Annotated in this window: 32 protein-coding genes and 1 pseudogene; 11 read left to right on the top strand and 22 right to left on the bottom strand. The window is 74.8% G+C overall.

Going from position 1 to position 48,039, the window contains the following annotated elements:
• Positions 1-324: 324 nt before the first annotated feature.
• The gene (locus tag V2S66_RS32545) at positions 325-885 is read right to left on the bottom strand and encodes a MarR family winged helix-turn-helix transcriptional regulator (protein WP_330800406.1); all 561 of its coding nucleotides are present in this window, start codon (positions 883-885) and stop codon (positions 325-327) included.
• A 144-nt stretch (positions 886-1,029) separates the two neighbouring features.
• Here V2S66_RS32545 and V2S66_RS32550 point away from each other — a divergent pair, with 144 nt between their 5' ends.
• On the top strand, positions 1,030-2,343 hold the full coding sequence (locus V2S66_RS32550) for an MFS transporter (RefSeq protein WP_330800433.1): 1,314 nt from the start codon (positions 1,030-1,032) through the stop codon (positions 2,341-2,343).
• Between the two features lie 232 nt (positions 2,344-2,575).
• Here the strand turns inward: V2S66_RS32550 and V2S66_RS32555 are convergent, their stop codons facing one another.
• On the bottom strand, positions 2,576-4,429 hold the full coding sequence (locus V2S66_RS32555) for an ATP-binding SpoIIE family protein phosphatase (protein ID WP_330800407.1): 1,854 nt from the start codon (positions 4,427-4,429) through the stop codon (positions 2,576-2,578).
• Between the two features lie 281 nt (positions 4,430-4,710).
• Positions 4,711-6,150: an NAD(P)/FAD-dependent oxidoreductase gene (locus V2S66_RS32560; RefSeq protein WP_330800408.1), complete on the bottom strand. Its 1,440-nt coding sequence runs from the start codon at positions 6,148-6,150 to the stop codon at positions 4,711-4,713.
• A 425-nt stretch (positions 6,151-6,575) separates the two neighbouring features.
• Here V2S66_RS32560 and V2S66_RS32565 point away from each other — a divergent pair, with 425 nt between their 5' ends.
• Together V2S66_RS32565 and V2S66_RS32570 are read left to right on the top strand one after the other, a co-directional pair.
• Positions 6,576-7,415, top strand: coding sequence for a TetR/AcrR family transcriptional regulator (locus tag V2S66_RS32565; protein ID WP_330800409.1), 840 nt, complete (start codon positions 6,576-6,578; stop codon positions 7,413-7,415).
• Positions 7,416-7,814: 399 nt separating this feature from the next.
• A complete protein-coding gene (locus tag V2S66_RS32570) occupies positions 7,815-9,758 on the top strand; it encodes a sigma-70 family RNA polymerase sigma factor (RefSeq protein WP_330800434.1) in 1,944 nt (647 codons plus the stop codon).
• Positions 9,759-9,821: 63 nt separating this feature from the next.
• Here the strand turns inward: V2S66_RS32570 and V2S66_RS32575 are convergent, their stop codons facing one another.
• The gene (locus V2S66_RS32575) at positions 9,822-10,535 is read right to left on the bottom strand and encodes a DsbA family oxidoreductase (protein ID WP_330800410.1); all 714 of its coding nucleotides are present in this window, start codon (positions 10,533-10,535) and stop codon (positions 9,822-9,824) included.
• Positions 10,536-10,812: 277 nt separating this feature from the next.
• Between V2S66_RS32575 and V2S66_RS32580 the strand changes: the two genes are divergently transcribed.
• Together V2S66_RS32580 and V2S66_RS32585 are read left to right on the top strand one after the other, a co-directional pair.
• Positions 10,813-11,232, top strand: a complete 420-nt coding sequence (locus V2S66_RS32580; RefSeq protein WP_330800411.1) for a YciI family protein — start codon at positions 10,813-10,815, stop codon at positions 11,230-11,232.
• Positions 11,232-12,617, top strand: coding sequence for an RNA polymerase sigma factor (locus V2S66_RS32585; protein ID WP_330800412.1), 1,386 nt, complete (start codon positions 11,232-11,234; stop codon positions 12,615-12,617). Before V2S66_RS32580 ends, V2S66_RS32585 begins: the two co-directional genes overlap by 1 nt.
• Positions 12,618-12,648: 31 nt before the next feature.
• Here V2S66_RS32585 and V2S66_RS32590 read toward each other — a convergent pair whose 3' ends face one another.
• The 5 genes from V2S66_RS32590 to V2S66_RS32610 all read right to left on the bottom strand — a co-directional run bounded on the left by V2S66_RS32590 (position 12,649) and on the right by V2S66_RS32610 (position 25,899).
• The gene (locus V2S66_RS32590; protein WP_330800413.1) at positions 12,649-15,933 is read right to left on the bottom strand and encodes a BTAD domain-containing putative transcriptional regulator; all 3,285 of its coding nucleotides are present in this window, start codon (positions 15,931-15,933) and stop codon (positions 12,649-12,651) included.
• A 448-nt stretch (positions 15,934-16,381) separates the two neighbouring features.
• The gene (tmk, locus tag V2S66_RS32595; RefSeq protein ID WP_330800414.1) at positions 16,382-19,600 is read right to left on the bottom strand and encodes a dTMP kinase; all 3,219 of its coding nucleotides are present in this window, start codon (positions 19,598-19,600) and stop codon (positions 16,382-16,384) included.
• Positions 19,601-19,707: 107 nt separating this feature from the next.
• Positions 19,708-22,542 carry a type I DNA topoisomerase gene (gene topA / locus V2S66_RS32600; RefSeq protein ID WP_330800415.1) on the bottom strand — a complete coding sequence of 945 codons (2,835 nt, stop codon included), beginning with the start codon at positions 22,540-22,542 and terminating at the stop codon, positions 19,708-19,710.
• 287 nt (positions 22,543-22,829) lie between these two features.
• Entirely contained in the window at positions 22,830-25,184 is a 2,355-nt protein-coding gene (locus tag V2S66_RS32605) for a HAMP domain-containing sensor histidine kinase (protein WP_330800416.1), read from the bottom strand.
• Positions 25,174-25,899, bottom strand: coding sequence for a response regulator transcription factor (locus V2S66_RS32610; RefSeq protein ID WP_330800417.1), 726 nt, complete (start codon positions 25,897-25,899; stop codon positions 25,174-25,176). The genes V2S66_RS32605 and V2S66_RS32610 overlap by 11 nt, the downstream gene beginning before the upstream one ends.
• 286 nt (positions 25,900-26,185) lie before the next feature.
• Here V2S66_RS32610 and V2S66_RS32615 point away from each other — a divergent pair, with 286 nt between their 5' ends.
• Together V2S66_RS32615 and V2S66_RS32620 are read left to right on the top strand one after the other, a co-directional pair.
• A complete protein-coding gene (locus V2S66_RS32615; protein WP_330800418.1) occupies positions 26,186-26,638 on the top strand; it encodes a TM2 domain-containing protein in 453 nt (150 codons plus the stop codon).
• Complete coding sequence (locus V2S66_RS32620; RefSeq protein WP_413966530.1) at positions 26,631-27,074, top strand: DUF2752 domain-containing protein; 444 nt, start codon at positions 26,631-26,633, stop codon at positions 27,072-27,074. Before V2S66_RS32615 ends, V2S66_RS32620 begins: the two co-directional genes overlap by 8 nt.
• A gap of 60 nt (positions 27,075-27,134) precedes the next feature.
• On the opposite strand, the gene V2S66_RS32625 is transcribed toward V2S66_RS32620, so the two are convergent.
• The 5 genes from V2S66_RS32625 to bldG form a co-directional block, all read right to left on the bottom strand.
• On the bottom strand, positions 27,135-28,679 hold the full coding sequence (locus V2S66_RS32625; protein ID WP_330800419.1) for a DUF7059 domain-containing protein: 1,545 nt from the start codon (positions 28,677-28,679) through the stop codon (positions 27,135-27,137).
• A 70-nt stretch (positions 28,680-28,749) separates the two neighbouring features.
• The gene (locus V2S66_RS32630; RefSeq protein ID WP_330800420.1) at positions 28,750-29,328 is read right to left on the bottom strand and encodes a small secreted protein; all 579 of its coding nucleotides are present in this window, start codon (positions 29,326-29,328) and stop codon (positions 28,750-28,752) included.
• A 265-nt stretch (positions 29,329-29,593) separates the two neighbouring features.
• Positions 29,594-31,978: a sodium-translocating pyrophosphatase gene (locus V2S66_RS32635; protein ID WP_330800421.1), complete on the bottom strand. Its 2,385-nt coding sequence runs from the start codon at positions 31,976-31,978 to the stop codon at positions 29,594-29,596.
• 371 nt (positions 31,979-32,349) lie between these two features.
• Entirely contained in the window at positions 32,350-32,763 is a 414-nt protein-coding gene (locus tag V2S66_RS32640; protein WP_330800422.1) for an ATP-binding protein, read from the bottom strand.
• Between the two features lie 85 nt (positions 32,764-32,848).
• Positions 32,849-33,190, bottom strand: a complete 342-nt coding sequence (gene bldG / locus V2S66_RS32645; protein ID WP_031520166.1) for an anti-sigma factor antagonist BldG — start codon at positions 33,188-33,190, stop codon at positions 32,849-32,851.
• Between the two features lie 86 nt (positions 33,191-33,276).
• On the opposite strand from bldG, the pseudogene V2S66_RS32650 reads away from it, so the two are divergent.
• Positions 33,277-35,798: pseudogene (locus tag V2S66_RS32650) on the top strand (DEAD/DEAH box helicase).
• Between the two features lie 23 nt (positions 35,799-35,821).
• Here V2S66_RS32650 and V2S66_RS32655 read toward each other — a convergent pair.
• From V2S66_RS32655 to ssd, 7 genes are all read right to left on the bottom strand, one after another.
• Entirely contained in the window at positions 35,822-36,166 is a 345-nt protein-coding gene (locus V2S66_RS32655) for an Rv3654c family TadE-like protein (RefSeq protein ID WP_330800423.1), read from the bottom strand.
• A complete protein-coding gene (locus tag V2S66_RS32660) occupies positions 36,163-36,582 on the bottom strand; it encodes a TadE family type IV pilus minor pilin (RefSeq protein ID WP_330800424.1) in 420 nt (139 codons plus the stop codon). Before V2S66_RS32660 ends, V2S66_RS32655 begins: the two co-directional genes overlap by 4 nt.
• Positions 36,569-36,967, bottom strand: coding sequence for a DUF4244 domain-containing protein (locus tag V2S66_RS34675; RefSeq protein ID WP_413966531.1), 399 nt, complete (start codon positions 36,965-36,967; stop codon positions 36,569-36,571). Before V2S66_RS34675 ends, V2S66_RS32660 begins: the two co-directional genes overlap by 14 nt.
• Positions 36,968-37,115: 148 nt before the next feature.
• A complete protein-coding gene (locus V2S66_RS32670; protein WP_330800425.1) occupies positions 37,116-37,928 on the bottom strand; it encodes a type II secretion system F family protein in 813 nt (270 codons plus the stop codon).
• Positions 37,925-38,638, bottom strand: a complete 714-nt coding sequence (locus V2S66_RS32675) for a type II secretion system F family protein (protein ID WP_330800426.1) — start codon at positions 38,636-38,638, stop codon at positions 37,925-37,927. The genes V2S66_RS32670 and V2S66_RS32675 overlap by 4 nt, the downstream gene beginning before the upstream one ends.
• A 530-nt stretch (positions 38,639-39,168) precedes the next feature.
• Positions 39,169-40,335 carry a TadA family conjugal transfer-associated ATPase gene (locus V2S66_RS34680; protein WP_413966533.1) on the bottom strand — a complete coding sequence of 389 codons (1,167 nt, stop codon included), beginning with the start codon at positions 40,333-40,335 and terminating at the stop codon, positions 39,169-39,171.
• A complete protein-coding gene (ssd, locus tag V2S66_RS34685; protein WP_413966535.1) occupies positions 40,332-41,435 on the bottom strand; it encodes a septum site-determining protein Ssd in 1,104 nt (367 codons plus the stop codon). The genes V2S66_RS34680 and ssd overlap by 4 nt, the downstream gene beginning before the upstream one ends.
• 446 nt (positions 41,436-41,881) lie before the next feature.
• Here ssd and V2S66_RS32685 point away from each other — a divergent pair, with 446 nt between their 5' ends.
• Complete coding sequence (locus V2S66_RS32685) at positions 41,882-42,727, top strand: HAD family hydrolase (protein ID WP_330800440.1); 846 nt, start codon at positions 41,882-41,884, stop codon at positions 42,725-42,727.
• A gap of 339 nt (positions 42,728-43,066) precedes the next feature.
• Here V2S66_RS32685 and V2S66_RS32690 read toward each other — a convergent pair whose 3' ends face one another.
• A complete protein-coding gene (locus V2S66_RS32690; protein WP_330800427.1) occupies positions 43,067-43,927 on the bottom strand; it encodes a Fic family protein in 861 nt (286 codons plus the stop codon).
• Between the two features lie 106 nt (positions 43,928-44,033).
• On the opposite strand from V2S66_RS32690, the gene V2S66_RS32695 reads away from it, so the two are divergent.
• Together V2S66_RS32695 and V2S66_RS32700 are read left to right on the top strand one after the other, a co-directional pair.
• The gene (locus V2S66_RS32695; protein ID WP_330800429.1) at positions 44,034-45,017 is read left to right on the top strand and encodes an ATP-binding protein; all 984 of its coding nucleotides are present in this window, start codon (positions 44,034-44,036) and stop codon (positions 45,015-45,017) included.
• Positions 45,018-45,288: 271 nt separating this feature from the next.
• On the top strand, positions 45,289-47,871 hold the full coding sequence (locus V2S66_RS32700) for a SulP family inorganic anion transporter (protein ID WP_330800431.1): 2,583 nt from the start codon (positions 45,289-45,291) through the stop codon (positions 47,869-47,871).
• The last annotated feature ends 168 nt before the right edge of the window (positions 47,872-48,039 follow it).

The following is a 48,039-nucleotide window of genomic DNA, read 5'->3' on the forward strand; positions in this document are numbered from 1 at the left end:
TGTCTTGCTTCACCCGACTCTATCAGACGCTTTCCAGTGCCTGACCCCCAGTCAGCGGGGCTTGTCTTTCCGGCTGTTGGGCCGTTCCGACGAGTGAGACTTTAGCGGATCTCGTCCCGCCGGGCCAAATCGGCCGGGCGATTCGAATGACCGCTCGCATTCCGAAAAAACGCACGAAGGGATCACGGCAACGCGACGAGTCGCGAAGCGCATCGAATCGAGAGTTTCCTGCGGGATGGCTGTCCGGGGACCGACCGGAGTCGGCGCTCACGCTCGGACAACCCGGAAAACACTACGGACCCGGCGGGGTCGTGTCAACCCGGGTCAGTCGAGGCCTTCCAGCCGGCCGCCGGCGTCCGGCTGGGTGGACTCCACCCGGCGCAGCAGCGTCGTGAGGATCTCGCCGAGGGCGGACCGCTCGACGGGGGTGAGGTCCTGGAGCAGCTCGTCCTCGAAGGCGGCGGCCAGGCGCATCGTCTGGAGCCACTTCTCGCGGCCCTCGTCGGTCAGCTCGACGATGACGCGGACGCGGTTGGCCTCGTCGCGCTCCCGGGTGACCAGGCCGTCGGTGACCATGCGGTCGATCCGGTGGGTCATCGCGGCCGGGGTGAGACCGAGGCGCTTGGCGAGGTCGCCGGGGCCGAGCCGGTACGGGCGGCCGACGACGACCAGCGCCTTGAGCACCTCCCACTCGGAGTTGCTTATCCCGAGGTCGACCAGCTGGCGGCCGTAGGCGACGTGCATACGGCGGTTGAGCCGGCCGAGCGCGGTGACGACCTTCTCCACCTGGGGGTCCACCTCGGGGAACTCGCGCTGGTAGGCGGCGATCTGTTCGTCGAGGTCGAGTTCCTGGGGTTCGCCCGGGGAAGCTCCGGCTGCGGTCATGGGAATGAGTATGCCACGCAAGAGCGTTGCCCTAAAGCCCTTCGCTATGTAGTCTTTAGCTTCGAACTTTACTGTTGAAGTCTACGCACCGAAGTTCCGCACGTCAGGACCGGTGTCGAAGCTCCACGACCGAGAGAGGTGAGTGTGACCACCGCCATGGGCGCCGCGCTGCGCCGGATCCAGCTGGGGAACGCCCTGAGTGCGTTCGGCAACGGCTTCACCGTGCCGTTCACGTTCATCTACGTGTCCCAGGTCCGCGGCCTGGGCGCGGGCACGGCAGGCGTCGTGCTCGCGACGTTCGCCATCGCCGCGCTCTTCGTACTGCCCTTCACCGGCCGGGTGATCGACCGGCGCGGGCCCGTCCCCGTCGCGGTGGCCGGCACCGTGCTGGCCGCCGCCGGCTCGCTGGGGCTCGGCCTGAGCGGGAGCGAGGCCGGGGTCATCGCGGCCGCCGGCGCGCTCGGCGCGGGGATATCCGTGGTGCAGCCAGCGCTGGCCACCATGATCGTGTGGTGCTCCACCACCGCGACCCGCTCGCGCGCCTTCGCGACGCAGTTCTTCCTGAACAACCTGGGACTCGGCGTGGGCGGCCTGATCGGCGGCCTGATCGTGGACACCGCGCACCCGTCGTCGTTCATCCGGCTGTTCGCCATCGAGGCGACGATGTTCCTGGTGCTCGGCGCGGTGGTGGCCGGTGTACGGCTGCCGCGGTCCGCGACCTCGGGCGGAGACCGCGCGGCGATACGCGCCGCGGACGCTCCCGCGGCGTCCGCGGCGTCCGCGGGCTGGCGTGCGCTGCTCTCCGACCGGGCCATGGTGATGCTCTGCGTCCTGGGCTTCGTGATGTTCTTCGCGTGCTACGGACAGTTCGAGTCCGGCCTGTCCGCGTTCGCGGTGCAGGTCACCCGGATCTCGCCGGCCACGCTCGGCATCGCCCTGGCGGCGAACACCGCGGTGATCGTGCTGGCCCAGTTCGTCGTGCTGCGCCTGGTCGAGCACCGGCGCCGCAGCAGGGTGATCGCCGGCGTCGGCATCGTCTGGGCCGCCGCCTGGCTGGTCGCCTGGGTCTCCGGGCTGGCGCACGGTCACCATGCCGCCGCGGTCACCGCGATCATCGCGACGTACGCGCTCTTCGGACTCGGCGAGGCCATGCTCGCGCCGACGGTGTCGCCGCTGGTGGCCGACCTGGCGCCGGACCGCATGGTCGGCCAGTACAACTCCGCGTTCGCCCTGGTGAAGCAGCTCGCGCTGGCCCTCGGCCCCGCGGTGGGCGGCGTGCTGGTCGGTGCGGGGGCGTACGACGCGTACCTGCTGATGCTGGTGGTCTGCTCGCTCGCCATCTCGGCGGTCGCGCTGCGGCTGGGACGCCGTCTCACCGCGGCCCAGGACAGCCCCACCCGGCCGACCCGCGTCGTGGCCCGCTCCGAAGCGCGCACCCCCACCACCACGGCGGCCTGAGCGGCCGGCGACGGCGGTGCGGGGGTCCGGTAGGCGGACTGCAGCCGGAGCCGGCCCGGTAGGCGACCCCACCGGTCAGCCGGACCCACGCCCAGAGCCGGACGGGAGCCCGACCCGGATGCCCCCGGTAGCCGGCCCGCAGCCGACCCGACCGGTGGCCGGACCCAGCCCCGTAGGCGACCGCCCCCGAGCGCAGCTCAGCCCTCGGGGGCGGCTGGGCCGGAGGGGAGCCTCAGCTCGGCAGGGCGAACTCGCACCAGACTGCTTTGCCGCCGCCCGGGGTGCGCCGGGAGCCCCAGTTGGAGGCGATCGTGGCGATGATCGAGATGCCGCGGCCCGCCTCGTCGCCGGGCTCGGCGCGGCGGCGCCGAGGAAGGTGCTCGTCGCCGTCCGTGACCTCGATGATCAGGCGGCGGTCGGTGCGGCGCAGACGCAACCGCATGGGCGGGTGCCCGTGCTTGAGGGAGTTCGCGACCATCTCGCCGGCCGCGAGCACCCCGAGGTCCCGCAGCTCGACGGGGAACCGCCACGACGCGAGGACGCCGGTGGCGAAGGCACGGGCGCGCGGGGCCGCCTCGATGCCGCCGAGGAGTTCGAGGGAGGCGTTGCGGAACAGCTCCGCCTCGTCGCTCCCCGAGTGGTCGGGGTACTGGAGGACGAGCACGGCCACGTCGTCGTCGTGCTCGGAGGTGACGCCGAGGGACCTCAGGAGCCGGTCGCAGATCACCGCGGGCGAGCCGGCGGCGCCGGCGAGCGCCCGGGTCAGGGCGTCCACGCCCTCGTCGATGTCGCGGTCGCGGCGTTCGATGAGCCCGTCGGTGTACAGGACGGCGGTGCAGCCGGGCCCGAGCGGGATGCTGCCGGAGGTGTGGATCCAGCCGCCGGTGCCCAGCGGCGGCCCGGTCGGCTCCTCGGCGCGGCGCACCGCGCCGTCCGGGTCGCGGATGAGGATCGGCAGGTGGCCGGCGCTGGCGTAGGACAGCCGGCCCTCGCTGGGGTCGTGGACGGCGTAGACGCACGTGGCGATCTGGGTCGCGTCGATCTCCGAGGCGAGGCCGTCGAGCAGCTGGATGACCTCGTGCGGCGGCAGGTCGAGCCGGGCGTACGCCCGGACGGCGGTGCGGAGCTGGCCCATCACGGCCGCCGCCCGCACGCCGCGGCCCATCACGTCGCCGATGACGACGGCGGTGCGCCCGGCGCCGAGGGTGATGACGTCGTACCAGTCGCCGCCGACCGCGGCGTCCGTGCCGCCCGGCTGGTAGGTGGCGGCGACCCGCAGGTCGTCGGGCTGTTCGAGCTGTTGCGGCAGCAGGCTGCGCTGGAGGGTGACGGCGGTCTCGTGCAGGCGCCGCTCGCTCTCGCGCAGCCGCTCCGCCGACTGCACCTGGTCGGTGACGTCGGCGGCGAAGACGAGGACACCGCGGCGGTCGGGGTCGGGGTCGTCGGCCTGGACCGGGGTGCAGGTGAAGGTGAAGTAACCCGGACGGGTGAGGGCCGCACCGTCCGAGCGGGTGACCTTGCGGGCCTTGACGGTGCGCGGCCGGCCGCTGCGGTGGACCTGGTCCATGAGCGGAAGCAGGCCCAGCTCGTCGAGTTCGGGGAGCGCCTCGCGGGCCGGTCCGCCGGTCGCGCGGGTGCCGAAGACCTCGGCGTAGGCGTCGTTCACGAAGGCGACGCGGTGCGCGGGTCCGTGGGTGACCGCGATGAGCGCGGGGAGGCTGGCGAGGACGCCGGTCCCGTACGTCTGTGCGGCGAGCAGTCCGGCCGCGGCGCGGTCCCTGGAGCCGGCGGGTGCGCCGGGCGGCGGTCCGCCGCCTGCCTGGCCGGAGCCGTCCGCGGCGCGCCACGGGTCGGCGGTGGCCGTCGCGCCGGCCGTCGCGTGCGGCGAACCGGCGGGCCCGTCGGAGACGGCCGCCGAGAGCGCCGCCGCGTCGGCGGGGGCGGGCGTCGCGCCGTCGCCCGGCCGCCCGGCGTTGCCGCGTCCCGTCGAGCCGCCCGCGGGGTCGCCTGCCTTGCCGCGGGCCGCGGGGACCGCGGCGCGGCGCTGTGTTCCGGGGAGCCGGCCGCTCCAACGCGTCAGGTTCAAACGTCCGATTCCTCATATGTGTCACGCTTTGGAAGTGCTGCTGCACGCGGGGTCACCCGCCCAGTGTGGCCGACCGGCGGCTCCGGCGGGAATCGCGTGCGTCCCCAGCGGAGTCCGGGACCGCCACCATCATGGGGCACATCCCGGGTCAGGTCCGGGTCGGCCCGGACTCAGGGCGCGGTCCGGACGGAGTCACGGCGCGGTCCGGACGGAGTCGGGCGGGAGTCGATCCGCGGTGTGCGCGGCAGCCGGCGGGTGGCCGCGGCCGCCCGGACGCGCCCTCACCCGTGGTCGCCGCCCTCGCGCGGGCCGCCGCCGGCGTCCGGGCCGGCGCCGTCCTCGGGCCGGGGGACGCCGCGGCGTCCCCTGCCGTGCCCGCCGCCCGCCGCCAGCTCGAACTCCGCGCGCGGGTGCTCCAGCGAGCCGAGCGACACGATCTCCCGTTTGAACAGGCCGGACAGCACCCACTCCGCGAGCACCCGCGCCTTGCGGTTGAAGGTCGGCATCCGGCTGAGGTGGTAGGCGCGGTGCATGAACCACGCCCGGTACCCCTTGAGCTTGCGCCCGTAGAGGTACGCGACGCCCTCGTGCAGTCCGAGCGAGGCGACCGAGCCCGCGTACGCGTGCCGGTACTCGTCCAGGGGCGCGCCGCGCAGGTGCGCGACGACGTTGTCGGCCAGCACCCGGGCCTGGCGCACCGCGTGCTGGGCGTTGGGCGCGCAGAGGACGCCGGGCTTCTCCGCGGTCAGGTCGGGGACGGCGGCCGCGTCGCCGGCCGCCCACGCGCCGTCGGCGCCGGTCACCTGGAGCGTCGCCTCGGCGCGCAGCCGGCCCCGCGGGTCGAGCGGGAGCCCGCAGGAGGCGAGCAGCGGCGCGGGCTTGACGCCGGCCGTCCACACCACGGTCCTGGTCGGCAGCCGCGACCCGTCGGAGAACACGGCGATGCGGTGCTCGCACGACTCGAGCCGGGTCTCCAGGTGCACCTCGACGCCGCGGCCGCGCAGTTCCCGCACCGCGTACCGGCCGAGCTCCTCGCCCACTTCGGGCAGGATGCGGCCGGTCGCCTCGACAAGCACCCATCTCATGTCCTCGGGGCGGATGTTGTGGTAGTAGCGCACGGCGTAGCGGGCCATGTTCTCCAGCTCGGCGATCGCCTCCACGCCCGCGTAGCCGCCGCCGACGAAGACGAAGGTGAGGGCGGCCTCACGGACCTCGGCGTCGCGGGTGGAGGAGGCGATGTCGAGCTGCTCCAGCACGTGGTTGCGCAGCCCGATCGCCTCCTCGACGGTCTTGAAGCCGATCGCGTGCTCCGCCAGCCCCGGCACCGGCAGCGTGCGGGAGACCGAACCGGGCGCGAGCACCAGCTGGTCGTACGGGATCTCCAGGACGCCGTCGCCCTGCTCCGCGGTGGCGAGCGTCACGACGCTCGCGACGCGGCGCTCGTGGTCGATCGAGCGGGCCTCGCCGAGCACGATCCGGCAGCGGCCGAGCACCCGGCGCAGCGGCACCACCACGTGCCGCGGGGAGATCGAGCCGGCCGCCGCCTCGGGCAGGAACGGCTGGTACGTCATGTACGGCTGCGGTCCGACCACGACGATCTCCGCCTCGTCCCGCTTCAGCCTCCGCTGCAGGCGCAGGGCCGCGTACAGACCCACATAGCCACCGCCGACCACGAGAATGCGCGGCAAGCTCCCCTTGGCCAAAGCTCCGGACTCCGTCATTGGTCCATGACGCAATGGACCGGAGCTGTTTGTCCACAGGGCGGACATGATGTTTCCGGGATTTCGGCGCCGGGCGCGCCGCCGGGTGCGCCCATCAGCGGGCAAAGGCCGCAGGGAGCGACGAGCCGCCGGGCGGGGCGCCCTGCCGCGCCGGGGCGATCCGGCGGCCGCGCCAGGACGGTCCCGCCGCCCGGTTGAGCCGATCCGGCGGCCCGCCCCGAGCGCGGGCGGCGACGGCGCAGGCGGGGGCGCGCAGCACGGGGCGCGGCAGCCGCGCGGGGGCCGAATCGGCTCTCGCCCCCTTCTTTATTGACGCAGCCTCAACTATGTTCGTATCTCGTACAACTGCGTCTCGTACGCAGCGATCTTCGTAATGGGTGGGGAGTCTCCGGGGGGAGACTGAGAGATTTGCGGGGGATGGACAAATGCACATTCAGGATGCTCAGCGCGCTGCGACGGCAGGTTCCGACGGCCGTGGCGGCACTTCCACCACTACCGGGGGCGAGCGCCCGGCGCCGCTCCGGGTCGACGCACAGCGCAATCTCGAACACGTCCTGAGGGCCGCTCGTGAAGTCTTCGGCGAGCTGGGCTACGGGGCCCCGATGGAGGACGTCGCCCGGCGCGCCCGGGTCGGCGTCGGCACCGTCTACCGGCGGTTCCCCAGCAAGGACGTGCTGGTGCGGCGCATCGCCGAGGAGGAGACCGCGCGGCTGACCGAGCAGGCGCGCACCGCGCTCGGCCAGGAGGACGAGGCGTGGTCGGCGCTCGCGCGCTTCCTGCGGACCTCGGCCGCGTCCGGCGCGGGGCGGCTGCTGCCGCCGCAGGTGCTGCGCGTGCAGGGGTCGCCCGGTGCGGAGCCGCGCGCCGAGTACGGCAGGGCGGTGTACCCGCCCGGCGGTCCCGACGCGGCACGCGTCCCGCAGCAGCGCACCCGGCTGCCGCTGCCGGGCGAGCGCGCGGAGGCCGCGGGGCCGGCCGAGCACTCCGCCCGCGACGCCGCGGGGCTCGACCAGGACAGTGTGCGGACGCTGCTCGACGTGGTCGGCCAGCTCGTCGACCGCGCGCGCGAGGCGGGTGAGCTGCGCCGCGACGTCTCGGTCGCGGACGTCCTGCTGGTCATCGCGACCGCCGCGCCCTCGCTCCCCGACGCCGCCCAGCAGGCCGCGGCGTCCTCCCGGCTCCTCGACATCCTCCTGGAAGGACTCCGCTCCCGCCCCGCCGACCGCATCACGCCCACCGACGAGGCCCCGTCCGACCACCCCTGACGCGCCGTTCCCGCAGAGCCGCCGGCCCGGCAGCGGACCGGCGGCGCCTGCTCGCCGCCGAGGGGCGTACGCCCGGCCCGAAGGGCCACTCGCCGCCAAGCGGTGACCGCCGGCCGGTGGCGGGTGGCGGCCGGTGGCGGGTGGCGCTGAATCCCCCGCACCCTCGCCGGGCGCACGGGCGCACGGGCGCCTGCCGGCAGGGCACGGCCGGGACGGGGAGCAAGTGTGAACGCCCCTTTCACGGATGGGTGGTTCCACCGGATCACGCACCGGCGCGGCCCCCGGTTGTGCCACGCTGGGCCCGTGGATGAGGCGAACGGCGATCCCGGGGCGTCAGCCCCCGTCCCGGAGACCGGCGACGAGTTGCCGTCCCGCAGGGTTCCGGGCCAGCGCGACCCGATGGCGCGCCCCGAGGCGGCGGGGGCCGCTGCCGTGCGCGGCCCGGCGGAGCAGGTCCCCCCGCAGGGGACAGGGCCCGCGCCGGCCGACGGCGACGTGCATCCCGCGGCGCACCCCGCGGAGCCCGCGGCGGAACACCCGGCGGCGCACCCCGCGGAGCCCCCCGCCGATCCCTCCTCCCTCGCGGACGCCGAGCTGGTGGACCTGGTCCGGGGCGGCCGGGACAGCGCGTACGAGGAGCTGTACCGCAGGCACGCGGACGCGGTGCGGCGATACGCCCGTTCGTGCTGCCGCGACGCGCACACCGCGGAGGACCTGACCGGCGAGGTCTTCGCCCGTACGCTGCAGGCGATCCGCGGCGGCAGCGGCCCGCAGTCGGCGGTGCGCGCCTATCTGCTCACGACGGTGCGGCGGGTCGCCGCGACGTGGAGCACCAGCACGAAGCGCGAGCAGCTGGTGGAGGACTTCGCCGTCTTCGCGGTGAGCGCGACCGGCTCGTCGGCGCCCGGCGGGACCGAGGAGGTCGGCGCGGACGTCCGGGCGATGCACGCGGCGGAGCGTTCGCTGGCGATCAAGGCGTTCCGTACGCTGCCGGAGCGCTGGCAGACCGTGCTGTGGCACACCGCGGTCGAGGACGAGTCGCCGAGCGCCGTCGCGCCGCTGCTCGGCCTGACGCCGAACGCCACGGCAGTCCTCGCCCACCGGGCGCGCGAGGGCCTGCGCCAGGCGTATCTGCAGGCGCACGTCAGCTCCAGCCTGACGGCGGAGGGCGAGTGCGCGCGGTACGCGGACCGGCTCGGCGCGCACGCCAGGGGCGGTCTGCGCCTGCGCGCGGACCGCGAGCTGAACCGGCACCTGAAGGAGTGCGAGCGGTGCAGCGCGGCCTCGCTGGAGCTGGCCGACCTGAACTCGGCGCTCAAGGGACTGCTGCCCGTCGCCTACATCGGGTGGTTCGCGGCGGCATATGCCGCCAAGGCCGCCGGGATCGTCGCCGGCGGCGCTGCCGCGGCGGGGGCCGCGGGAGGAGCGGCGGCGGCCGCCACCGGATCGGGTTCGAGCGCCGGCGCCGCGGGCGGCGGCGCGGCCGCGGGCGAGGGACTGGGCGCGCCGGCCAAGGCCGGCCTGGTGGCGGGCATCGTGGTCGCGGCGGCCGCGACGGCGCTGGCGTTCGCGCTGACCGGCGGCGAGGCCAAGCCGAAGCCCGCACCCCCGCGAGCCGGGCCGCCGGCCTCCGCGCCCGTCGCGACGCTGCCCGCGGCGCCTGCGCCGCCGGCCCGGCCGAAGCCCTCGCCCTCTCTCACACCGCCGCCGGTACTGCCGGCGGCCGCGGCTCCGGCACCCCGGCCGAGCCCGAGCCCGACGCCGACGCGGCAGCCGAAGCCCGCGCCGCCGGCCGGGCCCGCCCCGTCGCCCGCGCCGCACCCGACACCCACGCCGACCCCGCCCCCGACCACGCCCCCGCCGACCACGCCGCCGCCGGCGAGTCCGCCGCCGCCCGCGCCCACCGCGTACAAGGTGAACTCGCTGCCCGTGGCCCTCGCCGGTTCCGGCGCGACCGCGCCGACGATCCGGCCGGGCCTGGGCAGCTGGTGGTGGGACCGCTGGGGGCTGAGCATCGGCGGCACGACCTTCGCGCACGGCATCACCGTGCACGCGCCGTCGACGGTGACCATCGACCTCAACCGGGCGTGCGTGTCGTACGACGCACGGGCCGGCGTCGACGACCTCGTCCGGCGGGTCCGCAGCACCGTGGACTTCTCCGTCTACGGCGACGGCTCTCCGCTGTGGCGGTCGGGCCCGGTGCGCGCCGGGGACCCCGCGGTGCCGGTGCACGTCGGCCTGAAGGGCTACCGGACGCTGCGGCTCGTGGTGCGGCCGGTGGGACGCGGGTTCGGCGAGGCGAACCTGGCGGACTGGGCGGACTCGGTCATCACCTGCGGGTGAGGCCGCGCGGGCGGCCCGGCGGCCTCACTCCCCCGGCGCCGACCCCGGGCGCCACCCCCGGGATCACTCCCCCGGCTGCTCCGCGGGCACCGCGCACGCGCCGTCGTCGCCGCAGGCCTCCGCCGCCGCGCCCAGCCGGACGAGCCCGGTCTCCTCGGCGACCTGTTCGAGCGCCTGGAGGAAGGTGGCGGACTCCTGGCCGCCCTGGACCGCCCACTTTCCCTCGAAGACGAAGGTGGGCACCGCCGTGATGCCGAGGCCGCGCGCCCCGTCGATGTCCGCGAGCACCTCGTCGCGGAGGCCGTCCCCGGCGAGGAAGGCGGTGACGGCGTCGCGGTCCAGCCCGGCCTCGGCCGCCGCGTCGGCGAGCTGCCCGCGGTCGCCGATGTCCAGGCCCTCGCCGAAGTGCGCGGCCATCAGGCGGCCCTTGAGCCGGCTCTGGACGGCGGGGCCGTGGCTGTCGAGGGCGAAGCGCAGCAGCCGGTGGGCGAGCAGCGAGTTGTTCTCGAGCACCGTGTCGAAGTCGAAGGTGATGCCCTCGGCCGCGCCGAGGGCGGTGATCCGGTCGTCCATGGCGGCGGCCTGCGGCCCGTACTTCGCGGCGAGCACCTCGCGGTGGCCGCGCGGCTGCTCCGGCGCCGACGGGTCGAGCTGGAACGGCCGGTAGACGACCTCGACGGACGCGGCCTGCGGGAAGGCGGCGAGCGCCTGCTCGAACCGGGTCTTGCCCACGTAGCACCACGGGCATGCGATGTCCGAGTAGATCTCGACCTTCACTGCGTTCTCTCTCTTCCGTCGGCGCGTCCGTACCGGGTCACACGGGATTGCGCGGGGCGGGGCCGTACGGGGCCCGTACGGCCGCAGGTCTGCTTGACCTTTCAACCACGCCCAACCCGGCTCCGCGCCACGCTATTCCCCGGGCCTGCGGCCCGCCCGGCCAGAGCGGCCCGACGCTCTTCGGAAAAATCGTGTGGCCGCCGTGTCGATCCGTGGCGGTCCCGTTCGACCTGAGAGTGAGAGGGTCGAAGGACGACCCGCTGTGAGGAGGCCGGAAATGGCGAAGTACATGCTGATCATGCGCGGCACGGACGAGTCCGTCGCGAAGATGATGGAGACGCCGTTCGAGCAGATGCTGGACACGATCGGCCGCTTCAACGAGGAGCTGATCCGGGCCGGCGTGCTCGTCGCCGCCGAGGGGCTCGACGATCCGGCGCAGGGCGTGGTGGTCGACTTCGGCGCGGAGCAGCCGGTGGTCACCGACGGCCCGTACGGCGAGACGAAGGAGCTGTTCGGCGGCTTCTACCTGATCGACGTGGCCTCCAAGGAGGAGGCCGTCGAGTGGGCGAAGCGGCTTCCGGCGGTCGCCGGCTCCAAGTGCGAGGTCCGCCGGGTGCCGGGCATCGACGAGTTCCCGCAGGACAACGAGTGGATCGTCAAGGAGCGGGCGTGGCGTGAGCAGACCGGCCAGCTCTGATGGCCGAGGGGGCGGGCCCGGGCGGGGCCGGGGAGGCGGGCACGGCCGAGGACGCGGGCGTCGCCGGCGGGACCGACGCGGCCGGGGAGGCGGGCGGCCCGGCCGCTGACCCCGGGGCGGCGAGGGGCGTCGTGGAGGCCGTGTGGCGGATCGAGTCGGCGCGGATCGTCGGCGCGCTGGCCCGCTACACCGGCGACCTCGAACTCGCCGAGGACGTCGCGCAGGAGGCGCTCGCCGAAGCCCTCGTCTCCTGGCCGCGCGACGGCGCCCCGGCCAGCCCGGTCGGCTGGCTGCTGGCGACCGCGCGGCGGCGCGCCATCGACGTCTTCCGCCGCCGGTCCGCGCTCGACGCGCGGTACACCCTGCTCGCCGGCCGCCTCGCCGAAGGGGAGGCGGCCGCGGGCGCGGCGGCGCCGCCGGAGCGGACGGACGACCTGCCGTGGGACCCCGACCGGGTCGACGACGACGTGCTGGCGCTGATGTTCGTGGCCTGCCACCCGGTGCTGTCGCCGGAGGCACGCGTGGCGCTCACCCTGCGGGCGGTGGCGGGGCTGGCGAGCGAGCAGATCGCGCGGGCGTTCCTGGTGCCGGTGCCGACCGTCCAGGCGCGGATCACGCGAGCGAAGAAGACGATCGCCGCGGCGGGCGTGCCGTTCGAGCTGCCGCCGGCACGGGAACGGCCGGCGCGGCTCGGCGGCGTGCTCAGCGTGCTCTACGTGATCTTCTCCGAGGGTTCGACCGCGACGAGCGGCGCCGACCTGGTGCGGCCCGACCTCGCGTACGAGGCGATCCGGCTGGCCCGGACGCTCGCCGCGCTGCAACCGGGCGAGCCGGAGGTCTGCGGGCTGCTCGCGCTGTGCGAGCTGACGGCGGCGCGCTTCCCGGCGCGCACCGGACCGGGCGGCGATCCGGTGCTGCTCGAGGACCAGGACCGGCGGCAGTGGGACCGCACCGCGATCCGCCGCGGCCTGGCCGCCCTCGGCCGTGCGGCGGCCGCGGGTCGGGGCCTCGGCCCGTACGGGTTGCAGGCCGCGATCGCCGCCTGCCACGCCTCGGCGCCGTCCGTGCGGGAGACCGACTGGGAGCGTGTCGTCCTGCTCTACGAGGCGCTGGGCCGCGTCGCCCCCTCGCCGGTGGTGGAGCTGAACCGGGCGGTGGCGGTCGCGATGGCCCACGGGCCGCGACAGGCGCTGGAGATGGTCGACGACCTGGTCGCCACCGACCGCCTCTCCGGCTCCTACCTGCTGCCGAGCGTGCGGGGCGAGCTGCTCGCCCGCCTGGGCAGGCCCGCGGAGGCGCGCGCCGAACTCGAGCTCGCGGCGCGGCTGTGCGGGAACGCCCGCGAGCGTTCGGTGCTGCTGCGGAAGGCAGCCGCGCTGCCGTGACCGGTCCGGTCCCTTCCGGCTCCGGCCACCGCTACAGCTCGTCCGCTGCCGCGCCGGTGCCCACGTCCGCGGGCAGCCGCGCCGCCAGCTCGGTCAGGAGCGCGACCGCCCCGGGCCTGTCCGCGCCGCGCACCGCGGCCTCGGCGGCGGACAGCCCGGCCGGGCCGAGCAGCCGCGCCGCCTCGCGGCGCAGCGCGGCCTGCGCCGCGGCCTCGCGGACCGTGCGCGGCAGGGCGCCTCGTACCTCGGTGGACGCCGCCGACAGGCGGACCGCCGCGGCCGGATCGCCCAGCGAGAGCAGGAGGTCGGCGGCGGTGTCGAACTGGGCGGCCAGCACGGGATCGGTGCAGCCGACCTCCTCGGCGGTGCGGGCGGCCTCGGCGAGACCGGCCAGCGCGCCCCGGAGGTCGCCCTCGGCGGCGGTGATGCGGGCGGCGAGGGCCGCCACCAGGACCTGGAACATCGGCGGCGGCGTGCCGTCGGCGATGTGGCCCGCGGTCAGTTCGCACATCGCGCGGGCCTCGGACACCTCGCCGCGCTCCAGCAGGAACACGGCCTTGAGGTAGCGGATGTAGGTGCGGGCGTCCCAGACGGAGTAGCGCTCGGCCTCCTCCTCGGCCTGGGCGCACAGGGTGCGCGCCGCCTCGTCGTCGCCCGCGCGGTACGCCAGGTCGGCCATCCGCCCCAGCAGGAACGCTCCCTCACTGACGGCGCCCAGCTCCCGGCTCAGCGCGAGAGCCGCCTCGTAGTCCGCCAGCGCCTGTGCGTAGTTGCAGCGCAGCGTCTCGATCTCGGCGCTGGCGCCGTGCAGTTGGGCGCGGACCCAGCGGTCGCCGAGACGCGGGGTGAGCCGCCTCAGCTCCGCGCGGTCCGCGTCGGCCCGCTCCAGCCCGCCGGGGGAGTCGACGGTGACGTGGGTGCGGAACATGAGCGCCGCCGCCAGCTCCCAGTCGCCGCCGTGGATGCGGCAGTTGGCGACGACCGCGTCGGTGTGCCGGCGCATCTCGGCACTGCCCCCGTGCAGGTAGGCGGTGAACGGCCACAGCAGGCCGGGGAAGCGGGCCGCCGGCGGACCGCCCTTGCCGTAGACGCCGATCAGCAGGTCGGCGGTCTCCCGGCCCTGCGAGGAGAACCACTGCTCCTGCGCGTCGAGGTCGCTCTTGACGAAGAAGTCGAGCAGCCGCAGGTCCATGCGCGGCCAGTACATCGGGTCGGTGTCGTCCTGCGGCGGCCCGCCGCCGAGCGCGAGCACCCGGTCGAGCATGCCGCTCGCCTCGTCGCGGTAGTTGCGAATCCACCAGAACCAGCCCATGGCCAGCGCCATCCGGATCGCGTCGTCCTCGCAGCCCGCGGCGATCGCGCGGTGCAGCGCGGCCCTGATGTTGTCGACCTCGGTCTCCAGCACGTCCAGCCAGTGCATCTGGTCGGCGCCGCGCAGCTGCGGATCGGCGGTCCGGGCCAGGTCGCGGTGGTAGGCGGTGTGCCGGGCGCTCGCGGCGGCGGCCTCCTGCGGATGCTCGGCCAGCCGCTCGGCGGCGTACTCGTGGATGGTCTCCAGCAGCCGGTAGCGGGTGCCTCCCGGGCGGCCGTGGTCGGCGATCACCAGGGACTTGTCGACGAGCTGGGCGACGGTGTCCAGCGCGTCCGCGCCGCACACCGCCTCGGCGGCAGGCAGCGTGCAGCCGCCGGCGAAGACGCTCAGCGCGCGCAGCGTGTCCCGCTCGCGCTCGTCGAGCAGGTCCCAGCTCCAGTCGACCACGGCGCGCAGCGTCTGCTGGCGCGGCAGCAGCGTCCTGCTGCCGCCGGTCAGCAGCCGGAACCTGTCGTCCAGCCGGTCCGCGATCTGCCGCGGGGACAGCGCGCGCAACCGCGCCGCGGCCAGCTCGATGGCCAGCGGCAGCCCGTCCAGGCGGCGGCAGATCTCGCGCACCGCCGCCTCGTCGTGGTCCGCGCGGCGGCCGCCGGGACCCTGCGCGTCCGCGCCACCGCGCACCGCCGCCGCCCGCTCCTCGAACAACCGGTACGCCGTCAGCGGCGGCAGCGGCTCCACCGGGCGCACCACCTCCCCCGGCACGCCCAGCGGCTCACGGCTGGTGGCCAGCACGGTCACCCCCGGGCACTGCGCGAGCAACTCCGCGGTGAGCGCGGCGGCGGCGCCGATCAGGTGCTCGCAGTTGTCGAGCACCAGCAGCAGGCGGCGCGACGCGCAGTGCTCCAGCAGCCGGGCCAGCGGGTCCTCGACCGAGTACGACGTCGGCGTCAGCACGAAGGTGTCACGGCGGCCCAGCGCGCTCAGCACGGCGTGCGGGATGGCGGCCGGGTCGTCGAGCGGGGCGAGTTCGGCGAGCCACACGCCGTCGGGGTGGTCCGCGGTGTCGGCCCGGTCCGCGGCCTCCTGGGCCAGCCGGGTCTTCCCCGAGCCGCCGGGACCGGTCAGCGTGACCAGGCGGGTGGCGCCCAGGTCGGCGCGGATCGCGTCGAGTTCGGCCTCGCGGCCGACGAAGCTGGTGAGGCGGGCGCGGAGGTTGCCGCTGCGGGGCGCGGTCGGCGGCGGCGCGGGCGCAGGCACGGGCTCGGGCACGGGTTCGAGGCGCAGCAACTCCGCGTGGAGCGCGCGCAGTTCGGGGCCGGGGTCGGCGCCCAGCGTCTCGGCCAGGACGGTCCTGGCCTCCTCGTACGCCACCAGGGCGTCGGCAGTCCTGCCCGCCGCCCGCAGCGCACGGATCAGCTGGACGCGGAACGCCTCGTCCAGCGGATGGTCCGCCACCGCCTCGCGCAGCGCGGGCAGCGCGTCGGCGGCGCGGCCGAGCGCGAGATCGGCCTCGATCCGCAGCCGGAGTGCGGCCAGCCGCAGGGCTTCCGGGCGGGCCGCCGCAGCGGTGCGACGGCCGGTGTCGTCGGGCATGTCGGCCAGGGCGGGCCCGCGCCACAGCGCGAGCGCGCGGGTCAGGGTGGTCCGTGCCTCGGCGGCCGCGTCACGGCCCAGCGCCGCCTCCCCTTCGCGCAGCAGCGCCTCGAACTCGAACAGGTCGACGGACTCCGGGCGCGCGACGAGGCGGTAGCCGCCGGCCGGCTCCGAGGTCACGGCCTCCCGGCCGAGGGCTCTGCGCAGCCGCCCGACCAGGGCCTGCAGTGCGCCCGGCGCGTCGGCGGGCGGGTCGTCCGCCCACACCTCGGCGATCAGCTCGTCCTGCGGGACGGCGCGGCCGGGGTGCAGGGCCAGTGCGGTGATCAGCGCTCTCAGGCGGGCGCCGCTCAGCGGGACGGCGGTGTCGCCGTCCCGCACCTCGGCGTGTCCCAGCAGCAGATAGCGCACGTCTCATTGTCGCCGACGCGGGGTCGCCGGCGCTCGGCCGTTACGGGGCCGCACCGAGCGGGTGCCCCCGCTTGCCCCGGACCCCCCGCCCGGGGGGGCGGTGGTCCTTGTGTGCCCCTGCGGGGCACCGGCCGCACGAGACGGGTGCACCCGTCTCGCCCCGGACCCCCCGCCCGGTGGCCGGTTGCTCGCGCAGTTCCCCGCGCCCCTCGTGTGCCCCTGCGGGGCAATGACCGCACCGACCGGGTGCACCCGTCTCGCCCCGGACCCCCCGCCCGGTGGCCGGTTGCTCGCGCAGTTCCCCGCGCCCCTCGTGTGCCCCTGCGGGGCACCGGCCGCACCGACCGGGTGCACCCGTCTCGCCCCGGACCCTCCGCCCGGTGGCCGGTTGCTCGCGCAGTTCCCCGCGCCCCTCGTGTGCCCCTGCGGGGCACCTCCGGGGGTGGGGTCAGGAGGAGCGTTTGGGGGGGCGGGGGGTGTCGTCGTTGTGGGGGCCGAGGAGTTCGTCGGCGAGGGTGGGGAGGTCGTCGAGGGGGGTTTCCTCGGCCCAGTCGGGGCGGGGGCGCCGGGGGGGCTGCTGGGCGGAGGGCATCTCGCGGGTGCGCTCGTTGTCCGGCTGGTCGGGCCGGAAGAGCCACGGCGGCACGCGGTCCGTGGGATCGGAGTCGCGGGCCGTGCCCGGCACGGGCGGCAGGACCGCGGTCTCGTCCGCGCCGGCGGTGCCGTCCGCGTCCTGCGGGCGGACCGGCGGCATGACGGTCGTCGTCTCGGAGGAGTCGGACGCGGGCTCGTCGGCGGGCTGATCCTCGGGCTCGTCGTCCGGCGCCGGCTCGGCAGCCGGTTCCTCCTCCGCCGGCTCCTCGGCCGCCGGCTCCTCGGCCGGCACAGGCGCCATCACCGTCGTCGTCTCGGACGCGTCACCCGCGCCGTGCACCGGCGTCAGCACCGTCGTGTTGCTGTCGTCCTCGAACGCGGACTGCTCGGGCTCGTCGGCGACGGCGGGCAGCACCGCGGTCTCGTCGGAGTCGGAGTCGGCGTCGGCCTCTGCGGCGGAAGCCGCAGCCGCCGCGGCCGCGGCCCGCTCGGCGGCCTGCGCGCGGGCGGACTCCGCGCGCTGCAGCGCCTCCTCGGCCTTGCGCTGCTTCTCGCGGCGCTTCTCGTCCGCCTCCAAGCGCAGCCGCGCCTGCTCGTCGGCGAGCCGGCGCAACCGTTCCTGCTCGGCGGCGCGGGCCGCCTCCTCCGCCTCGCGGCGGGCGGTCTGCTCGGCGACGCGGGCCGCCTCGGCCTCCGCGGCGAGGCGGGCCGCCTCGGCCTCCTGCGCGGCCTTGCGTTCGGCGATCTCGCGGCGGGCAGCCTCCTCGGCGGCGAGCCGGCGCTCCTCCTCCTCGCGGCGCAGTTTCTCCAGCTGGGCCTGGCGCTCGCGCTCCCTGCGCTCCTCCTCGGCCTTGCGCGCGGCCTCCTCGGCGACGCGGCGGGCGGCCTCCTCGGCCGCCTTGCGCTCGGCCTCGGCGCGCGCCTCGATCTCCTGGGCGGAGAGCGGCAGCAGCTGGTCGAGCCGGTGCCGTACGAGAGTGGCGACGGCCTCCGGGGTCTGGGCGGCGTCGACGACGAGGTAGCGGGCCGGGTCGGCCGCGGCCAGCGTCAGGAATCCGGCCCTGACGCGCTGGTGGAACTCGGCCGGCTCGGACTCCAGCCGGTCGGGCGCCTCGGTGAACCGTTCCCGCGCGGCCTCGGGCGTCACGTCGAGCAGCACGGTCAGGTGCGGGACGAGCCCGTCGGTGGCCCAGCGGGAGATGCGGGCCACCTCGGTGGGCGCGAGGTCGCGTCCGGCGCCCTGGTAGGCGACGGAGGAGTCGATGTAGCGGTCGGAGATGACGATCGCGCCCCGGGCGAGCGCGGGCCGCACCACGCTGTCGACGTGCTCGGCGCGGTCGGCGGCGTAGAGCAGCGCCTCGGCGCGGTGCGAGATGCCGGCGGAGGACACGTCGAGCAGGATCGAGCGCAGCCGCTTGCCGATCGCGGTGGCGCCCGGCTCGCGGGTGACGACGACTTCGTGGCCCTTGCTGCGGATCCACTCGGCGAGCGCCTCCACCTGGGTGGACTTGCCGGCGCCGTCGCCGCCTTCTATCGCGATGAAGAAGCCGTCGGCGGCCGGCGCGGCGGCCGGTTCGCCGCCGCGCAGCGCCTCGCGCAGGTCGCGCCGCAGCGGCACTCCGCTGCGGTCGTCGGTCTTGCCGAGCACCAGGGCGGCGACGGGCAGCAGCAGCGCGCCGACGAGCATCAGGGTGTAGGCGGCGCCGCCGTGGTCGAAGGTGAAGTGGCCGTTGTGGATGCGGCGCGGGCCGATCGCGCCGGCAAGCAGCGGCGCGCCGACGGCGGCGACGCCCAGCGCGGCCCGTACCACCGCCCGCAGGTGCTCCGCGGTCCTGGCGCGGCGCGGCTCCTCGGCCTCCTGCTCGACGAGCAGGTGGCCGGTGTTCGCGGTGACGCCGGCGCTGAGGCCGGCCAGCAGGGCGATCAGCAGCACCGTGGTCTGGTCGGCGACGATCCCGGTGAGCAGCAGGGCGATGCCGGTGACGCCGATGGCCAGCGCGAACAGCCGCCGCCTGGACAGCCCCGGCAGCGTGTGCGGGGCGATCCTGATGCCGGTGACGGTGCCGCCGGTCAGCGCCAGCACGAGCAGCCCGAAGCCGGTGGGGCCGAAGCCGATGGTGGTGGCGTGCAGGACGGCGACGGCCGCCGCGGCGCCGATCGCGCCCGCGGTGGCGGCGGTGGCCAGGACGAACAGCGGCAGCGCGCCGCTGCGGCCGCGCTCGGCGCCCGACGGCCCCTTGGGCAGCCGCAGCCCTTCCAGCGGGGAGCGCGGCCGCGCCGGGGTGCCGGAGGGGAGTTCGAGCAGGTAGAGGACCGCGATGGACGAGGAGAACAGCCCGGCGGCGACGTACGAGGACAGGGCCGCCTGGTGCAGGTGGAACCAGTCGATGCCCACCGCGATCAGCGTGTTGACGAGGGTGATCACGACGAGCGAGGCGGCGGCCAGCGGCAGCGCGACGAAGCCGGTGCGCAGGTCCAGGCGCTGCAGCGTGGCCAGGTGGTCGGGCGCGGGCCGGACCGAGGTGTCGCCGGGTGCCGGCAGCAGCGCGGGGGCGGCGCCGTCGCGCGCCACCGCCCACAGCCGTTCGGCGACGCCGGCGACGAACGCGGTCCCGAGCAGCCACAGGTACGCCGAGTGCGGCGTCCAGGTGATCCACAGCGGCGCGATGACGAACAGCGCGAGCCGTACGGCGTCGGCGCCGATCATCGTCCAGCGCCGGTCCAGCGGCCCCGCGTGCGAGGTGAGCGCGGACAGCGGGCCGAGCAGCACCGCGCCGAAGAGCACGGTCGCCACGACGCGGGCGGCCAGCACGGCGGCGGTCGCGAAGGCGATGCCGCGGTAGCCGTCGCCGAACGCGCCGGCCGTGAACACGGCCTGCACGGTGAGGTAGAGCAGCACCAGCATGCCGAGGCGGTCGGCGACCGCTCCGGTGAGCTGGGCGCTCCACAGCCTGCGCAGCGCCGGGATCTTCAGCAGCGCCCCCACCGCCCGCTCACGGGAGTCGGCCGCGAGGTCTGCTGCGAACGCCTCGGTGACGCCGGCGGGCTGCGCCGGCTGCTCGGATCGCGTCATCCTGACAGCCTATCCGGCTCCGGCCCCGCCACTCCTCCTGCCTCACCTCCGCCGCCGGCCGGACCCCTCGCGGGGCCGGTCCAGCGGCGCGGAGGTCAGCGCGGAGGTCACTCGGGGAGGGAGGCGGCCTTCTTGGTCGCCGCGGTCTTCTTCGTGGCGGCCTTCTTGGCGGCGGGCGCCGCCTTCTTCGCCGCGGCCTTCTTCGCCGGAGCCGCCTTCTTGGCCGCCGCCTTCTTCGGGGCGGCCTTCTTCGCGGTCTTCTTGGCCGGGGCCTTCGCCCGCTTCTCGGCGAGGAGTTCGTACCCGCGCTCGGGGGTGATCGTCTCCACGTCGTCGTCGCGGCGCAGCGTCGCGTTCGTCTCGCCGTCGGTGACGTACGGCCCGAAGCGGCCGTCCTTCACGACGACGGGGCGCTCGCTGACCGGGTCGGTGCCCAGTTCCTTCAGCGGCGGCTTGGCGGCGGCGCGGCCGCGGGCCTTGGGCTGGGCGTAGACGGCCAGCGCCTCGTCGAGGGTGATGCTGAAGAGCTGGTCCTCGCTCTCCAGGGAGCGTGAGTCGGTGCCCTTCTTCAGGTAGGGCCCGTAGCGGCCGTTCTGCGCGGTGATCTCGACGCCCTCGGCGTCGGCGCCCACCACCCGGGGCAGCGACATGAGCTTGAGCGCGTCGTCGAGGGTGACCGTGTCCAGGGTCATCGACTTGAAGAGCGACGCGGTGCGCGGCTTGATCGCGTTCTTGCCGGTCTTCGGGGTGTCCTCGGGGAGCACCTCGGTGACGTACGGGCCGTAACGGCCGTCCTTGGCGACGACGGGGCGGCCGGTCGCCGGGTCGGTGCCGAGTTCGAACTCGCCGCTGGGCCGGTCGAAGAGCTCCTGCGCGTACGCGACGGTCATCTCGTCCGGCGGCAGTTCGTCGGGCACGTCGGCGCGGCGGTGGTCCTCCTCGCCGCGCTCGCCCTTCTCCACGTACGGGCCGTAGCGGCCGACGCGCAGCATGATGCCCTCGCCGACGGGGAAGGACGAGATCTCCCGGGCGTCGATCGCGCCGAGGTCCTCGACGAGTTCCTTCAGGCCGCCGAGGTGGTCGCCGTCGCCGTTGCCGGCCAGGGCCGCGGAGTGCTCCGTGGCGCCCGAGCCGTCCTCGGCGCCGAAGTAGAAGCGGCGCAGCCACGGCACGGCCTGGGCCTCGCCGCGGGCGATGCGGTCGAGGTCGTCCTCCATGGAGGCGGTGAAGTCGTAGTCGACGAGCCGGCCGAAGTGCTTCTCCAGCAGGTTGACGACGGCGAAGGACAGGAACGTCGGGACGAGCGCGGTGCCCTTCTTGAAGACGTAGCCGCGGTCCAGGATCGTGCCGAGGATCGTCGCGTACGTCGACGGGCGGCCGATCTCGCGCTCCTCCAGCTCCTTGACCAGGCTGGCCTCGGTGTAGCGGGCCGGAGGCTTGGTGGCGTGGCCGTCCGCGGTGATCTCGTCGGCGCTCAGCGGGTCGCCCTCGGTGACCTGCGGCAGCCGGCGCTCGCGGTCGTCCAGCTCGGCGTTCGGGTCGTCGGCGCCCTCGACGTACGCCTTGAGGAAGCCGTGGAAGGTGATGATCTTGCCGGACGCGGAGAACTCGGCGTCCCGCCCGTCGGCGGAGGAGCCGCCGACCCTGACGGTGACGGACTGGCCGACCGCGTCCTTCATCTGGGAGGCGACCGTGCGCATCCAGATCAGCTCGTACAGCCGGAACTGGTCGCCCGTCAGGCCGGTCTCGGCCGGGGTGCGGAAGCGGTCGCCGGAGGGGCGGATCGCCTCGTGCGCCTCCTGCGCGTTCTTCACCTTCCCGGCGTAGACGCGCGGCTTGTCCGGCAGGTAGTCGGCCCCGTACAGCTGCGTGACCTGCGCACGGGCGGCGTTGATCGCGGTCACCGAGAGCGTGGTGGAGTCGGTACGCATGTAGGTGATGAAGCCGTTCTCGTACAGCTTCTGGGCCACCTGCATGGTGGCCTTCGCGCCGAAGCCGAGCTTGCGCGACGCCTCCTGCTGGAGGGTGGTGGTGCGGAACGGCGCGTACGGCGAGCGGCGGTACGGCTTGGACTCGACGCTGCGCACCGCGAACTGCGTGTCGGCCAGCGACGCGGCCAGCGCCCGGGCGGCGGACTCGTCGAGCTGCAGCACGTTGGCGCCGGACTTCAGCTGACCGGTGGACGCGTCGAAGTCCCGGCCCTGGGCGACCCGGCGCCCGTCCACCGCGATCAGCCGGGCGGCGACCGTGGAGGGGTCGGAGGCGTCCCCGGTCCTGCCGGTGCTGAAGGTGCCGGTCAGGTCCCAGTACTCGGCGCTGCGGAACGCGATGCGCTCCCGCTCGCGCTCCACGACCAGCCGGGTGGCGACGGACTGCACACGGCCGGCCGACAGCCGCGGCATGACCTTCTTCCACAGCACCGGGGAGACCTCGTAGCCGTACAGCCGGTCGAGGATGCGGCGGGTCTCCTGGGCGTCCACCAGCCGCTGGTTCAGCTCGCGGGGATTGCGGACGGCCGCCTGGATGGCGTCCTTGGTGATCTCGTGGAACACCATCCGGTGCACCGGGACCTTGGGCTTGAGGATTTCCTGCAAATGCCAGGCGATGGCCTCGCCCTCGCGGTCCTCATCGGTGGCGAGGAATAGCTCGTCGGAGTCCTTCAGAAGATCTTTGAGCTTCTTGACCTGAGCCTTCTTGTCGGCGTTCACGACGTAGATCGGCTCGAAATCGCTGTCCACATTCACGCCGAGCCGCGCCCATGGCTGGCCCTTGAACTCCGCCGGCACTTCGGCGGCCCCGTTGGGGAGGTCGCGGATGTGCCCGACGCTGGCCTCGACGACGTATCCCGGGCCGAGGTAGCCCTTGATCGTCTTCGCCTTGGCAGGCGACTCGACAATGACGAGTCGGCGGCCGCCTGGTGCGGTCTCGCGGGTCGGGGACAACTTCGCTCATCTCTCCGGGTAGAAGGGGTGTCGCTGCGGAGTGTGACCGTACCTCCTGGGCCCGTGTCAAACGGGAAAAGTCCACAACGCCACTCGAACGGTAACCCGATGTACGTTCTATCCACACCGTCGGGGTCCCCATGAAGGCTACGTCGCTTCGGCCGATCGTGCCCGGAAACGGCCCTGCCACGGCCCCGTCCCGCGCCCTCCGCGGCACGTCGGCGCGACCCCGCCGGGCACCCGCCGGCCCGGCGGGCGACACCCCCGTGGCCCGTGCACGCACCTCCTCAGGCCGGGCCGGGAATGGTGATCGTGAAGACTGATCCGGCGCCCGGCCCGCTGGCCGCCGCGACGCTCCCGCCGTGCGCCTCGGCGAGCTTGCGCACGATGGAAAGCCCCAGGCCACTGCCGCCGGTCTGGCGGCTGCGGGACTTCTCCGCCCGCCAGAACCTGTCGAAGACCCGCGGCAGGTCCTCGGCGGCGATCCCGGACCCGGTGTCGGCCACCTCGATCACCACCCCGCCGGTCCCCACCGGCCGTGCCCGCACGGTCACGGTGCCCCCTGCGGGGGTGTGGCGGATCGCGTTGGACACCAGGTTGCCGACGGCCTGCCGCAGCCGGACCGGGTCCGCCTGCGCCCAGGCCGGGATCGGCCGGTTCTCGCCGGTGGCGCGGCCGGACGGCGGCGGGTCGCCGGAACCGGCGGCGGAGGGGTCCTCGGCGGGGGCAGCCGGGGCAGCGGGGCTCGCGGGGGCGGCCGAGGCGGGACCGGCCGCGGGGTCCACGGCGGGGTCCACGGCGGTGAGCAGCACCACGCCCGCGGCGTCGGCGGTGCCGCGGTGCGCGGTGGCGACCTGGCCGAGCAGGTCGGCCAGGTCCAGGGCCTGCGGGCGCAGTCGCAGCTCGCCCGCGTCGGCCGCGGACAGGTCGCGCAGGTCGTCGATCACGTGCTGGAGCAGCACCGCCTCGTCCAGCAGCGACGACAGCAGCGCGCGGTCCGGCACGACCAGGCCGTCCTCGGCCGCCTCCAGCCAGCCGCGGATGTTGCTCAGCGGCGTGCGCAGCTCGTGCGCCACGTCGCTGACCATCGCCTTGCGCAGGCCCTCGGACTGCTCGCGCCGCTCGGCCATGGTGTTGAAGGCGGCGGCCACCCCGCCGATCTCGTCGTTGGCGGTGGACCGCACCCGGGCGCTCAGGTCGCCGTCGGTCATCCGCCGCGCGGCGCCCGCGAGCGCCCGCAGCGGCCGCACCATCCGGGTGCCGGCGAGCGCCGTCACCGTGAGCGTCAGCAGCAGGACGAGTCCGGTCACCTCGGCGATCCTGGCCCGGTTGGCGCCCGACAGGTCGAGGAACGCCGACGCGGTGCGCGGTGTGCTGCTCACGAAGAGCAGCACCGGCGGCGCGACGTACGAGGCGAGCTGCTCGCGGCGGCCGGTGTCGATGCAGGAGGGCGCGACGTCGTCGGCCGCCCGCGGATGCGCGCCGGCCTGCCGCGGGGCGGCGGCCGTCCAGCCGAAGTCGGCGCCGACCTCGATGTGCGGCGCGTGGTGCCGGTCCAGGCAGCTGTCGACGAGCGCGTCGAGCTGGGTGAGCGCGTGCCGTTCGGTGCGGGTCAGCGCGGCGAGCGCGGCGGTGTCGCAGTCGGTCGGCAGATAGCGGCCGGTCTGCGCGGTGGTGATCACCGGGCGGCCGGAGGGAGCGTCGGTGACCTGCGTGTTCAGGTGCAGCCGGTCCCGCAGGCAGGCCGCCACCCGCAGCGCCTCGCCGCGCAGCGTGGCGTGCTCCGCGGACGTCAGCCGGAAGGGCCCGACCGCCCGCGCGTCGATCGTGCTGGCCGCGGGCGGCTGCGCCACGACCGCCGCGGGCCGGCCGTCGCCGGGCCGGGGGACGGGCACCATACGCGGCGGGTCGGACGGACCGGAGCCGTCGTCGGTGTGCAGGGCGTCGGTGTGCAGCGTGTCGGTGTGCAGGGCGTCGGTGTGCAGGGCGTCGGTGCCCAGCGTCCCGGTGTGCGCGGCGGCGGTGGGGCTGGGGCTGGGGGCGCCGCGGCCGGCGAAGGTCGGCACCGCGCCGGGCAGGCAGCGGTCGCGCGCCGCGCAGGCCGCGCGCTGCTCCGGCACCGCGGCCGGGGCGGCCGTGCCCGGGGTGTCCCACGCGCCGCGCGGCGCGGCGCCGCCCTCCGCCCTGAGCTGCGTCTGCGCCACCAGCGCGGTGTCCACCGACAGCGGGTCCACCGTCGCGGACGCCTCCGCCGGCAGGTCCGCGGGGCGGGCGCCGGGCGCGGCCGAGTCGACGAGGACGCGGCGGCCGCGGTCGGTGAGCGTGATGCGGTGGCCGCTGCCGCCCGCCAGGTCCCGTACGGTGCCGGCGACGCCGGCCCAGTCGCGGTGGGTGGCGGCGTAGCCGAGCAGCGCGTCGTAGATCCGCGCGTCGTCGGTCAGCGCCTGGCCCTGCTCCTGCCGGACGGCGACCGCGGTGACGTGCGCGGTCAGCCACGCGGTGGCGGCGATCGAGCAGGCCGACACCAGCGCGGACAGCACCAGGAGTTTCAGCAGCAGGCTGCGGCGCAGCGGCACGTCGCGCCGGCCGGCGCGGGCGGGGCGTATCGGCGCTGCGGCGTCCTGCCGCGCGTCACCGCGCATCGCGTGTGCCGCTCTCGGCGGTCAGCTTGTAGCCGACGCCGTAGACGGTGAGCAGCCGGCGCGGCCGGGACGGCTGCGGCTCGATCTTGCGGCGCAGGTTCATGACGTGGACGTCGACCGTGCGCGAGGTGAAGTAGCGGTCGATGCCGTGCTGGTGCTCGATGATCTGGGCCCGGCTGAACACCCGCCCCGGCTCGGCGGCGAGCAGGCTGAGCAGCCCGAACTCCCCCGGCGTGCACTCGACCCTGCGGCCGTCGACGGTCACCTCGTGGCGCACCGGGTCCACCGCGAGCGCGCCCACCCGCAGCACCGGGTCGGCCGCCGCGGCGGTCGAGGGGGCCGCGCCGCCGCGGCGCAGCAGCGTGCGCACCCGGGCCATCAGCTCACGCGGGCTGTACGGCTTGGTCATGTAGTCGTCGGCGCCGAGGTCGAGACCCAGCAGCAGGTCGTCCTCGGAGGAGCGGGCGGTGAGCATCAGCACCGGCAGCCCGGCCAGCGCGGGGTCGGCCCGCAGCACCCGGCAGACGTCGAGCCCGTCGACCCTCGGCATCATGACGTCCAGCACCATCAGGTCGGGAGGCTGCCGGCGCACCGCGTCCAGCGCGGCCCGGCCGTCGGGCACGACGACGACGCGGTGGCCCTCGTTCTCCAGGTAGCGCCGCACCAGCTCCGCCTGCTTCGGATCGTCCTCCGCCACCACGACATGTGCGCCCATGGCGACGAGTGTAGGAACGCCGCCCGCCGCTCCGGCCGGCCTGCGGGGCCCGCGGGCGCGGAACCACCGCAGGACAACGGGTTTCTGACATTGTGCTGACCGTGTCCTGACACTTGCGCCCCGGTGACCCGGCTGTCGCGCCCGCCACGAGCCCCGGCCGAGCCGTCCCGCGGCCGTTCCGCGCCCGTCCCGTCCGCCTTTCCCCGGGGCGGGACGCCGGGCCCGGGGGGCTGCAAGGATGTCCGCCAGTACAGACCGACACGCACAGAGCGCAGGGGGGACGGCCATGTCCGATCAGAATCCTTACGGCCAGAATCCGTACGGCAAGCAGGAGCCCGAGCCGGGATACGGCTATCCGCCGCAGGGTCAGCAGCCGGGCCAGCAGCCCGGGTACGGCTACCCGCCGCCGCCCCAGGGCCAGCAGCCCGGCTACGGCTACCCGCCGCAGGCCCCCGGCTACCCGGTCCCGCCCGGTTCCTACACCGGCGACCCGAACGCGCCCTACGGGTACGACCCGTACGGCCGCCCGTACTCGGAGAAGTCCAAGGTCACCGCGGGCGTGCTGCAGCTGCTGCTCGGCGGGTTCGGCGTCGGCCGGTTCTACACCGGGCACACCGGCATCGCCCTCGGCCAGCTCTTCACCTGCGGCGGCTGCGGCGTCTGGGCGCTGATCGACGGCATCATGCTGCTCGCCGGCAACAACCAGACCGACGCGCAGGGTCGTGTCCTGCGTGGCTGACGGCCTGCACGGCGGTCTGCCGGCCGGCGCGCCTCCCGCGGCGCGCCGGCCGGACGGGCCACTGCACCACCCGGCCGCGGCGCCGCTCGGCGCGCTGGCCGCGGCCGTGGCGGGCTCCTTCTACCTCTACGGCACCGACCCGCACCAGAGCGGCCACTGGCTGCCGCGCTGCCCGTTCAACTGGCTGACCGGACTGCTCTGTCCGGCCTGCGGCGGCACCCGGCTCGCGTACGACCTGCTGCACGGCGACGTCCTGCGCGCCTTCCACGAGAACGCCGCGCTGCTCCTCGCCTCGCCGGTGCTGCTGTGGATGTCCGGGCGCTGGCTCGTCGAGGGCCTGCGCGGCCGGCGCTGGCGTCCGGTGCTGAGCCCGCGGGCGCAGTACGCGGTGCTGACCGTGGCCGCGCTCTGGACGATCGTGCGCAACGTGCGCTGAGCGCACCCCCGCCGGCTCTGCGCCCGCGCGCCACGGCCTGGGCCTGGGCCAGGGCCTGGGTCAGGGGACGACCGGGTCCAGGAATCCCTGGCCGACCAGCAGCCGGATGGACTCCGGCGTCCGGTCGCGCAGCAGCACCGGGTCCTCGCCGAGGAGCTGCGCGATGGCGTCCACGATCCGGCCGGCCGGCAGGGTGCCGTCGCACACCCCGGCGAAGCCCGCGCCGACCGTGTCGACCTTCGTGGCGCGCCGCATGCCGCGCGCCGAGCGCAGCACCACGTGCTCGGGGTCCTCCGCGCCCGGCAGCCCCACCTGCTCCTGGACCACGTCAGGGGCGAGGGTGAACCGCCCGGCGAGCAGCGCCGCGTCGTCGTGCGTGCGCAGGAAGTCCTGCCGGGCGAACCACTGGGCGATGTGCGGGCCGAGCGGCTGTTCGACGGGGTGCGGCCACTCCTCCGCGGTGACCGAGGGCACCTCGGCGCCGGACCTGCGCAGCGTGATCCAGCCGAAGCCGACGCCGGACACCTTGCGCTGCTCGAACTCCTCCAGCCAGGCGTCGTACCGCCGGGCGTACTCCCGGGGGTCGTCGCGGTGGTCGCCGCCGTCGCGCAGCCACAGCTCCGCGTACTGCGCGGCGTCCTGCACCTCGCGCTGCACGATCCACGCGTCGCAGCCGGCCGGCACCCAGGAGGCGACCCGGTCGCGCCAGTCCTCGCCTTCGGTGTGCTGCCAGTTGGCGAGCAGCTGGCACCAGCCGCCGTCGTTGAGATGGCCGGCGGACTGCTGGACCAGCGCCCGGCACAGGTCGTCGCCCGCCATGCCGCCGTCGCGGTAGGTGAACCGGCCGCCGGGCGAGATGACGAACGGCGGGTTCGACACGATCAGGTCGTACCGCTCCTCGCCGACCGGCTCGAAGAGGCTGCCCTCGCGCAGGTCGGCCTCGCGCGCGCCGGACAGCGCGAGGGTGAGCCGGGTGAAGTGCAGCGCGCGCGGGTTGAGGTCGGTGGCGGTGACGCGGGTGGCGTGCCGGGAGGCGTGCAGCGCCTGGATGCCGGAGCCGGTGCCGAGGTCCAGGGCGCGGCCCACGGGTTCGCGCACGGTGAGTCCGGCCAGCGTGGTGGACGCGCCGCCGACACCGAGCACCAGGTCGGCGCGGGCCACACCGGGCGCGGCGCCCTCCGCCGCGCCGATGCCGCCCGCGCCGCCGACCGCGCAGCCCAGGTCGGAGACGATCCACCAGTCCTCGCCGCCGTCGCCCGCGTAGGGGCGCACGTCCACGGCGGCCCGTACGCCGTCCGTGCCGCCGCCGTCGCGCACCAGCCAGCCGCCGGCCTCGTACCGCTCGATGCCGGGCAGCGCGGCGCGGGCCCGGTCGTAGGGCACGCTCCGTTGCAGCAGGAAGAGCCGGACCAGCGTCTCCAGCGGGCTGCCGCCGCGGGTGGCGCGCAGGGCGGGGACGGTCTCGGCGCGGGAGAGCGCCGCGTAGGCGACCGCGCCGAGCAGGTCGAGGCAGCCGTCCGCGGTGAAGTCGGCGGCGCTCAGATCGCCGCGCAGGGCCGGGGCGCTGTCGGGGTCGGGGAGACGGGGCGTACTCACACCCGCCATTGTCCCGGACCGGCGGCGGTACGGCGCGCGTGCCGACCGCGCCGGGTACCGCCGCGCGGCGGCCCGGCGGTCAGGAGGAGGCGCTCGGGGAGGCGCTGCCGGAGACGCGCTGGCAGCCCGGCTGCTTGGCGAGCGCCTTGCCCGCGTCGCCCTGGCGCAGGGTGGTGAGCGCCTTCTCGCCGTTGGCGGTGGTCTGGCTGAGGGAGGTCGAGACGCCCTTCAGGCCGTCGGCGAACTTGCTCTGGTCGGACGTGTTGAGCCCGTCGACCTGCTTCTTCAGCGCCGCGTACTGCGAGGACAGCGTGGTGAAGACGGAGACGGCGTTCTGCTGGAAGGTGGCGCCCTCCTTGCCGTTCGGCGCGGGTCCGGCGCTGTCGAAGGTCTGCGCCAGGGACTTGTAGGCGTCCGAGATGCTCTGGAAGGCGGCGGAGTCGGCGCTCTTCACTTCCTGCGGGCTCCCGCTGCTGTTCACCTTGGAGATCGAGGTGTTCGCGTCGTCGATCTTCTTGACCTGGGTCTGCGCCTGGTCGCAGACGCCCTTGGCCCAGTCGTCCAGCTTCTTGCCGGAGTCGTCGCTGCTGCAGCCCGGCAGCGCCAGGAGCAGGGCCGCCACGGACAGCGCGGCCGAGTGCCTCTTGTTCACCTTCACCGGATGGTCCCTTCCATGGCCTTACGGCCCCGGAACATACACGGGTGAAGGGGGAGCACCGCGAATTCCCGACCGGTATCGAACGGATTCGTCCGATTTTCAAGCCGTTCGTAGCAAGCGGTGAGCGCGAGAGGGCACGGTGGGGAGCCGGTCGTGAGGGGGGTGCCGGCGCGATGTGAGCGGGGTGCGAGCGGCGGGCGCACGGTGGGGCGTGCACGGTGGCGGCGCGTCAGTTCCGCGCTCCCGCCGCTGCGGTGAGATGAGGTCAGGCGGCGACCGTGGAGCCGCTCGCCGAGTTCGCCGGGTCACCGCCCTTCCCGTTCTGGTCGTCCATGGCGATGCCGCGGCGCTTGGAGACGTACACCGCGCCGACGATGACCGCGATGGAGGCGACCGCGACCACGATCCGTACCGTCAGGTTGGCGTCGACGCCGTAGCTGAACTTCACCACGGCCGGCGCGATCAGCAGCGCCACCAGGTTCATCACCTTGAGCAGCGGGTTGATCGCCGGGCCCGCGGTGTCCTTGAACGGGTCGCCGACGGTGTCGCCGATGACGGTGGCGGCGTGCGCCTCGCTGCCCTTGCCGCCGTGGTGGCCGTCCTCGACGAGCTTCTTGGCGTTGTCCCACGCGCCGCCTGAGTTGGCCAGGAACACCGCCATCAGGGTGCCCGCGCCGATCGCGCCCGCCAGATACGAGGCGAGCGAGCCGATGCCGAGCGAGAAGCCCACCGCGACCGGCGCCAGCACCGCCAGCAGACCGGGCGTGGCCAGCTCGCGCAGCGCGTCCTTGGTGCAGATGTCGACCACCCGGCCGTACTCGGGCAGTTCGGTGCCGTCCATGATGCCGGGGTGCTCGCGGAACTGCCGGCGCACCTCGTACACCACCGCGCCCGCCGAACGGGAGACGGCGTTGATCGCGAGGCCGGAGAAGAGGAAGACGACCGCCGCGCCGAGGAGCAGGCCGACCAGGTTGTTGGGCTGGGAGATGTCCAGGGACAGCCAGCGTGCGTCGGACGCCCCTGGATGCGCGGTCGCGACCGCGGTGTCGATGGCCTCCTTGAACGAGCCGAAGAGCGCGGTGGCGGCCAGCACCGCGGTGGCGATGGCGATGCCCTTGGTGATCGCCTTGGTGGTGTTGCCGACCGCGTCGAGGTCGGTGAGCACCTGGGCGCCCGCGCCGTGCACGTCGCCGGACATCTCGGCGATGCCCTGCGCGTTGTCGGAGACCGGCCCGAAGGTGTCCATGGCGACGATGACGCCGACCGTGGTCAGCAGGCCGGTGCCGGCCAGCGCGACCGCGAACAGCGCCAGCCACACGGAGGTGCCGCCGAGCAGGAAGGCGCCGTAGACCGCCAGCGCGATCAGCACCGCGGAGTAGACCGCCGACTCCAGGCCGAGCGATATGCCGGACAGGATGACGGTCGCGGCGCCGGTCAGCGAGGACTTCCCGACGTCGGTCACCGGCCGCCGCGAGGTCTCGGTGAAGTAGCCGGTGAGCTGCTGGATGAGCGCGGCCAGCACGATGCCGATGACCACCGAGACCAGCGCCAGCACCCGCGGGTCGCCGGAGTGGCCGGAGATGTCGCTGCCGACGCCCTTGAGGTCGGCGTACGAGGAGGGGAGGTAGGAGTAGACGGCGATGGCCACCCCGACCAGCGAGATCACCGCGGAGATGAAGAAGCCGCGGGTGATCGCGGTCATGCCGCTGCGGTCGTTGCGGCGCGGGGACACCGCGAAGATGCCGACCATGGCGGTGAGCACGCCGATCGCGGGGATCAGCAGCGGGAAGGCCAGCCCGGAGTCGCCGAACGCCACTTTCCCCAGGATCAGCGCCGCCACCAGGGTGACCGCGTAGGACTCGAAGAGGTCGGCGGCCATGCCGGCGCAGTCGCCGACGTTGTCGCCCACGTTGTCGGCGATGGTCGCGGCGTTGCGCGGATCGTCCTCGGGGATGCCCTGCTCGACCTTGCCGACGAGGTCGGCGCCCACGTCGGCGGCCTTGGTGAAGATCCCGCCGCCGACCCTCATGAACATCGCCAGCAGCGCCGCCCCGAAACCGAATCCCTCGAGCACCTTCGGCGCGTCTGCCTTGTAGATCAATACGACCGCCGAGGCCCCGAGCAGACCCAGACCGACCGTGAACATTCCGACCACGCCACCGGTTCTGAATGCGATCTTCATCGCGTGGTGGGAGACCTCGGTGAGATCTTTCTCGGGTTCACCGGATTCCGGCGTGGCCGTTCTCGCCGCGGCCGCGACCCGGACATTGCTGCGGACCGCGAGCCACATTCCGATATAGCCCGTCACCGCGGAGAAGATCGCGCCCACCAGAAAGAAGACCGACCGTCCGACGCGCTGCGACGTGGTGTCCGCCGGCAGCAGCATGAGCAGGAAGAACGCCGCGACCGCGAAGATCCCCAGGGTGCGGAACTGCCGTGCGAGGTAGGCGTTGGCGCCCTCCTGCACGGCAGCGGCGATCTTCTTCATCGAGTCGGTGCCTTCGTCCGCCGCGAGCACTTGACGTACCAACACCGCGGCGAGCGCAAGTGCGGCCAGTGCGACCACCGCGATGATCCACACGAGTGCCTTGTTTCCGTCGGTCAATACCGGCGCTGCGGCAATCGTGGAAGGGGTGAGTTGCCCCGCCATTCGTCCTCCTTGACGTTTGGCGCATGGGCGTGCGGCTCCTACGGCTGATCAAGCCGCAACGCTCAGGCGAGCTGAGCAAGATGGACGGATTGTAGGGAGCAGCAGAAGATCGCAAAAGGGTGCCCGTAGGGAATTCCCACGGTAAATGACACGGCGCCAATGCGCGCGGTGTGCGGAAGCCCTGGTGGGAGGGGCGGCGCGGGGCGGCGCGGAAGGGTTCGTCCGGGCCGGGCGGCAGCGCGCTCCAGGGGCCGGGCAGGCGCGGCCGGGGCTCAGCGGGGGCGGCGCGGCCGGGCGGGGCGCGGGCTCAGGCGCCGGCGGGGCACGGGGAGCCGGGAGAGTGGGGGGCGGGCGTGGAGTGCGGGGTCGGGTCAGAGCCCGGGGGTGGGCCAGCTCATCCGGATGATCCCGCCGTTCTCGCCCTCGATGACCTCCAGGTCGTCGACCAGGCCGCTGATCACCGCCAGACCCATCTCGCCCTCGTCGTCAGCGGCCTCGTCCTCGCCGCCGTCGGGCGAGCCGCCCGACGCGTTGCCCGGCACCTCGTCGGCCACCTCGATGGAGAACTTCTTCTCCTCCTCGGTCAGCCGGACGCGCACCGGGTCCTCGACGCCGTTGTTGCGGTGCAGACCGACGGCGCGGCTGCACGCCTCGCCCACGGCCAGTCGCACCTCGTCGAGAGCCGCCTCGTCCACTCCCGCTCGGCGCGCCACCGCGGCCGCCACGAGCCGTGCGGTGCGCACGTGCTCGGGCTGGGCGCTGAAGAGCAGTTCTACGGTGGGCATGGCCTGGCCTCCCCCTCGGTTCCATGGGCGGGCATCACAGGGGACCGGACGGCGAACCCGTCCGGTGCCCCTCTCGGGCGCAAGGTCAGTCGGTCGCCGCGACGGCCTCGTCGACCGAGGTGTGGATCGGGAACACCTTGGTCAGCCCGGTGATGCGGAAAATCTTGAGGATGCGCTCCTGGTTGCACACCAGACGCAGCGATCCCTCATGGGCACGCACCCGCTTGAGGCCGCCCACGAGCACTCCCAGGCCGGTCGAGTCGAGGAAGTCCACTCCCTCCATGTCCACGACCAGGTGGTAACTCCCGTCGTTCACCAGCTCCACGAGCTGCTCGCGCAGCTTGGGCGCGGTGTACACATCAATCTCGCCGCCGACCTCGACGATCGTGCGATCGCCGACGGTTCGGGTCGACAGGGACAGGTCCACGGATCCTCCAGCACCTTGCATCGACGCGGCGCCCCCCTGGGGCCACCCACCGAACGGTAACGGTAGGGGACGGACAAGCAGCCGCGATGGCATTCAATCACTTCACGGTGGGCAGGACGACGCCTTGCTGCGATTGACCGTCACGCCGGTGACACACTGAGTGCCGATGGCCCAGGATCATCTTCCGCAGTCGGCGCACGGCCGCCCGTCCCCCCGGACCGCTTTGGAGCGGCTCGCCGCGGGGGCGGGCCGCGCCGTACGCATCACCCATACGGAGCACCTGCCCGCACGTCCCGGGAGACATGCATCCTGGCCCGAGGGCATCCGACCCGAGGTCATCGACGCGATCAGGGCCGCCGGAATCGCCCGTCCGTGGGACCACCAAGCGCGCGCGGCAGGCCACGCGGTGCGCGGCGAGTCGGTGGTCGTCGCCACCGGAACGGCGTCCGGGAAGTCGCTCGCCTACCTCGCACCGGTGTTCTCCGCGCTCCTCGACGGCGCCGGCGGCCGGCCGGGCGCGGGAGCCGCCGCCGGCGGGCGCGGCGCGACCGCGCTCTACCTCTCCCCCACCAAGGCCCTGGCGGCCGACCAGCGACGCGCCGTGGCGGCGCTGGCCGCCCCGCTGGGCACGGCGGTGCGCCCGGCCGTCTACGACGGCGACACGCCCTTCGAGGAGCGCGAGTGGGTCCGGCAGTACGCCACCTACGTCCTCACCAACCCCGACATGCTGCACCGCGGCATCCTGCCGGGCCACGCCCGCTGGGCCTCCTTCCTGCGCAGCCTGCGCTACGTCGTCATCGACGAGTGCCACACCTACCGCGGCGTCTTCGGCTCCCACGTCGCCCAGGTGCTGCGCCGCCTGCGGCGGCTGTGCGCCCGCTACGGGGCCGACCCGGTCTTCCTACTGGCCTCCGCGACCGCCGCCGACCCGGGCCGGGCCGCCGGGCGCCTGACCGGCGTGCACGTCGCCGAGGTCACCGAGGACACCTCCCCGCGCGGCGAGCTGGCCTTCGCGCTGTGGGAGCCGCCGCTGACCGAACTGTCGGGCGAACACGGCGCGCCGGTGCGCCGCACGGCCACCGCGGAGTCCGCGGAACTTCTCACCGACCTGGTCCTGCAGGGCGTCCGCACGGTCGCCTTCGTACGGTCGCGGCGCGGCGCGGAGCTGGTCGCCGTCATCGCCCAGGAACGCCTCGCCGAGATCGACGCCTCACTGCCCGGGCGCGTCGCCGCCTACCGCGGCGGCTATCTGCCCGAGGAGCGCCGCGCCCTGGAACGCGACCTGCACTCGGGCCGCCTCCTCGGCCTCGCCTCCACCTCCGCGCTGGAGCTGGGCGTGGACGTCTCGGGCCTCGACGCGGTCCTGCTGGCCGGCTACCCGGGCACCCGCGCCTCCCTGTGGCAGCAGGCGGGCCGCGCCGGACGCACCGGGCAGGGCGCGCTCGCCATCATGGTCGGCCGCGACGACCCGCTGGACACCTACCTGGTCCACCACCCCGAGGCGATCTTCGAACGCCCCGTGGAGTCCACCGTGCTGGACCCCGACAACCCGTACGTCCTCGCCCCGCACCTGTGCGCGGCCGCCGCGGAGCTCCCGCTCACCGACGAGGACCTCGACCTCTTCGGCCCGGAGGCCGCCTCCCTGCTCCCCCAGCTGGAGAAGCGCGGACTGCTGCGCCGCAGGACCGGCGGCTGGTACTGGACGCGCCGCGAGCTGGCCGCCGACCTCACCGACATCCGCGGCGGGGGCGGCACACCCATCCAGGTGGTCGAGTCCGGCACCGGGCGGCTGCTCGGCACCGTCGACGCCGGGTCCGCGCACACCACCGTCCACGACGGCGCGGTCCACCTCCACCAGGGCCGCACCTACCTGGTGCGCCGCCTCGACCTCGACGACTCCGTCGCCCTGGTCGAACGGGCCGACCCGCCCTACTCCACGATGGCCCGCGACACCACCGACGTCCGGGTGCTCGCCGACGAGGACGAGGAGCCCTGGGGCGAGGCCCGCATCCACTTCGGCTCGGTCGAGGTGACCCACCAGGTGGTGTCCTACCTGCGCCGCAGGCTGATCACCGGCGAGGTCATGGGCGAGACCAAACTCGACCTGCCGCCGCGCACCCTGCGCACCCGCGCGGTGTGGTGGACGGTCACGCAGGACCAGCTGGACGCGGCCCGCATCCACCCGGAGGAGCTGCCCGGCGCCCTGCACGCCGCCGAGCACGCCTCCATCGGCCTGCTGCCGCTCTTCGCCACCTGCGACCGCTGGGACATCGGCGGCGTCTCCATACCGCTGCACGCCGACACCGGGCTGCCCACCGTCTTCGTCTACGACGGCCACCCGGGCGGCGCGGGCTTCGCCGAGCGCGCCTTCCACACCGCCCGCACCTGGCTCACCGCCACCCGGGAGGCGATCGCCGCCTGCGAATGCGAGTTCGGCTGCCCCTCCTGCGTCCAGTCCCCCAAGTGCGGCAACGGCAACGACCCCCTCGACAAGCTCGCCGCCGTCCGCCTCCTCGACTGCCTGCTGGCCGCCGGCGCGGAGCCCGACGACGCCGCGCCCGCAGCGCCTTCCCCGCCGCCGACGGCTCCGCCGGCCCCGTCTGCCTGAAAGCGGGGCAGCCGGGGCGCGGCTCAGCGCGCCAAGGGCGCCGGTCCCGCCGGTCCCGGCGGTCCCGCGCGGGAGCGGACCCGCGCGTCGCCGACCCCGGCGACCACGTCGGCCACCTCCCCGCTGAGCGTGCAGCCCAGCACCGTCGCGCCCTGCGCCGAGGCCACCCGCACGGCGAGGCGGCAGGCCGCCGCCTCGCCGTCCAGGGCGTGGTCGGCCGCCGCGAGCGCCGCGAGGTCTGCGGCGGCGCCCGCACGGTGGCGGGCCACCACGGCCTGGTCCATGAGGAGCACCGCCGTGAACACCGCGAGCAGCACCGCCGTCAGACCGAGCGACCAGACCGTGGCCGAACCGCGGTCGCCTCTCACGGCACGCCACCTCCCCGCGCCGCGTCCACCGCGCCCTCGTCGACGGCGTCCTCATCGAGGGCCGCGGCCTCCGCGACCAGCGTGAGCGGGAACCGCGGCGCCGGGACCACGACCCGCACCCGCACCAGGCCGTCCGCCCTGCTCACGCTGATCCTGGCGCCGGACGGCGCGGCCTGCCGGGCGGCCGCCCGCACGACTGCCGGGGTCTCCGACCTGGCCGCCTGCCGCGCGGCCGCCCGCGCCGCGTCCACGCATCTGACCTGGGCGGCGGCCGCCATCAGCCCCCAGATCAGCAGCCCGGTCAACGCGACCAGCATCGGGATGACCATCGCGCTCTCCGCCGTGACGTAGCCCTGGTCGCGACCGCTCCCCGGCTGCCCGGCCCCCGCGCGGCGTCGGCTCTCAGAACGGGACATGGAGGGCCTTCTCGATCACCCCGGTGAGCGCGGACCGCACCGGCCCGCTCGTCACGATCTTGTAGAGCACCGCCGCGAACCCGCACGCCGCGATCGTCCCGACCGCGTACTCGGCCGTGCTCATCCCGGCGTCCGCGGCGACCCTGCGGCTCCTCAGCCGCCGCACGAACCTCCGTGCGACCGCCCGCCCTTCGGAGCCGCGCCTGGCCACCCCGGCGCCGGCGGCGACAAGGGCGGCCTCCGGGCCGCGTGCCGGCACGCGGGTAGGGGCGGGGACATCGGCGAGGGCGGGGACGTTGGTGAGAGCGGGGACGTGGGCGAGGGCGGGGACGTGGGCGAGGGCGGGGACGTGGGCGAGGGCGGGGGTGGTCGTTTCGGTCGTCATCTGGGCCTCCTGGTGGGTTTCTGTGTGTGTGCCGTCTCGGGTGGGACGTATCGGGTGGGACATCTGGGGTGAACGGCTTGTATCGGTCATGAAGTGGGAGATTGCGAGCGCGAAGAGGCCGCGTGTGGCACCGTGTGCGCCGGTCCGGTCAGCGCGCGCCCGTGCCCAGCACGGTCCCGGCCAGACCCATCACCACGGGGGCGACCCCCAGCAGCAGGAAGGCCGGCAGGAAGCACACGCCCAGCGGCGCGGTGGCCAGCACCGCCGCCCTGCGGGCCCGCGCCACCGCCGAACGCCCGTACCCCGCGCGGTAATCGGCGGCCAGCCGGGACATCTCGGCGACCGGGGCGCTTCCCGTGCTGGATGCCCGGGACAGGCAACGGCCCATCGGCTGGGCGCCGGGCCGGCGTCCGAACCGGTCCCAGCACTCCGCGGGGTCCGCGCCGAGCCGCAACTCGGCGGCGACGCCTGTCAGCGCGCGGCCCAACGGCCCGTCGAGACACCTCCCGACCGCCTCCGCGGCCTCCCCGGGGGCAGCCCCGGCGGCCAGGCAGGCGGCCAGCAGGTCGGCGCAGAGCGGGAGTTGCGCCGGGTCGGGCGGGGCGGTCGCCTCGCCGGCCTCGGAGCCGCCTGTGGCCGCCTCACGGGCTGCGAGCCACCTTCTGAGGCCGATCCCCGCCCCCGCCCCGGCGAGGACGCCCAGTACGCCTCCCAGCAGCACGACGGGCGCCAGGGCGGCGCCGATCACCGGCGCCCACCGCCCGAGCAGTCGCCGGGCCCCATCGGGCGAGCGTCCGGGCTCACGGCGGACCGGTCCGGCGTGCAAGGCACGGCGCAGCCGTCTGAGCGCGTGCCTGCGCCGTGCGGCGTCGGCCGCCGCCGGCACCGCGGCCACCAAGGACGCGAGGGCCGCGGCGAGCGCTGTCCCCAGGCTGTGGACGACACCGGCGGCGGCCGTCACGACGGCCTCCCTTCCGCCGCGCGGATGATCCGCCCGGTCCAGGCGAGCCCCGCGCACTCCAGCAGCCCGCCGGCGACCAGGCAGGCCAGTCCCGCGGGGGTGTGGAGCAGCACCGCGGAGGGATCGGCGCCCAGACCGGAGCCCAGCACCAGGCCGAAGACCGGAAGCAGCGCGAGCAGCACCGCGGTGGACCGCGGCCCGGCCAACTGCGCCCTCAGGTCGTCCCGTTGATCGGCCTCGGCCCGCAGCGCCCCGGCGGCCCGGTCCAGCGCCGCGGCCAGCCCGGCGCCGCCGTCCACCGCGACCTGCCAGCATGCGGCGACCGCGGCGAGCCCGTGCAGGCCCTCCCGTCGACGCCCGGCCGACCGCAGCGCCTGCGGGACGTCGCCGCCGAACCGGGCCGCCGACAGCAACAGCCCTGCCGCTCCAGCCAGTTCGGCCGACTCGGGCCAACCGGCCGTCTCGACCGCTTCTGCCAGCGCGAGGTGCGGCGGCCGTCCCGCCCTCAACTCCGCCGCCAGCGTGGCGCACAGCGCCGCAACGGCCGCCGCGGCACGCTCCGCGCCGGCCCGCGCGGCCCGGCGCTCGCGCATCCTGCCGACGAGCGGAACGGCCACCAGCCCGGCCAGGACCGGCACCGGCGAGTGCGTCACGACGCCGAGCACCGCCCCCGCGGCCAGCGCGAACAGCCCCGGCCCGGCCCAGCGCACGCCGCGGGCCCCACGCCCGCCGGACTCCTCCACCGCCCCCGGTAGGGACCGCAGTTGGCGGTCGGACCAGCCGTCCGCGAGGTCCGGCCGCGCCGCGAGGTCCGGCCGCGCCGCGAGGTCCGGCCGCCGACCCGGTGCGGCTCCGGTCCGCGCCCGCGCTGACGCGGCGCCCCCGGCGGCCCGCTTCCGGCCCCGGGCCCGCGGCCCCCGGGAGCGCGGCTCCCTGACCTGCGGCCCCCGCATCCGCGCGCCGGTTCTCGGCGGGTCCGGGAGGGAGGGTCCGGTCGGCGCCGACCCGGCGTGGCCCGACGGGGCTTCGCCCGCCGGAGCGCCGGGTCCGTCCGGCGCGCCCCGCACGAGACCCGCGAGTGCCGCGGCCATCCGCCCCGACCAGTGCGCGCGCGGCCGCGAGGGCCGGCGGGAGCGTTCGAGCAGGAGTCCGGCGCGGCGGCGGCCGGCGTGGTCGACGCGCACGGCGTACAGCGCCAAGCAGGCGCAGAGCACGGCTGCGAGCGGCAGCACGGCGGCGTTCATGACGCGCCCGCCGAGCACAGGGCGGTCAGGCGCTCCCAGCCCGGGCCGCGTTCGGTGCGGCCGAGGGTGTCGCGGACGAGCGCGGGAACCGTGGTGACGAGCCCGTCGGCACCGCGTCGCAGGACGTGGATCTCGGCGAGCCGCCGGCGGCCCGAGGCGTCCCGCACCAGATGGACCACGAGGGACAGCGCGGCGGCCAACTGGCTGTGCAGGGCGGCGCGGTCGAGTCCGGCCGTGCTGCCGAGCGCCTCAAGCCGGGCCGGCACGTCGACCGCGGCATTGGCGTGGACGGTGCCGCACCCGCCCTCGTGCCCGGTGTTGAGCGCGCTGAGCAGGTCGGTCACCTCGGCGCCTCGCACCTCGCCGACCACGAGCCGGTCCGGCCGCATCCGCAGGGCCTGGCGGACCAGGTCCCGCAGGGTGACGTGGCCGGCGCCCTCCTGGTTGGCGGGCCGGGTCTCCAGCCTGACCACATGAGGGTGGTCGGGGCGCAGTTCGGCGGAGTCCTCGGCGAGCACGATCCGGGAAGCCGGGTCGACCAGCCCCAGCAGGCAGCTCAGCAGGGTGGTCTTCCCCGAGCCGGTGCCGCCGCTGATCATGAACGACAGCCGGGCGTCGAGCACCGCCCGCAGCAGGGCGGAGGTGGCGGCGTCCAGGGTGCCGGCGGCGACGAGCTCGGCCAGGGTGAAGGCGCGGGCCCGCACCACGCGCAGCGACAGGCACGGCGAGCCGACCACGACGGGCGGCAGCACGGCGTGCAGCCGGGTGCCGTCGGGAAGCCGGGCGTCGACCCAGGGCCGGGCGTCGTCGAGCCGGCGGCCTGCGGTGGTGGCGAGCCGCTGGGCGAGGCGGCGCACCGCCGCCGTGTCGGCGAACCGGACCTGGCTGCGCTCCAACCCGTGACCGCGGTCCACCCACACCTGGTCGGGCGCGTTGACCAGGATGTCGGTGACGGCCGGGTCGGCCAGCAGCGGCTCCAGCGGTCCCGCGCCGACGAGTTCGGAGCGCAGCGACTGGACCACGCCCAGGACCTCGGCGTCGCCGAGCAACCGTCCGCGGGCGCGCAGTGCCTCGGCCACCCGGGCCGGGGTGGGATCGCCGCCGTGCTCCGCGAGGTGGAGGCGTACGGCGCCGAGGAGTTCGGCGGTGGGCGCGGCGCTCATGCGGCCACGCTCCCGGCACCGCTCAGGGCCCGCTCCAGGAAGGCCGTGCAGAACCGGGCGAGCGGACCGCGACCGGAGGAGCCGGGCGGCGCGCCTCCCGGCGGCGGGTCGGCGAGTGCAGGTTCCGGCGGCAGCGCGCCGGCCAGCGGAAGGCCGACGAGGCGGGCGATCTCCTGGTCGTCGAGCCCGGCGGCGAACGGTCCGCGGGCGACCACGCGCAGGTCCTTGAGGACCATGGTGATCGCGCCCGCGGCCCGGCCGGCCGCGGCGACGGCCCGCAACTCGGCGGGCACCACCAGCAGTCCGACGTCGACCTGGGCGAGCGCCTCGGCCACCGCCTCGTCCACCCGGCGGGGCAGGTCGACCACCACCACCCCGCCGCGCCGCCGTGCCGCGCCGAGCACCGACCGCATGGCCTGCGGGGGGATGCGCAGGCAGTCGCCGCGGTCCCAGCTGAGCACGCTGAGCGCTTCCAGCCGGGGCAGGGACTCCTCCAGCGCGCCGCTGTTGACCCGGCCGCGCGAGTCGGCCAGATCCGGCCAGCGCAGTCCGCGGGTGCGCTCGGCGCCGAGCAGGATGTCGAGGCCGCCGCCGAGCGGGTCGCCGTCGACGAGCATGGTCCTGCGCCCCGCGCGGGCCGAGGTGACGGCCAGTGCGCAGGCCAGCGTCGACGCGCCGGCCCCGCCGCGACCGCCGGCCACGCCGATGGTCAGTGCGGGCTCCCCCACGCCCTCGGCGACGTCCGCCAGCCGGTCGACCAGCCAGGTCTCCGCGTCGGGCAGCATCAGGACGTGGTCGGCGCCGATTCCGACGGCCTGCCGCCACACCTCGGCGTCCTCGAGGTCGCGGCCGACGAACAGGACGTCCTTGCGGCGCGGTGCTCCCCTGACCCGTTCGGAGGATTCCGTTCCGACCAGGACCAGGGGTGCGTCGTCCCAACTCGCCACGCGTGGCGAGGCGGTGAAGACGACTTCCGGTTCGGTGCCGGCGGCCGCGCAGAGCCTGAGCAGATCGTCGAGCAGGTTTTCGTCGCTTGTCACAATCAGCGGCCCGCGCCGATGGCCGTCGGTTGCCAGGTCGGGCGTGCTGGATCGGTTCATTTCACTGTCCCCCTTGCTTGTCGTGCGAGCACCGCGTGCTTCGTCTCGATCAGCTTGGGACAGCCACCGGAATTGAGATGATCTTGGTCGGAATCTGTGGACAACTCGTGGATTGTGGATAACTCCGCCACCCGGACGAGTGAGTTCCGCTCGAACGGGAAACGATTACCGAGCGTCACACGTCGTACACATCGGTACGCACATGCATACGAAGGACATGGAGGACAGTGCGATGGACATCCGGGGCGCCACAGCCGGGCCGGGGGCGCAGAATGCGTCCGGACATGCGACGACCCCCGCCGGGGGGGAGAGCGGGGGTCGTCCCCACGGTCCGACTCGGGGGGGGAGGAGCCAGACCGGGTTAGCACGGTCGCGAACGATCCGTGACTTCCATGGTGTACCCGAAGCCCTTCTCAGGCAAACCCACGCGCCTGACCTTACGCCGAATGGTGGTTGCCTATGCTCGTCCCGTGGAAAACCACCTGCCACCGCGCACCGCGGCCTTCTTCGATCTCGACAAGACCGTGATCGCCAAGTCCAGCACCCTCGCCTTCGGGCGCTCCTTCTACCAGGGCGGCCTCATCAACAGGCGCGCGGTATTGCGCACCGCATATGCCCAGTTCGTGTACTTGGTCGGTGGCGCAGATCACGACCAGATGGAAGGCATGCGCAAATATCTCTCGGATCTCTGCAAGGGATGGAATGTGCAGCAGGTCCGCGAGATCGTGGCCGAGACGCTGCACGACCTGATCGACCCGATCATCTACGACGAGGCCGCCTCGCTCATTGAGGAGCACCACGCGGCCGGGCGTGACGTGGTGATCGTCAGTGCGTCGGGCTCCGAGGTCGTGCAGCCGATCGGCGAGATGCTGGGCGCGGACCACGTCGTGGCCACCCGGATGGCGGAAGAGGACGGCGCGTACAACGGCGAGATCCTGCACTACGTCTACGGTCCGGCGAAAGCCGAAGCCATCGCCGACCTCGCGGAGTCGGAGGGGTACGACCTGGAGCGGTCCTTCGCCTACAGCGACTCGGTGACCGACATCCCGATGCTGGAGGCGGTCGGGCATCCGTACGCGGTCAACCCGGACCGCGCGCTGCGCAAGGAGGCGGTGGCACGGGAGTGGCCGATTCTCACCTTCAGCCGCCCGGTGCGGCTGAACCAGCGCATCCCGTCCCTGTCGATGCCGTCCGCTCCGGTGCTCGCGGTCGCGGCGATCGGGGCTGCCGCGGCCACCGCGGGTCTGGTGTGGCTGGCGTCGCGCCGCCGGCGCCCGGCGTTCATGAGCTGATTCTTATGTCCCGTTTGGTATGAACAGTAAAAGTGTAGCCAGGGGTTCCGCTTCCCTCCGGTCGGCGGTAGAAAGGACGTAGCGGCCCGCGAGACCACGGACTTCCGAGAGGAAGACCGCAGTTCACAGCACTCGGCCCCACGGACCCCGCATGGAAGTCGGGCACCCACGCGTAGCCGACCCGCCAACCGGGCCAGCCGCACCAGGCCACGGGCAAAGAACCCGGCCTGATCGGCAAACATCGTGCACGCTCTGGTAACGCGACGGACATGCCGGCGGCGGCACCCACCACGGGTGCCGCCGCAACTCCGTCCCCTCCTCCAGAGGGGACGGCACGATTCAGGCCGCGCCGCGCTGCAGCGCCTCGCAGACGGCGACGCTCTCCCGCACCCCGAGCTCCACGGCCCGGCCGCAGTGCGCGATCCACTCGGCCATCCCCTCCGGCGTCCCGGACGCGTACCCCTCCAGCGCCTTGAGGTACTCGGCGCGACCCAACTCCGCGTAGCCGACCTCGGCCGGGCAGATCGACTTCGGGTCCAGCCCGCTGCCGACCAGCACGACGCGCTCCGCCGCGCGCGCCACCAGGCCGTTGAAGGTGCCGAAGGGCCGCAGGCAGAGCAGTTCGCCGTGCACCGCGGCGCCGATGACCAGCGCGGGCGCAGCCGTACCGGCCCGCAGCAGATCGGCGAGCCCTTCCAGCCTCGCGTTGACCTCGCCCGGCTCGGGGAGCGGGATCTCCGCGATGTCCACCAGCGGCTCGGCCACCGGTTCGCCGGCCAGCCGCGGCCTGCCGACGGTGTCGCCGCCGTCGGCGGCGCCGCCCGCAGCCACCAGGTGCAGCCGGGCCAGCGCCTGCACCGGCGACTGCCGCCAGACGCCGAGCAGTTGGCCGGCCTCCGCGGTCAGCCGCAGCGCCGCCCCGACCGTGCGGGCCTGCTCGTCGGCCGAGAAGTCGCTGCGCCGGCGCACCTCTTCCAGTGGCCAGTCGGCCTCGGCGAGGGCCGCTGAGGCCCGCGCTCCGCGCAGCGCCGCCTCGGCGGCCACCTCGCCGGCCCGGCGGCGCATCACCCGGTGTCCGTAGACCGCGTCCACGGCCTTGCGCACCGCGTCCACCGCCTCGGGCACACCCGGCAGCCCGCCCAGCACGGCCAGCGGGTCGCTCTCCCCGAGAGCGGGAGAAGGTGCAGCGTTTTCAGACATGCCCACGACCCTACGCATGCCCCGGCACCCGAATCGACCACGATCGAGTGGCCTTCCCCACTCCGCGCCCCGCCGGATGAGATCCCCGCCACTACGCTTACCGAACATGAAGATCGCTTTCGTCGGGAAGGGCGGCAGCGGCAAGACCACGCTGTCCTCGCTCTTCGTCCGCCACCTCGCCGCCGCGCACATCCCGGTCCTCGCTGTGGACGCCGACATCAACCAGCACCTGGGCCCGGCTCTCGGCCTGGACGAGGACGAGGCGGCCGCGCTGCCCGCACTGGGCGCGCACCTGCCGGAGATCAAGGAGTACCTGCGCGGCGCCAACCCGCGGATCGCCTCGGCCGAGACGATGATCAAGACGACCCCGCCCGGCCGCGGCTCCCGGCTGCTGCGGCCGACCGAGGAGAACCCGGTCTTCGCCGCGTGCGCCAGGCCCGTGCCGCTGGACGACGACGACGCGGTGCGGCTGATGGTGACGGGGCCGTTCACCGAGTCCGATCTCGGCGTCGCCTGCTACCACTCCAAGGTCGGCGCGGTGGAGCTGTGCCTGAACCACCTGGTCGACGGGCGCGGGGAGTACCTGGTCGTCGACATGACGGCGGGCAGCGACTCCTTCGCGTCCGGCATGTTCACCCGCTTCGACCTGACGTTCCTGGTCGCCGAGCCGACCCGCAAGGGCGTGGCGGTGTACCGCCAGTACAAGGAGTACGCGCGCGACTTCGGCATCGGCCTCGCGGTGGTCGGCAACAAGGTGCAGGGCGAGGACGACCTGGCGTTCCTGCGCGCGGAGGTCGGGGACGACCTGCTCGTCACCGTCGGCCACTCGGACTGGGTGCGGGCCATGGAGAAGGGGCGCCCGCCGCGCTTCGACCTGCTGGAGGAGAGCAATCGCGAGGCGCTGCGCACGATGCACGAGCGCGCCGACGCCTCGTATGCGGCGCGCGACTGGGCCCGTTACACCCGGCAGATGGTGCACTTCCACGAGAAGAACGCGCAGAGCTGGGGGAACGAGCGCACCGGGGCGGATCTGGCGGCCCAGGTCGACCCCTCCTTCGTACTGAGCGAGGACCTGCTCCCCTCGCGGTGACGGCCGGCCCGCCCGCCGCCCGGTCCGCCCGCCGCCTGATCCGCCCGCCACCCAGCACCTCGGCCACCCGGCCTCTCGGCCACCCAGCCCGGCGGCCGGCTCGTCACCCGGCCGGTTCTTCTTCTGCGCGCCGAAGCCCGCACAACTCCGCACACCGATCCCCCGATTCACTCGAAAGCGGTAAATACCTGCTCGATCCGCCCTCTGGACTTCACTCTCCGCAATCGGTCGATTACTCTCCATTTACCGACTCTTGAGAGTGAGTAGGGCCATGAGAGTTCACCGATCCGATCTGTCCGCCTCGATCTCGGTCTTCCTGATCGCCGTCCCGCTGTCGCTCGGCCTCGCCCTCGCGACCGGGGCGCCGCTCCAGGCCGGCCTGGTCGCCGCGGCCGTCGGCGGCATCGTCGCCGGCGCGCTCGGCGGCGCTCCCTTGCAGGTCAGCGGCGCTGCGACCAGCCTGGTCGTGGTCACCGCCGGGCTTGTCCAGCACTACGGATGGCGGGCCACCTGCGCCATCACCGCCCTCGCCGGGCTCGCCCAGCTGCTGCTGGGCGGCCTGCGGGTGGCCCAGGCCGCCCTCGCGGTCAGCCCGGCGATCGTGCACGGCATGCTCGCCGGGATCGGCACGGTCATCGCCGTCGGCCAGCTCCATGTGGTGCTCGGCGGCAGCCCGCAGATCTCCACCGTGGCCAACATCGAGGCCCTGCCCGGCCAGTTGCTCGACAGCCATCCCGTCACCGCGGCCATCGGCGCGCTCACCGTGGCGGTGCTGCTCGCCTGGCCGCGGCTGCGCGGGCGGGCGGCGGTGCTGCGCAGAGTCCCGGCGCCCCTCGCCGCGGTCGTGCTCGCCACCGTGGCCGGCGCCGGACGCTCACTGCCGCGCGTGGACCTGCCGGAGCTGCGCGCACCGGTCCTTCCGCTGCTGCCCGAGGGACCGGTGCTCGGGGTGGCGGCGGCCGTGCTCACGGTCACCCTGGTGGCCAGCATGGAGTCGCTGCTGTCCGCGGTCGCCGTCGACTCCCTCCAGGTCAAGCGCCCGGGACCGCACGCCCCGCCGGCCTCGCTCGATCGCGAGCTGCTCGGCCAGGGCGTCGCCAACATGACCTCCGGCCTGCTCGGCGGCCTGCCCATCGCGGGCGGGGCGATGCGCGGCTCGGCCAACGTCGAGGCGGGCGCGCGCACCCGGGGCGCCACGATGATGCACGGCATGTGGGTGCTGCTCTGCGCCGGAGCGGCGGCCGCCGCGCTGGAGACCATCCCGCTGGCCGCGCTCGCCGCGCTGGTGATGCTGGTCGGCGTGCGGATGGTGAGCTTCGCGCACATCCGGAACATCCACCGGCACCGCGAGTTCCCGGTGTACGCGGCCACGCTCGGCTGCGTGGTGCTGTTCGGCGTGCTGCAGGGCGTCCTCGCGGGCATCGCGGTCGCGGCGTTCCTCGCTCTGCGACGCCTGACGCACACCAGGATCACCGTCACGGAGGAACCGGCCTGCCACCGCGTACGGGTCATCGGGCAGCTGACGTTCCTCGCGGTGCCGCGGCTGAGCAAGGCGCTCGCCCAGGTTCCCGACCAGGCCAACGCGGTCGTGGAGCTGGACGGCTCCTTCATCGACCACGCCGCCTACGAGGCGCTGAACGCCTGGTCCGCCCGCCACCGCTCGCGCGGCGGGCACGCGGTGCTCGGCGACGGTTCCGGCCAGACCGTCAGCGAGCCGGTGAGCGCCCACGCCTGCCGCCCCTGGACGCCCTGGCGCAACCACCACTGCACCCGCCCGACCTCCGGCCCCGCGAGCACGGCCGCACCCGTGTCCGCAGCCGCCTCCGCGTCCACACCCGGCGCACCCTCCACCGAGCCGGACACCGCGACCACCACCGCGGTCGCGACGGCCGCCGGAGCCTCCGGCGGCGCGACCGGGACGCTCGCAGCTCCCGGGACGACCTCGACACAAGGGACGCCGGCGGCCACCGACCCCGGCGGCAGCCAACTCCTCGGCGGCCTCAGCGCCTTCCAGCGCCACACCGCGCCGCTGGTCCGCGAGGAGCTCGCGCGGCTCGCCCGCGAGGGCCAGCGGCCCGGTCAGCTCTTCCTGACCTGCGCGGACTCGCGCCTGGTCACCAGCATGATCACCTCAAGCGGTCCCGGTGACCTCTTCACCGTGCGGAACATCGGCAACATGCTGCCGCCGCCCGGCTCCGGCGGCTCGTGCGACTCGGTGGCCGCCGCCGTCGAGTACGCGGTGGAGGTCCTCGGGGTGTCCAGCATCACGGTGTGCGGCCACTCCGGCTGCGGCGCGATGCAAGCGCTGCTGACAACCCGCGACGACCACCCGACACCGCCGGACGGCCCGCACGCCGGCGATGCCCCGACCGCCGCCGCCGACCCCGACCCGGACCCCGACACCGCACCCGCCGAGGCGACCCCGCTCGCCCGCTGGCTGCGGCACGGCCGCCCGAGCCTGGCGCGGCTCGCCCGGATCGGCCTGCCAGGAGGCAGCACGGTGGCCCTCGCCGACCGCCCGGTGGCAGACGACGTCGAGCGCCTCGCCCTCGTCAACGTGATGACGCAACTGGATCATCTGACGGCCCATCCGATCGTCGCCCGCCGGGTAGCGGCGGGCGCCCTGACCCTGCAGGGCATGTACTTCCACGTGGCCGAGGCGCAGGCGTACGTGCTGGACCGGACGACGAGCGTCTTCGCCGCCGTGCGCCCCGACATGGGGCTGACGCCCGCCGGCCCGGCCTCGGACGCCCCCGCTCCGGGCGCCGCCGGCGACCGCGGCGGTCCCCGCGGCCCTGGTGAAAGCGATGGCCACGGCTCCCGGGAGAAACCCGGGCTCATCACAAAGGTCTAAACCATTTTTTGTGGCGAGCCCTTGTCAGGGTGACCCAAGGACTGGTGAGGTAGTGCCGGGACATCTGGGACACCTTGACAAGGAGCTGGCGTGAGCACCAACGAGAGCCTGGCCAACCTGTTGAAGGAGGAGCGGCGGTTTGCTCCTCCGGCGGATCTGGCGGCGGGG

Origin of the sequence: Actinacidiphila polyblastidii, from assembly GCF_036353415.1 — a bacterium.
In the GTDB taxonomy this organism is placed as follows: Bacteria; Actinomycetota; Actinomycetes; order Streptomycetales; family Streptomycetaceae; genus Actinacidiphila; species Actinacidiphila polyblastidii.

Excerpts from the sequence above, each read along its gene's own strand:
- V2S66_RS32685 (WP_330800440.1), top strand. The coding sequence starts at position 41,882 with ATGGTGGTTGCCTATGCTCGTCCCGTGGAAAACCACCTGCCACCGCGC.
- V2S66_RS32565 (WP_330800409.1), top strand. The coding sequence starts at position 6,576 with ATGCACATTCAGGATGCTCAGCGCGCTGCGACGGCAGGTTCCGACGGC.
- V2S66_RS34675 (WP_413966531.1), bottom strand. The coding sequence starts at position 36,967 with ATGACGACCGAAACGACCACCCCCGCCCTCGCCCACGTCCCCGCCCTC.
- V2S66_RS32610 (WP_330800417.1), bottom strand. The coding sequence starts at position 25,899 with ATGGGCGCACATGTCGTGGTGGCGGAGGACGATCCGAAGCAGGCGGAG.
- V2S66_RS32690 (WP_330800427.1), bottom strand. The coding sequence starts at position 43,927 with ATGTCTGAAAACGCTGCACCTTCTCCCGCTCTCGGGGAGAGCGACCCG.
- V2S66_RS32660 (WP_330800424.1), bottom strand. The coding sequence starts at position 36,582 with ATGTCCCGTTCTGAGAGCCGACGCCGCGCGGGGGCCGGGCAGCCGGGG.
- V2S66_RS32615 (WP_330800418.1), top strand. The coding sequence starts at position 26,186 with ATGTCCGATCAGAATCCTTACGGCCAGAATCCGTACGGCAAGCAGGAG.
- V2S66_RS32585 (WP_330800412.1), top strand. The coding sequence starts at position 11,232 with ATGGCCGAGGGGGCGGGCCCGGGCGGGGCCGGGGAGGCGGGCACGGCC.
- ssd (WP_413966535.1), bottom strand. The coding sequence starts at position 41,435 with ATGAACCGATCCAGCACGCCCGACCTGGCAACCGACGGCCATCGGCGC.
- V2S66_RS32570 (WP_330800434.1), top strand. The coding sequence starts at position 7,815 with ATGGCGCGCCCCGAGGCGGCGGGGGCCGCTGCCGTGCGCGGCCCGGCG.
- V2S66_RS32635 (WP_330800421.1), bottom strand. The coding sequence starts at position 31,978 with ATGGCGGGGCAACTCACCCCTTCCACGATTGCCGCAGCGCCGGTATTG.
- V2S66_RS32625 (WP_330800419.1), bottom strand. The coding sequence starts at position 28,679 with ATGGCGGGTGTGAGTACGCCCCGTCTCCCCGACCCCGACAGCGCCCCG.
- V2S66_RS32605 (WP_330800416.1), bottom strand. The coding sequence starts at position 25,184 with ATGCGCGGTGACGCGCGGCAGGACGCCGCAGCGCCGATACGCCCCGCC.
- tmk (WP_330800414.1), bottom strand. The coding sequence starts at position 19,600 with ATGACGCGATCCGAGCAGCCGGCGCAGCCCGCCGGCGTCACCGAGGCG.
- V2S66_RS32545 (WP_330800406.1), bottom strand. The coding sequence starts at position 885 with ATGACCGCAGCCGGAGCTTCCCCGGGCGAACCCCAGGAACTCGACCTC.
- V2S66_RS32640 (WP_330800422.1), bottom strand. The coding sequence starts at position 32,763 with ATGCCCACCGTAGAACTGCTCTTCAGCGCCCAGCCCGAGCACGTGCGC.
- V2S66_RS32700 (WP_330800431.1), top strand. The coding sequence starts at position 45,289 with ATGAGAGTTCACCGATCCGATCTGTCCGCCTCGATCTCGGTCTTCCTG.
- V2S66_RS32580 (WP_330800411.1), top strand. The coding sequence starts at position 10,813 with ATGGCGAAGTACATGCTGATCATGCGCGGCACGGACGAGTCCGTCGCG.
- V2S66_RS32695 (WP_330800429.1), top strand. The coding sequence starts at position 44,034 with ATGAAGATCGCTTTCGTCGGGAAGGGCGGCAGCGGCAAGACCACGCTG.
- V2S66_RS34680 (WP_413966533.1), bottom strand. The coding sequence starts at position 40,335 with ATGAGCGCCGCGCCCACCGCCGAACTCCTCGGCGCCGTACGCCTCCAC.
- V2S66_RS32560 (WP_330800408.1), bottom strand. The coding sequence starts at position 6,150 with ATGACGGAGTCCGGAGCTTTGGCCAAGGGGAGCTTGCCGCGCATTCTC.